General features: G+C 34.4%; 49 protein-coding genes and 1 other annotated feature (1 of these 50 running past the window's edge). Of the genes, 4 read left to right on the top strand and 45 right to left on the bottom strand.

Going from position 1 to position 53,025, the window contains the following annotated elements; genetic code table 11:
• The 14 genes from ACF91D_RS08330 to ACF91D_RS08395 form a co-directional block, all read right to left on the bottom strand.
• Window positions 1-217 carry the beginning of a DegT/DnrJ/EryC1/StrS family aminotransferase gene (locus ACF91D_RS08330; protein ID WP_269667719.1) on the bottom strand. It extends 917 nt beyond the left edge of the window, so only the first 217 of its 1,134 coding nucleotides appear in the window; the start codon lies at window positions 215-217; its stop codon lies beyond the left edge, outside the window.
• 6 nt (window positions 218-223) lie between these two features.
• The gene (locus ACF91D_RS08335) at window positions 224-844 is read right to left on the bottom strand and encodes an acetyltransferase (RefSeq protein ID WP_306669272.1); all 621 of its coding nucleotides are present in this window, start codon (window positions 842-844) and stop codon (window positions 224-226) included.
• Entirely contained in the window at window positions 841-1,434 is a 594-nt protein-coding gene (locus tag ACF91D_RS08340) for a sugar transferase (protein ID WP_107527684.1), read from the bottom strand. The genes ACF91D_RS08335 and ACF91D_RS08340 overlap by 4 nt, the downstream gene beginning before the upstream one ends.
• 13 nt (window positions 1,435-1,447) lie before the next feature.
• Window positions 1,448-2,692 (bottom strand): glycosyltransferase family 4 protein, encoded by a 1,245-nt coding sequence (locus ACF91D_RS08345; RefSeq protein WP_107527685.1) that lies wholly within the window; start codon window positions 2,690-2,692, stop codon window positions 1,448-1,450.
• Window positions 2,693-2,717: 25 nt separating this feature from the next.
• Window positions 2,718-3,920, bottom strand: a complete 1,203-nt coding sequence (locus ACF91D_RS08350; RefSeq protein WP_119624615.1) for an O-antigen ligase family protein — start codon at window positions 3,918-3,920, stop codon at window positions 2,718-2,720.
• A 54-nt stretch (window positions 3,921-3,974) separates the two neighbouring features.
• Window positions 3,975-5,168, bottom strand: coding sequence for a polysaccharide biosynthesis protein (locus ACF91D_RS08355; protein ID WP_119624616.1), 1,194 nt, complete (start codon window positions 5,166-5,168; stop codon window positions 3,975-3,977).
• A complete protein-coding gene (locus ACF91D_RS08360) occupies window positions 5,165-6,241 on the bottom strand; it encodes a glycosyltransferase family 4 protein (RefSeq protein WP_232161473.1) in 1,077 nt (358 codons plus the stop codon). The genes ACF91D_RS08355 and ACF91D_RS08360 overlap by 4 nt, the downstream gene beginning before the upstream one ends.
• A 71-nt stretch (window positions 6,242-6,312) precedes the next feature.
• On the bottom strand, window positions 6,313-7,590 hold the full coding sequence (locus tag ACF91D_RS08365; RefSeq protein WP_119624618.1) for a nucleotide sugar dehydrogenase: 1,278 nt from the start codon (window positions 7,588-7,590) through the stop codon (window positions 6,313-6,315).
• A 32-nt stretch (window positions 7,591-7,622) separates the two neighbouring features.
• On the bottom strand, window positions 7,623-9,425 hold the full coding sequence (locus ACF91D_RS08370; protein WP_119624619.1) for a polysaccharide biosynthesis protein: 1,803 nt from the start codon (window positions 9,423-9,425) through the stop codon (window positions 7,623-7,625).
• 28 nt (window positions 9,426-9,453) lie between these two features.
• Window positions 9,454-10,221, bottom strand: coding sequence for a tyrosine-protein phosphatase (locus ACF91D_RS08375; protein WP_107527866.1), 768 nt, complete (start codon window positions 10,219-10,221; stop codon window positions 9,454-9,456).
• Window positions 10,214-10,918 carry a polysaccharide biosynthesis tyrosine autokinase gene (locus ACF91D_RS08380; RefSeq protein WP_107527863.1) on the bottom strand — a complete coding sequence of 235 codons (705 nt, stop codon included), beginning with the start codon at window positions 10,916-10,918 and terminating at the stop codon, window positions 10,214-10,216. Before ACF91D_RS08380 ends, ACF91D_RS08375 begins: the two co-directional genes overlap by 8 nt.
• A 14-nt stretch (window positions 10,919-10,932) precedes the next feature.
• Window positions 10,933-11,598, bottom strand: coding sequence for a Wzz/FepE/Etk N-terminal domain-containing protein (locus ACF91D_RS08385; RefSeq protein WP_119624620.1), 666 nt, complete (start codon window positions 11,596-11,598; stop codon window positions 10,933-10,935).
• A 234-nt stretch (window positions 11,599-11,832) separates the two neighbouring features.
• Window positions 11,833-12,339: a GNAT family N-acetyltransferase gene (locus tag ACF91D_RS08390; RefSeq protein ID WP_042737976.1), complete on the bottom strand. Its 507-nt coding sequence runs from the start codon at window positions 12,337-12,339 to the stop codon at window positions 11,833-11,835.
• A gap of 22 nt (window positions 12,340-12,361) precedes the next feature.
• Window positions 12,362-12,937 carry a GNAT family N-acetyltransferase gene (locus tag ACF91D_RS08395; RefSeq protein WP_107526758.1) on the bottom strand — a complete coding sequence of 192 codons (576 nt, stop codon included), beginning with the start codon at window positions 12,935-12,937 and terminating at the stop codon, window positions 12,362-12,364.
• A 268-nt stretch (window positions 12,938-13,205) separates the two neighbouring features.
• On the opposite strand from ACF91D_RS08395, the gene ACF91D_RS08400 reads away from it, so the two are divergent.
• The gene (locus ACF91D_RS08400; protein ID WP_042737974.1) at window positions 13,206-13,667 is read left to right on the top strand and encodes a hypothetical protein; all 462 of its coding nucleotides are present in this window, start codon (window positions 13,206-13,208) and stop codon (window positions 13,665-13,667) included.
• 98 nt (window positions 13,668-13,765) lie between these two features.
• Here ACF91D_RS08400 and ACF91D_RS08405 read toward each other — a convergent pair whose 3' ends face one another.
• Window positions 13,766-14,956 carry a glycine C-acetyltransferase gene (locus ACF91D_RS08405; protein WP_042737973.1) on the bottom strand — a complete coding sequence of 397 codons (1,191 nt, stop codon included), beginning with the start codon at window positions 14,954-14,956 and terminating at the stop codon, window positions 13,766-13,768.
• 187 nt (window positions 14,957-15,143) lie between these two features.
• On the opposite strand from ACF91D_RS08405, the gene ACF91D_RS08410 reads away from it, so the two are divergent.
• On the top strand, window positions 15,144-16,319 hold the full coding sequence (locus tag ACF91D_RS08410) for a M20 family metallopeptidase (RefSeq protein WP_042737972.1): 1,176 nt from the start codon (window positions 15,144-15,146) through the stop codon (window positions 16,317-16,319).
• A 168-nt stretch (window positions 16,320-16,487) separates the two neighbouring features.
• Here the strand turns inward: ACF91D_RS08410 and tuf are convergent, their stop codons facing one another.
• The 28 genes from tuf to ACF91D_RS08550 form a co-directional block, all read right to left on the bottom strand.
• The gene (gene tuf, locus ACF91D_RS08415) at window positions 16,488-17,675 is read right to left on the bottom strand and encodes an elongation factor Tu (protein ID WP_107511997.1); all 1,188 of its coding nucleotides are present in this window, start codon (window positions 17,673-17,675) and stop codon (window positions 16,488-16,490) included.
• Window positions 17,676-17,898: 223 nt separating this feature from the next.
• Entirely contained in the window at window positions 17,899-19,989 is a 2,091-nt protein-coding gene (fusA, locus tag ACF91D_RS08420; RefSeq protein ID WP_107526759.1) for an elongation factor G, read from the bottom strand.
• A 119-nt stretch (window positions 19,990-20,108) separates the two neighbouring features.
• Window positions 20,109-20,579, bottom strand: coding sequence for a 30S ribosomal protein S7 (gene rpsG / locus ACF91D_RS08425; protein ID WP_392436848.1), 471 nt, complete (start codon window positions 20,577-20,579; stop codon window positions 20,109-20,111).
• A gap of 70 nt (window positions 20,580-20,649) precedes the next feature.
• A complete protein-coding gene (rpsL, locus tag ACF91D_RS08430; RefSeq protein WP_042737968.1) occupies window positions 20,650-21,063 on the bottom strand; it encodes a 30S ribosomal protein S12 in 414 nt (137 codons plus the stop codon).
• Between the two features lie 94 nt (window positions 21,064-21,157).
• Window positions 21,158-21,412, bottom strand: coding sequence for a ribosomal L7Ae/L30e/S12e/Gadd45 family protein (locus ACF91D_RS08435; RefSeq protein WP_042737967.1), 255 nt, complete (start codon window positions 21,410-21,412; stop codon window positions 21,158-21,160).
• A gap of 161 nt (window positions 21,413-21,573) precedes the next feature.
• Window positions 21,574-25,170 (bottom strand): DNA-directed RNA polymerase subunit beta', encoded by a 3,597-nt coding sequence (rpoC, locus tag ACF91D_RS08440; RefSeq protein ID WP_162846331.1) that lies wholly within the window; start codon window positions 25,168-25,170, stop codon window positions 21,574-21,576.
• A gap of 160 nt (window positions 25,171-25,330) precedes the next feature.
• Window positions 25,331-28,882, bottom strand: a complete 3,552-nt coding sequence (gene rpoB, locus ACF91D_RS08445) for a DNA-directed RNA polymerase subunit beta (protein ID WP_042737965.1) — start codon at window positions 28,880-28,882, stop codon at window positions 25,331-25,333.
• 199 nt (window positions 28,883-29,081) lie between these two features.
• Window positions 29,082-29,690: a class I SAM-dependent methyltransferase gene (locus ACF91D_RS08450; RefSeq protein WP_107526760.1), complete on the bottom strand. Its 609-nt coding sequence runs from the start codon at window positions 29,688-29,690 to the stop codon at window positions 29,082-29,084.
• A 258-nt stretch (window positions 29,691-29,948) separates the two neighbouring features.
• Window positions 29,949-30,317, bottom strand: a complete 369-nt coding sequence (gene rplL, locus ACF91D_RS08455; protein ID WP_042737963.1) for a 50S ribosomal protein L7/L12 — start codon at window positions 30,315-30,317, stop codon at window positions 29,949-29,951.
• 37 nt (window positions 30,318-30,354) lie between these two features.
• Window positions 30,355-30,861, bottom strand: a complete 507-nt coding sequence (gene rplJ, locus ACF91D_RS08460; protein WP_107512001.1) for a 50S ribosomal protein L10 — start codon at window positions 30,859-30,861, stop codon at window positions 30,355-30,357.
• Between the two features lie 70 nt (window positions 30,862-30,931).
• Window positions 30,932-31,079: a sequence feature (ribosomal protein L10 leader region), on the bottom strand.
• A gap of 98 nt (window positions 31,080-31,177) precedes the next feature.
• Window positions 31,178-31,867: a 50S ribosomal protein L1 gene (gene rplA / locus ACF91D_RS08465; RefSeq protein WP_042737961.1), complete on the bottom strand. Its 690-nt coding sequence runs from the start codon at window positions 31,865-31,867 to the stop codon at window positions 31,178-31,180.
• Window positions 31,868-32,095: 228 nt separating this feature from the next.
• The gene (rplK, locus tag ACF91D_RS08470) at window positions 32,096-32,518 is read right to left on the bottom strand and encodes a 50S ribosomal protein L11 (protein ID WP_042737960.1); all 423 of its coding nucleotides are present in this window, start codon (window positions 32,516-32,518) and stop codon (window positions 32,096-32,098) included.
• A gap of 606 nt (window positions 32,519-33,124) precedes the next feature.
• Entirely contained in the window at window positions 33,125-33,673 is a 549-nt protein-coding gene (nusG, locus tag ACF91D_RS08475) for a transcription termination/antitermination protein NusG (protein WP_042737959.1), read from the bottom strand.
• A gap of 14 nt (window positions 33,674-33,687) precedes the next feature.
• Window positions 33,688-33,867, bottom strand: coding sequence for a preprotein translocase subunit SecE (secE, locus tag ACF91D_RS08480; protein ID WP_042737958.1), 180 nt, complete (start codon window positions 33,865-33,867; stop codon window positions 33,688-33,690).
• Window positions 33,868-33,995: 128 nt separating this feature from the next.
• Entirely contained in the window at window positions 33,996-34,139 is a 144-nt protein-coding gene (rpmG, locus tag ACF91D_RS08485; RefSeq protein WP_082039164.1) for a 50S ribosomal protein L33, read from the bottom strand.
• Between the two features lie 134 nt (window positions 34,140-34,273).
• Window positions 34,274-34,762, bottom strand: coding sequence for a sigma-70 family RNA polymerase sigma factor (locus ACF91D_RS08490; RefSeq protein ID WP_157946365.1), 489 nt, complete (start codon window positions 34,760-34,762; stop codon window positions 34,274-34,276).
• Between the two features lie 152 nt (window positions 34,763-34,914).
• On the bottom strand, window positions 34,915-35,442 hold the full coding sequence (locus ACF91D_RS08495) for an NYN domain-containing protein (protein WP_107526762.1): 528 nt from the start codon (window positions 35,440-35,442) through the stop codon (window positions 34,915-34,917).
• Window positions 35,439-36,188, bottom strand: a complete 750-nt coding sequence (gene rlmB, locus ACF91D_RS08500; RefSeq protein WP_107526763.1) for a 23S rRNA (guanosine(2251)-2'-O)-methyltransferase RlmB — start codon at window positions 36,186-36,188, stop codon at window positions 35,439-35,441. The genes ACF91D_RS08495 and rlmB overlap by 4 nt, the downstream gene beginning before the upstream one ends.
• Before the next feature lie 4 nt (window positions 36,189-36,192).
• The gene (locus tag ACF91D_RS08505; protein WP_042737955.1) at window positions 36,193-36,582 is read right to left on the bottom strand and encodes a Mini-ribonuclease 3; all 390 of its coding nucleotides are present in this window, start codon (window positions 36,580-36,582) and stop codon (window positions 36,193-36,195) included.
• Window position 36,583: 1 nt separating this feature from the next.
• Window positions 36,584-37,984 carry a cysteine--tRNA ligase gene (gene cysS, locus ACF91D_RS08510; RefSeq protein WP_042737954.1) on the bottom strand — a complete coding sequence of 467 codons (1,401 nt, stop codon included), beginning with the start codon at window positions 37,982-37,984 and terminating at the stop codon, window positions 36,584-36,586.
• A complete protein-coding gene (gene cysE / locus ACF91D_RS08515) occupies window positions 37,968-38,609 on the bottom strand; it encodes a serine O-acetyltransferase (RefSeq protein ID WP_042738251.1) in 642 nt (213 codons plus the stop codon). The genes cysS and cysE overlap by 17 nt, the downstream gene beginning before the upstream one ends.
• 349 nt (window positions 38,610-38,958) lie before the next feature.
• Window positions 38,959-40,413 (bottom strand): glutamate--tRNA ligase, encoded by a 1,455-nt coding sequence (gltX, locus tag ACF91D_RS08520; protein ID WP_042737953.1) that lies wholly within the window; start codon window positions 40,411-40,413, stop codon window positions 38,959-38,961.
• Between the two features lie 425 nt (window positions 40,414-40,838).
• A complete protein-coding gene (locus ACF91D_RS08525; RefSeq protein WP_107526764.1) occupies window positions 40,839-41,897 on the bottom strand; it encodes a PIN/TRAM domain-containing protein in 1,059 nt (352 codons plus the stop codon).
• A 68-nt stretch (window positions 41,898-41,965) separates the two neighbouring features.
• A complete protein-coding gene (gene radA, locus ACF91D_RS08530; RefSeq protein ID WP_042737951.1) occupies window positions 41,966-43,336 on the bottom strand; it encodes a DNA repair protein RadA in 1,371 nt (456 codons plus the stop codon).
• Window positions 43,337-43,782: 446 nt separating this feature from the next.
• Window positions 43,783-46,245, bottom strand: coding sequence for an ATP-dependent Clp protease ATP-binding subunit (locus ACF91D_RS08535; protein ID WP_042737950.1), 2,463 nt, complete (start codon window positions 46,243-46,245; stop codon window positions 43,783-43,785).
• A gap of 13 nt (window positions 46,246-46,258) precedes the next feature.
• Window positions 46,259-47,269 carry a protein arginine kinase gene (locus ACF91D_RS08540; RefSeq protein WP_042737949.1) on the bottom strand — a complete coding sequence of 337 codons (1,011 nt, stop codon included), beginning with the start codon at window positions 47,267-47,269 and terminating at the stop codon, window positions 46,259-46,261.
• Entirely contained in the window at window positions 47,262-47,813 is a 552-nt protein-coding gene (locus tag ACF91D_RS08545) for a UvrB/UvrC motif-containing protein (protein WP_042737948.1), read from the bottom strand. Before ACF91D_RS08545 ends, ACF91D_RS08540 begins: the two co-directional genes overlap by 8 nt.
• Window positions 47,814-47,834: 21 nt before the next feature.
• Complete coding sequence (locus ACF91D_RS08550; protein WP_042737947.1) at window positions 47,835-48,296, bottom strand: CtsR family transcriptional regulator; 462 nt, start codon at window positions 48,294-48,296, stop codon at window positions 47,835-47,837.
• A gap of 157 nt (window positions 48,297-48,453) precedes the next feature.
• Here ACF91D_RS08550 and ACF91D_RS08555 point away from each other — a divergent pair, with 157 nt between their 5' ends.
• Window positions 48,454-49,668, top strand: a complete 1,215-nt coding sequence (locus tag ACF91D_RS08555) for a NupC/NupG family nucleoside CNT transporter (protein ID WP_042737946.1) — start codon at window positions 48,454-48,456, stop codon at window positions 49,666-49,668.
• Between the two features lie 48 nt (window positions 49,669-49,716).
• Here the strand turns inward: ACF91D_RS08555 and pdxT are convergent, their stop codons facing one another.
• Entirely contained in the window at window positions 49,717-50,292 is a 576-nt protein-coding gene (gene pdxT, locus ACF91D_RS08560; RefSeq protein WP_042737945.1) for a pyridoxal 5'-phosphate synthase glutaminase subunit PdxT, read from the bottom strand.
• A gap of 1 nt (window position 50,293) precedes the next feature.
• On the bottom strand, window positions 50,294-51,181 hold the full coding sequence (gene pdxS / locus ACF91D_RS08565) for a pyridoxal 5'-phosphate synthase lyase subunit PdxS (RefSeq protein ID WP_042737944.1): 888 nt from the start codon (window positions 51,179-51,181) through the stop codon (window positions 50,294-50,296).
• Between the two features lie 99 nt (window positions 51,182-51,280).
• Here pdxS and pdxR point away from each other — a divergent pair, with 99 nt between their 5' ends.
• Window positions 51,281-52,678, top strand: coding sequence for a MocR-like pyridoxine biosynthesis transcription factor PdxR (gene pdxR, locus ACF91D_RS08570; RefSeq protein ID WP_107589869.1), 1,398 nt, complete (start codon window positions 51,281-51,283; stop codon window positions 52,676-52,678).
• The last annotated feature ends 347 nt before the right edge of the window (window positions 52,679-53,025 follow it).

Below are 53,025 nucleotides of genomic sequence, written 5' to 3' on the forward strand. Positions count from 1 at the left end.
CAACTTCACTTTCTATCAAGGCTAAATGAATCGCAGCTGTTCCACTACTTACTGCTAAAGCCTCATTCACACCAACATATGCTTTTATATCATTTTCAAATCCAGTAACATTTTCTCCTAATGGAGCAATCCAGTTTTGTTCAAATGCTTGGTTGATAAAATCTAGTTCGTCTCCGCCCATATGCGGTCTAGACAAGAATACTCTTTCATTTTCCAATTATATTCACTCCTTAGATATTGCAGGTGTCCCTACAACCGTTTGATACGATTCAATATCATTAATAACAGTAGCACCTGCACCGATGACACAATCTTGGCCTATATTAATTTGCGGTATGACTTTGGCGCCTATAGCTACATGTGTTTGCCTCCCCACTGAAACACCACCAGCTAGCATTGCTCCAGGTGAAATATGAACATAATCTCCTATGCGATTATCATGTTCTACAACAGCACTCGTATTTATAATGACATGTTCACCTATAACCGTATCTGCATTAACAACAGCATTCGGCATTACCACTGTTCCATAGCCTATCTCACTATAAGGACTGATGATTGCAGTAGGATGAATCACTTTCGCGAACTGCTTAATCGCTATATTACTTTGCTCAAAAATTTGTGCCCTTACTTTATTATTACCAATGGCAATAATAAAGTAATAATCATTACGATAGCGCTCTAAATGTGATAAATTATCATAAAAGCATCCACTTTCTTCATAATAATTATCAATGTTATTGTCTAAATAACCAGCCAAGATAAATTCACCCTGTGCATTAATAACATCCTTTATGACTTTGGCATGACCGCCATTACCAATGATTACAACCTTTTTCATCATAAATTACCTCTAAATTTCTCTGTTGTGACATGATCCGTAGCATTAATATCTTTCTTTTGTAAAACATTTTGAACAGTTTTATAAAGAATATACATATCCAATTTGAAAGACTGATTTTCTACATACCAAACATCTAATTTGAATTTTTGTTCCCAAGTAATTGCGTTACGACCATTGACTTGAGCCCAACCTGTTATGCCTGGTTTAACTTGATGACGTTTTTTCTGTTCTTCATTATATAAGGGTAAATATTCCATTAATAACGGTCTTGGTCCTACTAAACTTAGATCACCTTTTAACACATTAAATAATTGTGGCAACTCATCAACACTTGTTTTTCTAATAGCAGCGCCTAATTTGGTCATTCTTTGATCATCTGGCAACAGTTCACCATGACTGTCCTTTTCATCCGTCATAGTACGAAATTTAAAGATTTCAAATGGCACTTCATTTTTACCTGGTCTAATTTGTCTAAATAACACAGGCTTTCCTAGCTTTGTCGCGATTAAAAAGTAAGAAATAATTAAAATTGGTGCACTTAGTATCAATCCAAATAAACTTACAGAAAAGTCAAACAATCTTTTTAACATGCACTCACCCTTTTTATTTTTCTATCAAATCAACCAATTTATCTGTTAGAACTTCAAAATCATAATGCTTTGCAGCATCTTTAGCATTTTGTCCTTCATTGTATATTCTACTTTCATTACTAGCCATATCTAAGATAGCATTGGCAATACTTTCAGGACTTTGCTTTGCTACACACTGCCCACATTCATATTTATCAATAACACTATAGCCTGTAGTATATGTTTGGAGTATTGAATTTCCTGCTGCTAAATATTCAAACAACTTATTTTGACTCTGACCGTATTTATCTAAAACAGTACTCTTATTATGTAAAATATTCACATATGAATGTTCCAAAATATATGGTACATATTTCTTAGGTACACTACCTTTGAATTCAATATTTTTAAGTGATAGATTTTTCACCATTTCTTCTAAATGATGCTTTTCTTCTCCATCACCATAAACTAGTATTTTTATATTTGACTTATTATTTTTTTCTTGTATTATTTTTGCAGCTTTAACCAACAACTCTAAATTATTTACTTTTCTTATTGATCCTGTGTAAACAAATGTTTTCAAGCTTTTGTTATTTAAATCATTATCGGTAATTTTATAATTTTCACTATTGTTATAAAAGGAGTTTAATACAACACCATTACTAATATGATGTATCTTATCTTTATTTACTTTGTTAAACCAACCTTTATTTTTAATATAATCATAACCACCTTCCCAAGTCATGATTATTGAATCTGCTTTTTGATATATCCATTTTTCACCTTTATACATCAATTTACTTAGCACGTTATTTTCACTTAATATTCCATAAGCTACGATACTTTCAGGCCATAAATCTCTAATTTCAACAATACAAGGTATATTCCAAAATTTTGCCATTCTTAATCCTGCTACTAACGTTAAAGGGTGTACACTTGAAGCTAAAATTATATCTGGTTTTCCAATTTCATCGGCAAGTTTTTTATTGGTTCTTAATAAATTTAATGTGAAACTTAAAATGTTAAATATTCTCTTATGATTATTTTTTTTATAAGGAGTTGATTTTATAAATGTGAACGGTATGTTATTTTTAATAGATTTCGAAAATGTACCTTTTGAAACATTAACTACATCATTTGAATTATGTCTAGTATTTGCACATATAATATTAACATCATAACCTTTTTCCAATAAAAATTGAGAAATCCAGTAATGTCTACCTCCTTCATTAAAATAATTATCAGTTGCATAGTGATTTAAAATCCATACTTTTTTCATATTATAATCTCCTTAACAAAAGTATTTATGCGTTTTCCTTTAATTTTGAATTTATAGCTATACTAAATCCAATACCTAAAATAAACCATTGTAACAAACCAACAGATAACTGATTTTGGAACAAAGTTATTTCAAAAGATTGATGTATTAAAATAGCAATAAAGTAACTTCCTACCAATCTAATAATAAAATTATTCTTAACTTCAGATATTGCTAACCAAAAAATTAAAAGTAACAATATAAATGCCATTAAACCTATATAACCTAGTTGCATTAATACATTTAAATATAAATTATGTGGAGATTGGTCTGTAGCAATTAACTCACTTGCCATTGCACCAGGACCATAACCAATATATGGTTTTAAATTAATCATTTCAATCAAAGGTACCCAAATATCATTTCTTCCCGACATTATACTTTTACCTGTATGTGTAAGCATCCATTGCTCTATTGGGGTAAAGAAATGAAAATATGGAAGTATTGGATAAATAAAAATAAACATTAACAATAAAATCATTAATACAGAAAAAGAAATAACTGCTATTAATTTATTTCTTGTTATTAATTTCCAAAATATAAAGACAATAAATGCAACAAAAATACTTAATAAAATAGACCTTGTGTCACTAGCTAAAACTAAGATGATGCTTAGGAAAAGACCAAATATGTATATAATTTTAAATTTTGAATATTTTATCCCTAAAATCAAAAAGAATGAAGTATAAAACATATATGGACCAATTAAATTTGAATTATTATAAATACTTGCAAACATTCTTGGAAATCCTAAAGCAATCCAGATAAAAAAATGAATAAACATAAATACTAATACTGAGATGTTTAATGCCTTTAAATTTGAATAATCAACTTTTATAAATGATAAATAAAGTAATAAATTGAAACATAGAATCATCTGAGCAGTATTAACTGCATCTTTTAACCCAAATCCATTGTCTATAATTGAAAAAATACATACTATTAGTGCTATTAGAATTGTACTAAATACCAATATTTGTACGGGCAAAAAATTCTTTTTTGTGATTATAAATATAATTAAACCTAAAGTTGTGAATAATAGAACTATGAATATTGAACTTAATCCTATTTTAGAAAAATTCGACTCGGTTGCATTTAAAGACCCAAGTAATAATAGTGCATATAGTGAAAATAAAACTATACTCGAGACTCTAACAGTATATCTGCTAGTCATTCCATTATTATTCATTTTCCCCCTCCATTTTCAAATTTCCTGTATATTCCATAAATTACCTTTATTTCATTACTCAACTTCTAATCTACTTAAAATAATTACTTCAACTAATACTTTCAATGTATATGTTAGTAACTGTGCTACAGCTATGGAAACTATCGATTTAAAATAAAATACAAATATTATAGATAGAAGAACAAATACAATTAAAGTTATTACGTCTAAAATTGTTTTTCTTCCTATTGAGTAAAATTTCAATAAAAAGCTTCTTAAAATACTGTCTAGACAAATCAATCCGAATGTAATTGTTACTATACTGTATATGTGAGTAATATCATTTAAATACTGTTTATATAAAAATTGAATGAGTACAATTCCAATATAGTAAGTAGAAATAAAAACAATTAACAATATAAATGGTAATGATATTAAAATTTTTATTTTCAATGATCTTTTCAATTTTTCAGAGCTTGCTAAGTAACTTAGCACCACGGATGACAACATATTAAAAGGAAATAACATTAATTTAGTAGGTAATGTTGCAACATAGAATATAGTCACACTTGATGCACCTAATAAAGCAGTAATAATAAATCTATCTACATAGTTTAGTAATGACCCAGCAAATCCAGAAATCATTAAAAAATTTAAATCAGCATGAGCAAAGTTTAAATTTTTAGATTTTATTAAATCCTTTATTCGAATTTTACAAATCAAATAAACTAGCCCATTAATTAGTATTTCAATAACTACAAAAAATAATAGTATTTGGGTAATAGTTGTAATATTCACTATATATAAAAATGCGTATAGTAAGCTTAAAACACTATTTATTAAAAGTATTTTCGTGAAATTTTTGTGCACTCTATACCATACAATTAAAAACATTCTACTTGTAGTAAATATAATTAATAGCATAAGTAGTAAATAAATAATAAATCCAAGTTTAAAGACCAAAGCACCTATTATTCCAATAATGCAAAAAATACCAATATAAATGATCATTATTTTATAAAAAACATAGTATTCATTCACTTTTTTGAACGAATTCAAAAAAGTACTAAATTTCTTTTGATATAAATTAGTGAAACTTGTAGCAATAGTGACAGTAATAACATTAAATACACCGTAGATTAATAAAAACCAACCGAATTCCTTTTGTCCTAAATTTTTTTCAAAAACAGGAAATAATATTAATTGTTGTACTGCAATAAACATAGCTTGTGCCAATACATTAAAAATTACATCTTTTATGAATTTCATTGGATATTACTTTCTTTATTTATTAGTGATTCGTAAATAGTCTTATGTTTATAAGCATTCATTTCCCAACTGAAATCTTGCTTATTAATTGTTGATAATCTATTTTGAAATTCATCATACTGTTTAATAATTTTGTTAGTTTTTTCTATTAAATCCTCATTAGAATTTATATCTACAGCGTATCCCACTTCACCATCCATGAAATAATTATCAAACCCTTCACCCTTTGTATACAACACTGGTAAATTCTGGCTTATAGCTTCTAAATAAACTAATCCAAATGTTTCATGGTGCGAAATTAAAGTAAATATATGCATATCTTGCATTAATTGTATTATTTCTTCTTTTGTCTTTTTACCTAAAAATTTTAAATTCTCATATTTTTTCAACTCATTATAGTAACTTTCTTCTATAATTTCTCCTACTATATAGATATTCACTTTAGAATTAAGATTTACTTCATTTATATTTTCTGCTAAAAATTTTATGTTCTTATTTTTCATCACTCTACCTACAAATAGAACGTTGATTTCATCAGTAATTTGTTTATTTTTATTATTTATGTTATTAATCCAAAAATCATTTATACCATTAGGAATTACTATTGATTTTTCTAAATTTTTATTTCGTTCTTCACCTTGTTTAAATATAGTTTGTAACGTTTTTTCTTTATATGATTCAGAAAGAAATATTAGCTTTTTTGCATTGTTAATGATCTTTTTGGCAGTTGGTTTTAAATGTTTAAAGTATTTTAAATAATAATTCACATCTGTATTTCTAACTGTAACAACATAAGGTTTGTGTAATTTCAATGCTTGATAACCATCTGAAAATAACGTATGCGCATGAATTAAATCATAACTGTCAAACTTTATATTTTCATTCAATATCCACTTTTGAATTTTATTTTGCTTATGAAAATATAAAAATCTATCCATATTAGTTAAAAATTGAGAGTTATATATTTTTGCATTATTAATCGTAAGATTATTTTTTACATGTTGATTGTCATTAATTTTTCTAGGCATTATAACATCATTTGTAACATTTATATTTTCTAATTTTTTTATCATTTCACTATATAAGGGTGAATGTAGATAATTACTATTAATATGCAATATATTCATACGTATCCTTCTTTCTACTATAACGACCAATATTTGATTCTATCGCTTTGATATTCTTTGAATCTATTTTTCAAATCAATAATTATAGAATTATCTTTATCTAGCATATCTATGAATTCTTCATCTTCTTTATCTTTAAATTCATCATGATCAACTGCATAAATTAATACATCAACTGGTTTTTCTATTTTAAAATCGTTCATAACTTCTGCATCTACTTTTTCTGTAAAACTTTCAATATATGGATCCACCACTTTAGGTTTTATACCATATTCATTCAATTCTTGAATCACATCTAATACTTTTGAATTTCTAAAATCTGGTGTATTTTCTTTAAAAGTTAAACCTGCTATTACAACATTATTACTTGAGCGGTTTTGTGATTTCATTAATTCTTTAATTACATTTTTCGCTATGAATTGTGCCATTTGGTTGTTTATTTTTCTACCTGAAGATATTATTTGCGAGTAATATCCTAAATTTTCTGCTTGATATATAAAATAGTATGGATCAACACCTATGCAATGACCACCTACTAGTCCTGGATAAAAACCTAATGCATTCCATTTAGTATTCATTGCTTCAATTACTTCGAATGTATTAATGCCCATCAAACTAAACACTTGTGACAATTCATTCATAAATGCAATATTTATATCCCGTTGACTGTTTTCAACAACTTTAGCGCTCTCAGCAACTTTAATAGATGATGCTTTATGGATACCTGCTTTTATAACAGTTCCATATATTTTAGCAATCATACTTAATGATTCTTCATCAATTCCAGATACAATTTTAACAATGTTTTCAACAGTATTTTTTTTATCACCTGGATTAATTCTCTCCGGAGAATATCCAACTTTAAAATTAGTTCCACATTTCAATCCGGATATATTTTCAATTAGAGGTACACAAATATCTTCAGTGACACCCGGATATACTGTAGATTCGTAAATTATATAATCACCCTCACTTATATACTTAGAAACTATTGATGTAGCACCTTCAACTGGCTTTAAATTAGGTGTATTATCTTGATTTATAGGAGTGGGTACAGTAATTATGTAAAAATCTGCATTTTCTAAATCAGTTTCATTATCTGTAAATTTCATATTTGTTTGCCTTAATCCTTCTTCTCCTATTTCCCCAGTTGGATCAATATAATTTTTGTATTTCTCTATTTTATCTTTATCAACATCAAAACCAATTACGTCAAAATGTTTAGAAAATGCAACTGCTAGTGGCATTCCTACATATCCTAGACCTATTACTGCAATTTTTCTATTTATCTCCATTGATTTAATCACCTTTCATAAAAATAAATTTTTCAGTTTTTATTTACATAATCCAATAACTTTTCTTTATCAAATTCATTTGTAATATCAATGACAAAGCTTTCCAGTTTAGACAACTCTTCTTTACTAACCTTGCCTCTATAAATTTTTTCATAGACTTGCTCTGGATGTATTTCATCTTCATTGAGTAATTCTTCGAATAACTTCTCACCTGGTCTCACACCAGAGAACTCAATGCCAATATCTTCTTCTTTCTTACCGCTTAAGCGAATTAGATTTTTAGCAAGATCTACTATTTTTACTGGCTCACCCATATCTAGCACAAATACCTCTCCACCTTGTGCTAATGCGCCTGCTTGTAATACTAATCTAGAAGCTTCGGGTATCGTCATAAAGTAACGTGTCATATCCGGATGCGTAACAGTAACAGGTCCACCCGCTTCAATTTGCTTCTTAAACAGTGGGATCACTGAACCTCTAGAACCTAGCACATTTCCAAACCTTACTGCTACAAAGCTTGTCTTACTTGTTTCATCATTTAAGCTCTGTATAATCATTTCAGCCACACGTTTCGTAGCACCCATTACGTTTGGAGGGTTAACTGCTTTATCAGTTGAAATCATTACGAATTTCTTCACACCAACATGTTTTGCAGATTCTGCTGTATTTTTTGTACCTAGTATATTATTACGAACTGCCTCTTTAGGATTGTATTCCATCATCGGTACATGTTTATGTGCAGCTGCATGGTATACTGCATACGGTTTATGCTCTTGCATTACTTCTAACATTCTTTGTTTATTTTGAATATCTGCAATTACAGGTATAATTTCAATTTTCCCATTATATTTTTTCATCAGTTCTTGATGTATTAAATAAATACTATTTTCACCGTGACCTAATAAGATAATGCGCTTTGGATTAAACTTACAAACCTGCCGACAAATTTCTGATCCAATCGAGCCACCTGCACCCGTTACTAAAATGGTTTGATTCGTCAATTGTCTTGATATCATTGCCATATCTAGTTCAACTGGTTCTCTTCCAAGTAAATCTTCAATTTTCACTTTCTTTAATTGATTAACTTCCAGTGCACCTGAAAGTACATCATCAATATTAGGCATTTTGAAGATTTCCACGCCATCAATATTACAAATATCATTAATTTCCTTCATTCGACTTGATGATAAAGTAGGTATTGCTATAATAATTTTTTTAATTTTATATTTGTTCACTAAATGTGGTACGTCCTTTATGTATCCTTGAACTTTCACACCTTCAGTAATTACAATTTTTTGCTTATTAACATCATCGTCAACTGCCAGTACAGGTTCCATGCCCATATTTGGACTTCTTAACATTTGTCTAATTAATAATGAACCGCCCTGACCAGCACCAACAATCAGTGTTGGTTTCTTCTTAACTGTCTTACCAACAACATATTTTCTATAGACTCTCCAAAATATTCTTGATCCACCAATTAATATGATATGCATCATCCACGTAATAAAATATAATCTTAAGAATGGTGCTTGCCATGTAATTAGTGGTACAACAACAATTGTTGCTAATATAGAACATGTCACAGATTGAACAACAAGTAGCAATTCACTGACACTCGCATATTCCCATGCACGATGATATAAATTAAATATTGCTGCAAAGAGATGGTGAAATATCAATAAACTAATTGCTGAAATCATTAAAATTCTTATTGAATAACTCTCAAAAAACGGTTCTAAAATTAAATAGCCCAAAAACACTGAAAATGTTACGATTAATGAATCTATAAATATAAGCAACATTAATCGCACTCTGATAGAAAGATGTGTCACCTAATCCCCTCATTCACTAAAATTTATTCTAAAAAATGCCAAACCATTTCTTTTGTTTATAATCTTTAGTTGGACGTCCTTTTATAATCTTTTCATTCTTAATCAATTTTTCAGCATTGATAAAATAGCCTTCTATTTCATCTCTGTAATTTTTCAAACTTTTATCTTGCAATAATATATCCATTAAAAATGGCCTTTGGTCAACACTATGCGCATCTGATGCTATAAAATGGACTAAATCATTTTCAATCATTTTGAGCGAAGTCTTTTTAATATTCTTTCCAGAATCGCCTGCTAACGACCCAGAGGTCAATTGCGCCAAAGCACCACCATCGACCAACTCAAAAAGCACATCCAAATCTTGTACAATAGCTTTGTTTCTCTCTGGATGCGCGATGATTGGTATGTATCCCATTGTTTGAATTTCATAAAATAATTTATTCGTATAAACTGGTACTTCATTTGAAGGAAACTCAATTAATAAATAATTTGACCCATTTATTCCTGTTATTTTTCCTGCTTCAATATCTGTTAAAATTTGATCAGTAATCCTAATTTCTTGTCCATAATATAAATCAATATTCAAGTCTTGATGTTTCAGTGCAGTATCCAATACAATAAGCTTTTCTTGAATACTATTGATATCATTTGAAAATTTAGGGTGTAAATGATGTGGAGTTGCCACAATACCTGTTACACCCTCTGACATTGCCTGCCTAATAAGTTCAATGGCATCTTCAAGTGATTTTGGTCCATCATCGATGCCATATAAAATATGGTTATGTATATCAATCATCATTTCCATCCCCATAATAGTTGTAATAACTTGAAGAATTATCTTTAGCTGCTTTGTTTAAAACTGCACCAATAACTTTGCCGTTTGATTGTTCAATGAGTTCTTTTGCCTTTTTAACTTCACTTTTATCACTTTTTTCACTATCAATAACTAAAATGCAATCTCTCACAATTTGTGCATATAATTGTGCATCAGTCACTGTATTAACTGGTGGTGTATCAATAATGATAAAGTCATATTCAGTAGCTAATTTTTGATATAATTCACGGAACTTTCTAGTTGTTATCAATTCTGACGGGTTTGGTGGTACCGGTCCAGAAGTTAATACGTCAAGGTTTTCAATATGTGTCTCTTTAATTGCATCTATTTCTAGTGTTTTACCAATAATCAAATTTGAAAGGCCACTATTGTTAGTTAAATTGAATACATAATGTTGAGTTGCTCTACGCATGTCTCCGTCAATAATTAAAGTTCTATAGCCAGCTTGAGCATATGTAATTGCAATATTTGCAGAAATGGTACTTTTACCAGATGAAGCCTTTTCTGAAGTAATCAATATGCTACTGATTTCTTTATCTGCATTTGAAAACATAATATTCGAACGGATACCTCTGAATTTCTCACTTATAATGGACTTTGGTTTGTCATACGTAAAAAGTGGCGATATTTTTGTTGCACCCTTATTCTTCTTTGCCATAATAAATTCCTTTCTTATTCAAATTTTTGAATTGATCCTAATACTGGAATATTAAACTCTTCTTTAACTTGTTCCTCAGTTCTAATGTGTTTATCAAACATTTCTTTCAATACAATAAATAACAATGCTACAAATAATCCAAATACAATTCCAAGCACTAAATTAATTGCTATTCTAGGTTCAACCTTAGAAGCAGTACCATCTGCACTAGATAAGACAGATACATTATCCACGCTCATAATATCTGGAACTTCTTTGCTAAATACTTTTGCGAATGTATTGGCGATGATTTCTGCATCTTTTTTACTTTTACTCTTAACTGAAATATTTAATAATTGAGTTTCGGCTTGATTGGATACATTTAACATTCCTGTTAATTCATTTGGTGTATAATTGTGCTTTAATTTTTTTGAAACTTCATCAATAATTCGTGGACTTCTTACTATTTCTGAATATGTATTAACCAGTTGTATATTACTTTGTACTTCTTGTGCCATCATTTGTTGATCTTTTTCTTTCTCATTCACTAACACCTGTGTAGTTGCTTCATATTTTGGTGTTATAAAAAAGAAAGTAATTATTGCACTAATAATCAAACCGATTAAAGGCAATAAGATAAGTAACTTAATATTTTTTTTAAGAATACTCATGATTTTCGATAAATCGATTGTATTTTCCATATAAACCTCCCAAAAAACAAAATTTAATTCTATTAAACCAAACATTTCTGTTTTTCACAATAGTCTTTTGCACTTTAATTATTTTGCATTAGCTAATTTTACAAAACTTTAAAATATAATTAATATCTATACATCTATAAAAAAGCGTATAAAAAAAAAGCCTTTCGACATAAACACAGTTTTGCATTTATGCCAAAAGGCTTGAGTAAATTATTTTATATAGTATGAATGACCTTAACTAATTTCAATTTGAAATCGACGTATGACTGTCCCATCATCTAACAATGCGGGTTCAATTTCTTCGCCACCATTATGCTTTATCACAGCAGCAGACGCTTTATTGGATTCGTCGCATGTCACTAATGCTTCTTGAACACCAATACGTGACAAATAATCTAATGATTTCTTTAATATCTTATTTCCATACCCTTTACCACGATGTTTCTTACGTACTCCATATCCAATATGACCGCCAACACGCTTCAAGTGATCGTTTAAATCATGACGAATATTTGCTGCTCCAATGATTTCATTTTCATCAATCAAAAATAAGGTCGTATTATCAATTTCTGAATTACGTGATTTGTTATCTGCCAACTCATGAACTAATGTCTCAAAGTTATCATATTTAACAATATTCGTTGCTGCTGGCACAACTTGTTCGTCATGGTCAATCCATTCACTCATATAATCACAATACAAAGATTCATCACTCATTGTTAACTCTCTAAATTCCATCATGTCAACGCTCCTTTCTCTTTCCTTAAATATTTATTGGATCATCGTGTAAATTCTGATAATAAACGAGTTGATCCGTCCATGCGCCATCTTGGAAAATAAATCCCTTTCTTAAACATTCATAGTGAAATCCTAGCTTTTCAATTAAATGTTGCGATGGTTTATTTCCAATATCAATATGTGCTTCTAGTCGGTGAAACTTAAAATTATCTTTAGCTTGTTTAATTAATTCCGATATCGCTTCAAAGGCATAGCCTTGACGCCAATATTGATTATGAATAAAATAACCAATCTCTGCCCATTGAAATGCATCTCTACTCAAATTTTTCAAATCTAGCATGCCAATATGAGTAGCACTCACCTTATCGAAAATTGCAAAAATATATAAATCATCAGCATTTCTCGCCTGGCGTTGACGTTCAACCAACTCAGTAAACCAGGGTTGAGTCGCATCAGACATATCAACTTGTCCCTCATCAAATTGATGTTGTGATGGTTTACGATTTATAAATCCAGAAAGCCAAATTTCATAGTCATTTTCTTCCAACGGTCTTATGATAAGCCGTTGAGTACTGAATTGCAACCTTAAATTTTGTTTCAATGATTAACAACCTTTATCTAATTTTATAGTGTAATTACGTTCAATTATCCAAATTAATAATAATGACTTTATACCTATCATAATACATCTGATACGCAAAGAGAAATAAAGCTATCTAAGCACTTTATCTGCGTTAAAATTTTATATTTTGGGTATATAATATAATGAAAACGCTAACATGATTTGCACAAAAAATGTCCCTTTAGCATACAACGACTGTCGTTTACATTGTATACATGTGGTTGGTAGATAAAGGAGGGTGTTACTTATGAACAGTAATACATCTAAAATATTTTTCGTGTTTTTCGGCATATTATCTTGGTTATCTACGATGTTTTTATTTATTTTACCTATGTTGACCCCTTATCAAAAATATATTGAAAATCAAAATGGTATCTCAGCAGGATGGGTTATTACGCTACTAGCCATTATTACGTTATTCTATATTGGTATATTGATATTAGATATATTTAGTACGACTGCTACACAAGTATTACAATTTGTACTACTCACTGTAGTTGTTGTTTCCGCTTTACCATCTATTACAGCATTTGTAATTGTTTCATTTATCGTAGATATAAGTATTATTGAAATATTTATACCGATTATTTTAATTATTTTGGCTAGTATGTTGCATATTTTATGGTTTGCTATCCCATTCTTACAAAATAAGCAACGTCGGGAAGAATTACTAGAAAAAAACAAAGCGATCTATGATAAATATAAATAGTAGCTAAAAAGCAACTTGCAACATCTAAAATGTGATGTACAAGTTGCTTCTTTTATTGAGACATGATATTAAGTCAATCTAACTGTAAATTGACTATATTATTTAATAATACCGATTTCTTTGCCTACCTTTTCAAATGCAGCTAATGCATCATCTAGCATTTCCTTTGTATGGGCAGCTGTTGGCATATTACGTACACGTCCAGTACCTTTAGGAACAGTTGGGAAGACAATTGATTTAACATATACGCCTTCTTCTTTCAAACGACTACTGAATGCTTGTGTTTCCTTTTCATCACCGATAATAACCGGTGTAATAGGCGTTTCAGAATCTCCGATATTAAAGCCTAATTCCTTCAATCCTGCTTTTAGATAATTTCCATTATCCCAAAGTTTGTCATGTAATTCAGTTGACGCCATTAACTTCTTCACAGCTTCAGTAATTGCTTTCGTGTCTCCAGGAGCGAGTGATGTTGAGAATAAGAATGGTCTTGATTGAGCTTTCAACCAATCAATAAGCGATTGTGTCCCAGCAACATAACCACCGACTACACCAATAGCCTTTGATAGTGTACCAATTTGGAAGTCAATCTTATCTTGTAAACCAAAGTGTTTCACAGTACCAGCACCGTTACCCATTACACCCGAACCATGTGCATCATCAACATAAGTAATCAAGCCGAATTCTTCAGCAATTTCCACGATTTCTGGCAATTTTGCAACATCACCATCCATGCTAAACACACCATCAGTGATATACATTACTTTATTATATTGACCAGATTCGACTGCTTCTTTTGCTTTAGCTCTTAAATCATCCATATCTGAATGATTAACGCGGATAATTTTTGCCTTAGATAAACGACAACCATCAATAATAGAAGCATGGTTTAATTCATCCGATAATATCGCGTCATTTTTATTCATAACAGCAGAGATGGCTGCCATATTACAGTTAAATCCTGATTGATACGCAACTGCAGCTTCTGTACCTTTAAACTTAGCTAACGTTGTTTCTAGCTCATCATGTAAATCTAACGTACCGTTGATTGAACGCACTGCACCTGCACCAACACCATGTGTATCAATTGCATCCTTTGCCGCTTGTTTCAAATCTGCATCTGTTGCTAGTCCTAAATAGTTATTTGAAGACAAGTTAATATATGATTTCCCGTTGATTTTAATTTCAGGTCCATTTGCACCTTCAATTGTATCAATTTCATTATACAAACCGTTATCTTTCAAATATTGAATATTTTCATCTAAAAAGCCATGTAGTGACTGTACCACTGCAAGTCCCCCTTTGAATTGTCTTTGTGTTAAGTTAATCATAACCTATTTTAAAGTTTGAGGGAAGTAGAACAATGCCCACGATAACTGTGTTTTAAGCAATATACTTTGCATTAATTAATTGTACCTATGGATTATCGTGTTGAAATGGTATACTAGATAAAAAGCTATGGAAGAAGGGTTGAAGTTGTTTGATTGGTTTCAACTAGCAAATGAAAAAGAAAATAGAATGGTTCAAGTACGTCGCTATCTCCATCAGTACCCTGAACTATCTTTCGAGGAATATCACACGCATGATTTTATTATGAATCAATTAAGCCAATTATCTTGTGAAATTCAAACACCTGTAGGACGCAATGGTATTGTTGCTCGCTTTAAAGGAAATGGTGACGGTCCTACAATCGCTTTAAGAGCAGACTTTGATGCTTTGCCGATCGATGAATTAACGGATGTCGATTACAAGTCAAAGAATCCAGGCGCAATGCATGCATGTGGTCATGATGGTCATACAGCAATATTACTGGCTGTTGCTGAAATATTAGAGAGTCATTTAAATCAATTAAATGGTACAGTTGTCTTAATTTTTCAATATGGTGAAGAAATTATGCCGGGCGGATCTCAAGAGATGATTGATGATGGATGCTTGCAAGGTGTCGATAGAATTTATGGTAACCATCTTTGGAGTGGTTATCCTACAGGTACGATATACTCACGTCCAGGCGCTATGATGGCGTCACCTGATGAATTTAATATTACAATTCATGGTAGAGGCGGACATGGTGCCAAGCCACATGAAACAATTGATCCTGTAGTAATTATGGCTGAATTTATTATGAGTTCACAAAAAATAATCTCTCGTACAATTGACCCTGTAAAGCAAGCAGTACTGAGCTTTGGCATGATTCAAGCTGGCTCAGCCGATAATGTCATACCCGATTCAGCATACTGCAGAGGTACCGTTCGCACATTTGATACAGATATTCAAGATCACGTTATAAATAAAATGGACAAATTATTACAAGGATTAGCTGTTGCAAATGATATAGAATATTCATTAGATTATATTAAAGGATATTTACCTGTTCATAATAATGCAAATTGCTACGAAGTTGTTAAACAGGCCGCTAATGATATTAATTTAAGATATAATGAATCTGATTTAATGATGGTAGGAGAAGACTTTTCACACTATTTAAAAGTACGTCCAGGTGCTTTCTTTTTAACTGGATGTGGTAACCCAGAAAAGAACTCTGATTACCCTCATCATAGCCCATATTTTAATATTGATGAAAAGGCTATGAAATACGCAGTAAGTGAGTTTTTAAAAATTCTAGAATTAGAGAATATATTTAAACAACTATAAATCATCTTATGTAAAAAGCGCTATTAGTAGCGCTTTTTTTATAACCCATTCTCTCTTTTGCTATCACATCTAATATACTTATAAGATTTATCTTTTTACAAATATCTATATGATGACATAAAAAAAAGAGCCTCCCTAAGGAGACTCTCAAATCATTATTAATAATGATTATTCGTTAATTTCAGTAACAACGCCTGATCCTACAGTACGTCCACCTTCACGGATAGAGAAACGAGTACCGTCTTCGATAGCGATTGGAGAAATTAATTCAACGATCATTTCAACGTTATCGCCAGGCATAACCATTTCAGTACCTTCTGGTAAGTTAACAACACCAGTTACGTCAGTAGTACGGAAATAGAATTGTGGGCGGTAGTTAGTGAAGAATGGAGTATGACGTCCACCTTCGTCTTTAGATAAAACGTAAACTTCCGCTTTGAATTTTGTATGTGGTGTAATAGTACCAGGAGCAGCTAAAACTTGACCACGTTGAACATCTTCACGTGAAACACCACGTAATAATGCACCAATGTTGTCACCAGCTTCAGCGTAGTCTAATAACTTACGGAACATTTCTACACCAGTAACAGTTGTTTTGCTTGATTCTTCTTGCATACCGATGATTTCGATTTCTTCACCGACTTTGATTTGACCACGTTCAACACGGCCTGTAGCAACAGTACCACGACCAGTGATTGAGAATACGTCCTCAACTGGCATCATGAATGGTTTGTCAGAATCACGTTCTGGAGTTGGAATGTAATCATCAACAGCTTGCATTAGGTCTAAGATTTTTTGCTCATAGTCAGCGTCGCCTTCTAAAGCTTTTAATGCTGAACCAGAGATAACTGGTACATCGTCACCAGGGAAGTCATATTCGCTTAATAAGTCACGAACTTCCATTTCAACTAATTCTAATAATTCTTCATCGTCAACCATGTCAACTTTGTTTAAGAATACAACTAATGCTGGAACACCAACGTTACGTGATAAAAGAATGTGTTCACGAGTTTGTGGCATTGGACCGTCAGCAGCAGATACTACTAAGATAGCTCCGTCCATTTGTGCAGCACCAGTGATCATGTTTTTAACATAGTCAGCGTGTCCTGGGCAGTCAACGTGAGCATAGTGACGTTTTTCAGTAGTGTACTCGATGTGTGCAGTATTGATTGTAATACCACGTTCTTTTTCTTCTGGAGCATTGTCAATCATGTCGTATGATTGTGCAATAGTGTCACCATTTTTTGCTAATACAGTTGCGATAGCAGCTGTTAAAGTTGTTTTACCATGGTCAACGTGACCGATAGTACCAATATTGGCATGTTCTTTTGAGCGATCAAATTTTTCTTTAGCCATTATAAAATCTCTCCTATTCTGTTAGAAAATTAATATTAAAATTTATCTCTCATGACAGTTTCTCACCATCATGAGAAGACAATTTATCTTTTAGGGATAAGTACTATCCATATAGTACCTTTATAATGCATTTTTCCCAAAAAATCAATTGATAAAACCATAGGGTACGAATTGCACCCCAATTAGTCAAAGTGACTATAAAAGACACTTATAAACTAATCAATTATTCAGCGTTGTTACCGCTGTTTTTCTTGATGATTTCTTCAGAGATTGATTTAGGAACTTCTGCATAGTGATCGAAGTACATAGTGTAAGTACCGCGACCTTGAGTGTTTGAACGTAATGATGTTGCATAACCGAACATTTCTGAAAGTGGTACATAAGCTTTAACAACTTGTGCATTACCACGAGGTTCCATACCATCAACACGTCCACGACGAGATGTTACGTCACCCATGATGTCACCCATGTATTCTTCAGGCATTTCGATTGTTACTTTCATCATTGGTTCTAAGATAACTGGATCACATTTTTTAGCAGCTTCTTTAAGTGCTAAAGATGCAGCGATTTTGAAGGCCATTTCAGATGAATCGACATCATGGTATGAACCGTCAAATAATTTCGCTTTAACGTCGATTAATGGGTAACCAGCTAATACACCGTTATCCATTGCATCAACAAGACCAGCTTCTACTGATGGAATGTATTCACGAGGAACTACACCACCAACGATAGCGTTTTCGAATTCGAATCCAGCACCAGTTTCGTTTGGTGAGAATTCAATCTTAACGTCACCGTATTGTCCACGTCCACCTGATTGACGAGCGAATTTACCTTGAACTTGTGCTGATGTTTTGAAAGTTTCACGGTAAGAAACCATTGGTGCACCAACATTACATTCAACGTTAAATTCTTTCTTCATACGGTCAACAAGGATATCTAAGTGAAGTTCACCCATACCACCGATGATAACTTGTCCAGTTTCTTCGTTAGTAGAAGCATGGAAAGTTGGGTCTTCTTCTTGTAATTTAACTAAAGCTGTAGTCATTTTATCTTGGTCAGCTTTAGATTTAGGTTCTACTGATAAGTGAATAACTGGTTCTGGGAATTCCATTGATTCCAAGATGATGTCATTCTTCTCACCACATAGAGTATCACCTGTACCAGTGTCTTTAAGACCAACTGCTGCAGCGATATCTCCAGCGTATACAGTGTTAAGCTCTTCACGAGAGTTAGCGTGCATTTGTAGTAAACGACCTACACGTTCACGCTTACCTTTAGTTGAGTTCTTAACGTAAGAACCTGAAGTTAATGTACCAGAATAAACACGGAAGAAAGTTAATTTACCAACATAAGGGTCAGTCATAACTTTAAATGCTAAAGCAGCGAACTCAGCATTGTCATCAGCTTTTGCGATAACTTCTTCGTCTGGTGTTTCAGCACGGTGACCAACAATAGGCTTAACATCTAATGGAGATGGTAAGTAGTCAATTACTGCGTTAAGCATTAATTGAACACCTTTGTTTTTGAATGCTGTACCAACAAGTACTGGGTAGAATTCTACGTCAGTAGTTGCTTGACGGATTGCAGCTTTCAATTCGTCGATACTGATTTCTTCGTCACCAAGGTATTTTTCCATTAATTCGTCGTTTGTTTCAGCAACAGCTTCGATTAATGTTGAACGAGCTTCTTCAGCTCTTTCTTGATGATCTGCAGGAATTTCAATTTCTTCAATTTCAGTTCCTAAGTCATTTGTATATTTGAAACATTTCATTTCAACTAAGTCAATGATTGCTTCAAATTCATCTTCTGCACCAATTGGTAATTGGATTGGTTGCGCGTTTGCTTGTAAACGGTCATGAATAGTACTTACTGAATATTCAAAGTTAGCACCTAATTTGTCCATTTTGTTTACAAATACAATACGAGGAACACCATATGTTGTAGCTTGACGCCAAACTGTTTCAGTTTGTGGTTCAACACCTGATTGAGCATCAAGTACTGTTACCGCACCGTCAAGTACACGTAATGAACGTTCAACTTCTACTGTGAAGTCTACGTGTCCTGGTGTATCGATAATGTTAACACGGTGGTCATTCCATTGAGCTGTTGTTGCAGCTGATGTAATTGTGATACCACGATCTTGCTCTTGTTCCATCCAGTCCATTTGTGAAGCACCTTCGTGAGTTTCACCAATTTTATGGATACGTCCAGTATAGTAAAGAATACGTTCAGTCGTAGTTGTTTTACCAGCGTCGATATGAGCCATGATACCAATATTACGAGTTTTTTCTAAACTAAAATCTCTAGCCATGTATTTTTCTCCTTCCAGTATTACTGCGAATAAATACTATAAATATGGCGATGCCCTAAGCACGCACCACTGATGGTAAACCATCCTTTTGGAACATACTCAGGGAGAAAGCTTCTATCCTACCAACGATAGTGAGCGAATGCTTTGTTTGCTTCAGCCATTTTGTGAGTGTCTTCACGTTTCTTAACTGCGCCACCTGTGTTGTTAGCTGCATCTAAGATTTCGTTAGCTAAACGCTCTTCCATAGTTTTTTCACCACGAAGACGTGCATAGTTTACTAACCAACGTAAACCTAAAGTAGTACGACGTTCTGGACGAACTTCTACTGGTACTTGATAGTTAGAACCACCAACACGACGAGCTTTAACTTCTAATACAGGCATGATGTTGTCGATAGCTTCTTCGAATACTTCAACAGCTTCACGACCACTACGTTCTTGAACTAGGTCGAAAGCAGAATAAAGAATTCTTTGAGCTGTTCCACGTTTACCATCTAACATGATTTTGTTGATCAATTTTGTAACTAATTTTGAGTTATGAATTGGATCTGGTAATACGTCTCTTTTTAGTACTGATCCTTTACGAGGCATAATGTAAGTCCTCCCTTCCTATTATAGTATATTTTCAAATTGTGTTGCGAAAATTTACGCAATCTTAAAATTAATTTTTAGGTTTTTTAGTTCCGTATAATGAACGTCCTTGTCTACGTCCATCAACACCTGAAGTATCAAGTGCACCACGAACGATGTGGTAACGTACACCAGGTAAGTCTTTTACTCGTCCACCACGTACAAGTACTACACTGTGTTCTTGTAAGTTATGTCCGATACCAGGGATATACGCATTGATTTCGATGTTGTTAGATAAACGAACACGAGCATATTTACGTAACGCTGAGTTAGGTTTTTTAGGTGTCATTGTACCTACACGAGTACAAACGCCACGTTTTTGTGGAGAATTTAAGTCAGTAAATTTCTTTTGTTTACTGTTAAAGTTTCTGTTTAATGCTGGTGAATCAGATTTCTTTGATTTACTTTGTCTTGGTTTGCGTACCAATTGATTAATAGTTGGCATTGAATGTTTCCTCCTCTCCTGTTTTATAATCCCACACATCCAGGTGGTTCATTTTAAGGGTAAATAAAATTTAGTAAGATAAATCTTACTAATCTCATTTCAGACATGCAACAATCGTTGCACTCACACTGATACCTACATATTCTCCTAAAGCGCGTTTGCCTTCGAAAAATGAGACAGGTATTGATTTGTGATTGATTTGGCTTAACACGCGAGTCAATAAATGAACTTCTACGTCTTGAGCAATTATCAATGATGTAACTTGATCTTTATTCAAAGCTTTAAGCGTTTGTTTAAGACCAACAACATATTGTTGTTTGTTAAAGCGTGCAACTTTTTCATTAGACATTTAGATATCCTCCAAAGTTCTGCTTGCATCAACCTTTACAATAATAACATCTCCTATATGATTCAGTCAACGTTTTATCGCATAATTTATTAAAAAATAAATAAAAAACAAGTGATCGAAATAAAGCATTCCGATCACCTTGTTTATATTAAATCAGTGAATTAAATTTCAGTAGTTTGAACTTCTTCCACTTCTTCTTGTGCTGGTACAGCTTTGTCATATTGAACATCTCTATAACGTCTCATACCAGTACCTGCTGGAATTAATTTACCGATGATAACATTCTCTTTAAGACCAAGTAAGTTATCACGTTTACCTTTAATTGCAGCATCTGTAAGTACACGAGTTGTTTCTTGGAATGAAGCTGCTGATAAGAAGCTTTCAGTTTCAAGAGACGCTTTCGTGATACCTAATAATACTGGTTTAGCTGTTGCAGGTCGTTTACGCTCTTTAAATGCGTCACGGTTAGCATCAGTAAAGTTGTGAATATCAACTAATGAACCTGGTAATAACTTAGTATCTCCAGCTTCGATGATACGTACTTTACGCAACATTTGTCTTACCATAACCTCAACGTGTTTATCATCAATTTCTACACCTTGCATACGGTAAACTTTTTGAACTTCTTTTAATAAGTAGCTCTCAGTTGCATTTAAACCTGATACTGATAAGTAGTTCTTAGGCTCGATAGAACCTTCTGTTAATACTTCACCGCGTTCAACGCTTTGACCAATTTCAACTTTCAATCTAGATGTACCTGATGCAAGATAAGATCTTGTTTCATTTGCACCTTTAATAACGATTTCTTGTTGACGGTCTTTCGCAAGTTTGATGTCATCCACAACACCTTCGATTTCCGTAATAATCGCTTGTCCTTTTGGATTACGCGCTTCGAAAATCTCTTGGATACGAGGAAGACCTTGTGTAATATCACTACCTGCTACCCCACCTGTATGGAATGTACGCATTGTAAGCTGTGTACCTGGCTCACCGATAGATTGGGCTGCAATTGTACCAACTGCTTCACCAACTTCAACTTTTTCACCAGTAGCAAGGTTTTTACCGTAACATTTTTCACATACACCATGACGTGTGTTACAAGTAAATGCAGAACGGATATACATTTTTTCAAATCCAGCGTCTACGATTTGTTTTGCGATATCTGCAGTAATTAATTCGTCTGGACGGATAATAATCTCATCTGTTTCTGGATGACGAACTGTTTCTTTAGAATAACGACCTTCTATACGCTCGATAAATGGTTCAATCATTTCTGTACCTTCTTTAATATCAGAAACAAGTAAACCTCTGTCCGTACCACAATCTTCTTCACGAACGATAACATCTTGTGCAACGTCAACAAGACGACGAGTAAGATAACCTGAATCGGCAGTCTTAAGTGCTGTATCGGCAAGTCCTTTACGCGCACCGTGTGTAGAGATAAAGTACTCTAATACTGTTAAACCTTCACGGAATGAAGATGTGATCGGTAACTCGATAATCTTACCTGATGGAGCGGCCATTAATCCACGCATACCCGCTAACTGTGTAAAGTTAGACGCGTTACCACGGGCACCAGAGTCACTCATCATAAAGATTGGGTTAGTCTTATCAAGTGATTGCATTAATTCACCTTGAATTTGATCTTTAGCATCTGTCCAAATTTCAACGACAGAATTATAACGTTCATATTCAGTGATTAAACCACGGTTGAATTGTTTTGTAACTCTTTCAACTAGTTTTTCATGCTCATCTAAGATATCTTTCTTGTCTGGTAATACCACGATGTCTGATACACCAACTGTGATACCTGCTTTAGAAGAGAATTTGAAACCTAAGTCTTTCATTCTATCTAACATCATAGATGTGTCTGTAATGCTGAAACGGTTGAACACTTCTGCGATGATGTTACCTAAGAATTTTTTATTGAAAGGTTCAATTAATTCTTCATTTTCAAAGTAAGCTTTAAGTCCACCTTCACCTAATTCAGTTGCTGACACGAAATATTTATCAGGTGTTTCACCTTCTAAATTGGCTTGTGATGGTTCATTGATGTAAGCAAATGAATCCGGAATAATTTCATTGAAGATTACCTTACCAACAGAAGTTGTTAAGATTTTATTATTTTGCTCTTCAGTGAATGTTGGATTGTTAAATGATTTAGCGTGAACACCAATACGCGTGTGTAGGTGTACGTAACCATTAGCATAAGCTTTTAATACTTCATTTGTATCATTGTAGATTGTACCTGTATTCACAGCATCTTTACGTTCTAAAGTTAGGTAATAGTTACCTAATACCATATCTTGAGATGGTGTAACAACTGGTTTACCATCTTTAGGATTCAAGATATTTTGTGCAGCAAGCATTAACATACGTGCTTCTGCTTGTGCTTCTTTAGATAAAGGTACGTGAACAGCCATTTGGTCACCATCAAAGTCGGCGTTATATGCTGTCGTTACAAGTGGATGTAAACGAATCGCACGGCCTTCTACTAATGTTGGTTCAAATGCTTGGATACCTAGTCTGTGAAGTGTAGGTGCACGGTTAAGTAGTACTGGATGTTCTTTAATTACATCTTCTAAAACATCCCATACTTCGTCATCCATGCGCTCAATCTTGCTCTTAGCATTTTTAATGTTTGTAGCAATCTCACGTTGTACTAATTCTTTCATAATGAAAGGCTTGAACAATTCAAGTGCCATTTCTTTCGGTAGACCACATTGATACATTTTCAAGCTTGGTCCAACAGCGATAACTGAACGGCCTGAATAGTCAACACGTTTACCTAATAAGTTCTGACGGAAACGACCTTGCTTACCTTTAAGCATATGAGAAAGTGATTTCAATGGACGGTTACCTGGTCCAGTAACTGGACGGCCACGACGACCATTATCGATTAACGCATCTACAGCTTCTTGTAACATACGTTTTTCGTTTTGTACGATAATACCAGGTGCACCTAAATCTAATAAACGTTTCAAACGGTTATTACGGTTAATCACACGACGGTATAAATCGTTCAAATCACTTGTAGCAAAACGTCCACCATCTAATTGAACCATTGGTCTGATTTCAGGTGGGATAATTGGAAGTACGTCTAAGATCATCCACGCTGGGTTGTTACCAGAATGTCTAAATGATTCAACAACTTCCAAACGTTTAATAGCACGTGTAAGTCTTTGACCAGTAGCTGATTCTAACTCATCACGTAATAATTTTAATTCAGAATCTAAATCGATTTCTTCAAGTAGTTCTTTGATTCCTTCGGCACCCATCTTAGCAGTGAATTGTCCTGGGAATTTATCATAGTACTCTCTGAATTCAGCTTCAGATAGTAATGTCTTTTTCTCAAGACCAGTTGGTCCTGGATTAACAACAACATAAGATGCAAAGTAAATTACTTCTTCTAATGCTCTTGGTGACATGTCTAATAATAGACCCATACGACTTGGAATACCTTTGAAGTACCAAATGTGAGATACAGGAGCAGCAAGTTCAATGTGACCCATTCTTTCACGGCGCACTTTTGATTTTGTTACTTCTACACCACATCTGTCACAAACCATACCTTTATAACGTACGCGTTTGTATTTACCACAACTACATTCCCAATCTTTTGTAGGTCCGAATATTCTTTCACAGAAAAGACCATCTTTTTCTGGTTTTAAAGTACGGTAATTTATTGTTTCTGGCTTTTTAACCTCACCAAAAGACCATGAACGGATTTTTTCAGGTGAAGCAAGTCCTATTTTCATATAATGGAAATTATTTACATCAATCAAGGAGCCTACCTCCTTCAATTTAGATTAGCTGTGCAAATTGATTGATTGCTCTATATTGATAAATGGCAAGACCGATATCGAGTGCCGAAGTGGCTACTCGATATGGAATATACCTTTATAAACTTAAATGCGATTAGTCAGTGATTTCTTTTTGTGATTCTGGAGCATCTTTTTGTTGAAGATCAACTTTACGCTCAACAACATCTTCATCTTCAGTGTCATGCATGTCAATTTCATTGTCATGCTCGTCCATAATCTTAACGTCTAATCCTAAACTTTGTAACTCTTTCATCAATACTCGGAATGATTCAGGAACACTTGGTTTAGAAATATTTTCACCTTTAACAATAGATTCGTATGTTTTAACACGACCTACTGTGTCATCTGATTTGTAAGTTAAGATTTCTTGCAGTGTATATGCAGCACCATATGCTTCAAGTGCCCATACCTCCATCTCACCGAAACGTTGTCCACCGAATTGTGCTTTACCACCAAGTGGTTGTTGTGTAACAAGTGAGTATGGTCCAGTTGAACGTGCGTGTAATTTGTCATCAACCATGTGTGCAAGTTTCAACATGTACATTACGCCGACAGAAATACGGTTATCAAATGGTTCACCTGTACGTCCATCGTAAAGTACAGTCTTACCGTCACGTGCCATACCGGCCTCTTCAATTGTAGACCAAACATCTTCATCATTGGCACCATCGAATACAGGTGATGCAACATGAATACCTAAGTTTTTAGCAGCCATACCTAAGTGCAACTCTAATACTTGTCCGATATTCATACGTGATGGTACACCTAATGGGTTTAACATGATATCGATAGGTGTTCCGTCTGGTAAATAAGGCATGTCTTCTTCTGGAACAATCTTAGAAATAACACCTTTGTTACCGTGACGTCCACACATCTTATCACCAACGTGAATCTTACGTTTTTGAACGATATAAACACGTACTAATTGGTTTACACCAGGAGATAATGTGTCGTCTCCTTCTTCACGGTTAAAGACTTTAACATCTAGAACAATACCACCAGCACCATGAGGCACACGTAATGATGTATCACGTACTTCACGTGCTTTTTCACCGAAGATTGCATGTAATAAGCGTTCTTCTGCAGTTAATTCAGTTACACCTTTAGGCGTTACTTTACCTACTAGGATATCACCATCATTAACTTCAGCACCTACGTATACAATACCGCGGTCATCTAAGTTTTTCAGTGCACTTTCAGAAACATTCGGAATATCACGAGTGATTTCTTCAGGTCCTAATTTAGTATCACGCGCTTCTGATTCATACTCTTCAATATGAATTGAAGTATAAACGTCATCCTTAACAAGACGTTCACTCATGATTACAGCATCCTCATAGTTATAACCGTCCCAAGTCATGAAACCTACAACTACGTTTCTACCAAGTGCCATCTCACCTAATTCCATTGAAGGACCATCAGCTAAGATTTCACCTTTAGTCACAACGTCACCTGAGCTAACAATAGGACGTTGGTTATAACATGTACCTGTGTTTGAACGTTTGAATTTAGCTAATGGATAGCGATCTAATTCGCCTTCGTATTCTTGGCCATCCTCTTCAATAAGTTGACGAACAAGAATTTCATTAGATTCAACATGCTCAACGCGACCTTTACGTTTAGCAACAACTGCAGCACCAGAGTCACGTGCAGCTACGTGTTCCATACCTGTACCAACAAATGGTGATTCAGGATTCATCAAAGGTACAGCTTGACGTTGCATGTTCGCACCCATCAATGCACGGTTAGAGTCATCGTTTTCTAAGAAAGGAATACATGCTGTCGCAGCAGATACAACCTGTTTAGGTGATACATCCATGTAGTCCATTTTTTCTTTTGCCATTACTGTGTTGTTACCACGGAAACGACAAACGACTTCATCTTCTACGAAACGACCATTTTCATCTAATACAGAGTTTGCTTGTGCTACTACATAGCTGTCTTCTTCATCAGCTGTTAAGTAGTCAATTTGATCTGTAATAGATTGTGTTTCAATATCAACTTTACGATATGGTGTTTCAATGAAACCAAATTCATTTACACGCGCATAACTTGATAATGAGTTGATAAGTCCGATGTTTGGACCCTCAGGTGTTTCGATTGGACACATACGGCCATAGTGAGAATAGTGAACGTCACGTACTTCCATTTGGGCACGTTCACGAGTTAAACCACCAGGTCCTAATGCTGATAGACGACGTTTATGCGTCAACTCAGCTAATGGGTTTGCTTGGTCCATGAACTGTGATAATTGTGAACTACCAAAGAATTCTTTGATAGATGCAATTACAGGGCGAATGTTGATTAATTGTTGTGGTGTGATTGAATCTGTGTCTTGAATAGACATTCTTTCACGTACTACACGTTCCATTCTTGATAAACCGATACGGAATTGGTTTTGTAATAATTCCCCTACTGAACGTAGACGACGGTTTCCTAAATGGTCGATATCATCAGTGAAGCCAATACCACTTAGTAAGTTAAAGAAGTATGACATAGATGCAATAATATCAGCAGGTGTAATACATTTCACTTCTGAATCTGGGAACGCGTTACCAATCACTGTCGTTGTACGACCTTCTTCATCATTAGGTACGTAAACTTTGATTGATTGAATTTCTACAGGCTCATCAATGATGCTTCCTTCTAATTCAAACACTTCGCTGTTTGCATTTGATTCCAATACATCCATGATTTCGTCTAAATTACGACGATCAAGTACTGTACCTTCTTCAGCAACAATTTCACCAGTTTCTGCATTAACAATTGGTTCAGCTAATTTTTGATTGAATAAGCGATGCTTTAAGTGAAGTTTCTTATTCGCTTTGTAACGACCCACACTAGCTAAATCATAGCGTTTTGGATCGAAGAAACGTGAATATAATAAACTTTTAGCATTTTCTACTGTTGGTGGTTCACCAGGACGTAGACGCTCATAAATTTCAAGCAATGCTTGATCAGTATTTTCAGTTCCATCTTTTTCTAATGTATTACGCAAGTATTCACTTTCACCAAACAAATCAACAATCTCTTGATCCGTTGAGAAACCTAAAGCTCTTAATAATACTGTTAATGGTAACTTTCTAGTTCTGTCAATACGTACATAAACAACATCTTTGGCATCAGTTTCATATTCTAACCATGCACCACGGTTAGGAATAATTGTTGCGTCAAAGTTTGTGTTGCCGTTTTTGTCTAGCTTTTCATTGAAGTAAACGGATGGTGAACGAACTAATTGTGATACGATTACACGTTCAGCACCGTTGATTACGAATGTACCTGTATCTGTCATTAATGGGAAATCGCCCATAAACACTTCTTGCTCTTTTACTTCGCCAGTTTCTTTAATGATTAGACGTACTTTAACACGAAGAGGTGCTGCATACGTTGTATCACGGTTTTTAGATTCTTCTAAATCATATTTTGGTTCACCAAGTCTATAATCTACAAATTCTAATGATAGATTTCCTGTGAAATCTTCAATTGGAGAAATGTCTCTAAACATTTCTAATAAACCTTCTTCTAAGAACCAATCGTAAGACTTAGTTTGAATCTCAATTAAATTTGGTAATTCTAATACCTCTGAAATTCTCGCATAGTTTCTACGTTTACGATGTCTTCCATATTGGACAAATTGACCTGCCAAACAGATTCACCCCTCAAAAATTGTGTGTTTACTTTTAGAAAAATAGCAAATATAATAAGACAAAAAGAAAACGGTAGCACTCCTGATGACACCATTTTCTATTTCATATTATATACAATGTTATTTTGAACGTAAAAGTACACACTTATTGAACATAAATTTTTACATTCTATAACTATATCAGAAGCAGACATTTTAATCAACCTTTTACACTTCTTAAAATGTAATAACCTTTACTTTTTTCTACTACTTCAACATTATCGAATGTTTCTTGCATTTTCTTTTTTGCTGATGGCATACCTTGCTTTTTTTGTATAACTACATAAAGCTCGCCATCTTGTTTCAATTTACTATAAGCGTCATTTAAAATACCATGGACCACTGATTTCCCAGCTCTTATCGGCGGATTCGTTAAAATAAAGTCAAATGCTTGATCTTCAACTTGGGATAACCCATCGCTTTCTGCTATCTCCACATTATCAATATGATTTTTCTGTTGATTTCTTTTCGCTAATGCTAGCGCACGGTGATTAACATCTACCATCGTAATTTCATGATGCGGGGATACCTTTGCAATCATTAAACCAATCGGGCCATAACCGCAACCAACATCTAATATATGTTTTGTAGGTCCTGGGGGATGTGCATTTAAAAAAGTTCTTACCAATAAGTCAGACCCAAAGTCGATTTTCCCTTTAGAAAAAACACCTGCATCTGTAATTAGCTCAATGTCATGGTTGTTGTAGGAGTATGTAAAAAGTGACTCATCACTTTCTACTTCAGGATTTTCATCATAATAATGACTCATGACTACACCTCATTTAATCTTTTATTCTTAGATTAATACTATACCCTTTTCGCTGAGTATAAAAGTCATTACTGAATTATCCTCAAATCATAGATATAGACAAAATAAGACAAAACCCCGATATTACAATAACGGGGTTTTCATTTCTCAAAGATTTCAAGTTTCAACGTAACTTAAATCTCGTCACTTTAGTTAGTGATAAACTAAGCAACATTATAAACTTGCAATATATAATTATTAACTGTTAGCCAGCAAGAATTATTTTAATTCTACTGTAGCGCCAACTTCTTCTAAAGCTTCTTTAAGTTTTTCAGCTTCTTCTTTAGCTAAACCTTCTTTAACAACTTTAGGAGCTCCGTCAACTAATTCTTTAGCGTCTTTTAATCCTAAGCCAGTTGCTTCTTTAACAGCTTTAACAACTTTGATTTTAGATGAACCAGCAGAAGTTAATTCTACGTCGAATTCTGTTTTCTCTGCTGCTGCGTCTGCGCCGCCTGCTGCACCTGCTGCTGCTACTGGAGCTGCTGCAGTTACACCAAATTCTTCTTCGATTGCTTTAACTAAGTCGTTTAATTCTAAAACTGACATTTCTTTAATTGCTTCAATGATTTGTTCTTGATTAGCCATTTTAATATTCCTCCGTTTTTTTAATTATTATGCGCAATTATTCAGCGCTTTCTTCGTTTTCTTTGTTTTCTCCAACAGCTTTAACTGCATATGCGAAGTTGCGGACTGGAGCTTGTAATACAGATAATAGCATAGAAACAAGTCCTTCGTGTGATGGTAATGTACCAACTGTGTTAACTTCTTCAGCTGAAATAACTGCACCTTCCATAACACCAACTTTAATTTCTAAAGCTTCATGTTCTTTAGCGAATTTAGCAAGTACTTTAGCTGGAGCAACTACATCTTCAGTTGAAGTAGCAACCGCTGTAGGACCTACTAAGTGCTCATCTAAACCTTCGATACCAGCTTGTTCAGCTGCACGACGAACCATAGTGTTTTTCAATACTTTGTATTCAACACCAGCTTCACGTAATTGTGAACGTAATTCAGTTACTTCAGCAACGCTAAGACCACGATAGTCAACGATTACTGTTGATACTGAATTTTTAAGTTGTTCAGCAATTGTATCAACTTGTTGTTTTTTTGATTCGATGATAGCAGACATTTAGACACCTCCATAAATTTTATTTGGTGCTTTTAATCTTGAGTCGACTAAGATGTATTATCTCGTCTATCCCTCAATAAAAAAAGCACTTTCTACCCATGGCAAAAAGTGCTTGAAAGTTCTAAAATAATCACGTTCAAGTCAATTTTAGCCTCGGTAGGATCGTGTTTTAAGTTATTACTAACTCCTACTGTCTTAGGTAAAATAATACATACATCAATATAAACCTTATATTGTGTTATGTCAATATTAAATTTCAAGACTACTGCAAAATTGCCTTAGTCTTGAAATTTATTTTTATAGCATGAGGTGGATATTAGAAAGTTGAAGCGTCAACTTTAACTCCAGGTCCCATTGTTGTAGTAACTGTGATTGATTTGAAGTAAGTACCTTTAGCAGAAGATGGTTTAGCTTTAGCTAATACATCTTGTAAAGTCTTCAAGTTTTCAACAAGTTTGTCAGTATCAAATGATGTTTTACCAATTGATGCATGAACAATACCTGATTTTTCAGCGCGGTATTCAACTTTACCAGCTTTGATTTCTTCAACAGCTTTTTTAACGTCCATTGTAACTGTTCCAGTTTTAGGGTTTGGCATTAAACCTTTAGGTCCTAATACACGACCTAATTTACCAACTTCACCCATCATGTCTGGTGTAGCTACTACTACGTCAAAGTCGAACCAACCTTGTTGGATTTTTTCTACGTATTCACCTTCGCCAACGAAGTCTGCACCAGCAGCTTCAGCTTCAGATGCTTTATCACCTTTTGCGAATACTAATACACTTTGTGACTTACCAGTACCATTTGGTAATACTACTGCGCCACGGATTTGTTGATCATTTTTACGAGTATCGATACCTAAACGGAATGCAACTTCAACAGATGCATCAAAGTTAGCGATACTTGTTTCTTTAGCTAGTTCAACAGCTTCTTCAACAGAATATTGTTTTTGGCGGTCGATTTTGCTAGCTACTTCTTGATATCTTTTGCTTTTTTTAGCCATTTCATGTTCCTCCTTTAGTGGTTTTAGCGGAATTTCCTCCCACGTTTACTTGCTTTTGCAAGTTAAGAGCAGATAACAGTGAGGTTTAAAAGTGTTATTTTATCGTAGGAATTGCTTCCATAATAAATGACATTTCACCTCATATTACGACAATATTGAACGCTGTCATCATGTTTGTCATTATCTGTCATCTGCTTCTATACGTCTATCTATAAATCATTACTTTAATTATTGAACTGTGATACCCATGCTGCGTGCAGTACCTTCGATAATACGCATAGCTGCTTCTTCGTCAGCAGCATTTAAATCTTGCATTTTTGAGTTAGCAATTTCACGCACTTGATCTTTAGTTACTGTAGCAACTTTGTTTTTGTTTGGTTCGCCAGAACCTTTTTCAATACCAGCTGCTTTTTTAAGTAATACTGGAGCTGGTGGTGTTTTAGTTACGAATGTAAATGAACGATCTTCATATACACTGATTTCAACTGGGATGATTAAACCTGCATCCTCTTGCGTACGTGCGTTGAATTCCTTACAGAATCCCATAATGTTCACACCTGCTTGACCTAATGCCGGACCAACTGGTGGTGCTGGATTTGCTTTACCTGCAGGAATTTGTAATTTAACTACTTTTTCTACTTTTTTAGCCACGATGTGCACCTCCTTGATATCGTGATGTGGTCACAGGACTAAGTTTTGCCCTCCCACTCTTCTACATTTCGTGACGAAATGAACGCTCTAAAAGCGCGACCACAGTATTATAACATCAAACTATATATTAAATCAATAGTTAATTTTTAGAACACCTTAGACATTTTATGGCTTAGGTGTTCTTATGCATGAGCTTGCTCTTGTATTCCTTCTCCTACCTTAGACATTTTATGTCTTAGGTGTTCTTATACATGAGCTTGCTCTTGTATTCCTTCTTCTACCTTAGACATTTTATGTCTTAGGTGTTCTTATGCAAGAGCTTGCTCTTGTATTCCTTCTCCTACCTTAGACATTTTATGTCTTAGGTGTTCTTATGCATGAGCTTGCTCTTGTATTCCTTCTCCTACCTTAGACATTTTATGTCTTAGGTGTTCTTATGCATGAGCTTGCTCTTGTATTCCTTCTCCTACCTTAGACATTTTATGTCTTAGGTGTTCTTATGCAAGAGCTTGCTCTTGTATTCCTTCTTCTACCTTAGACATTTTATGTCTTAGGTGTTCTTATGCATGAGCTTGCTCTTGTATTCCTTTTTCTACCTTAGCTATTTTATAGCTTTTCTATTTGATCAAATTCAACTTCTACTGGTGTTTCTCTACCGAACATGTCTACAAGTACTGTTAATTTATACTTTTCAACTTCAATTTCTTGAACTTCACCGACTTGGTTCGCAAATGGTCCTGATTTAATTCTCACTTGTTCACCTAAATCAATTTGTACATCAACAGTTTTTTCTTTCATGCCCATTTGTTTTAAGATGAAACGCGCTTCCTCTGGTAACAGTGGGTTTGGCTTAGAACCAGCACCTGCCGAACCAACAAAGCCAGTAACACCTGGCGTATTTCTAACGATATACCATGATTCATCAGTCATAACAAGTTCGACTAATACATAACCAGGGAATGTTTTTTTAGTAAGTGTTTTTGCTTTACCTTCTTTTACTTGTGTTTCTTCTTCTTCCGGTATCACAACTCTGAATATTTGCTCTGTCATATTCATAGATTCAACACGTTTTTCTAAATTTTGCTTAACTTTATTTTCATACCCAGAATAAGTATGCACAGCATACCAACGCTTTGCGCCAACTTCTTCAGACATGTCGTCACTCCTATCTATTTGATTAACTCTATAATTTTACCAATTCCTAAGTCTAAGGCATAGAAGAACACTAAGAAAAATACTACTGTAGCTACAACAATGACTGTGTACTTAAACAATTCTTCTTTGGTTGGCCAACTTGTCTTTTCCATTTCTGACTTAACGCCTTGGAAGAAATTTTCTTTTTTAGCCATTTATAAGACCTCCGTGTGATTTCTTTATTCCCTATTTGCTTATTTCCTTACTACAAAACCAAGCAAACATAACACCTTATCTTAGTCGGTATTTATTCACTCGATTAACTTTCATCACATTGCTAACTTTACTTTGATTCCTTATGCAAGGTATGTGCATTACACCTTGGACAATACTTTTTCAATTCCAATCTAGATGTAAGATTACTTTGCTTTGGAACATTATAATTTCTGTTTCCACAAACTTCACAACTTAGTGGTACTTTTTTCATTTTACTCACCCAACTCATTATAATACCAATCTACTATACATAACATACAAGTCAATTGTCAATTGTCATCACAATAGGTCAAGCACATACTCATTGCCTAATTTCACCTTTAAAATATATACATATTTACAAATTCAAACTTGTAAATGTGGCTTGAGTTTCATTTTACAACGTTGAATTGCATTGTAAACTACTTTAACTTCAATATTTAAAATGTGAGCAATTTCTTTAGGCTTATAGTCTCGAAATGCAAGTTGCATAATTTTTCGTTCTAGCGTTGTACAATCAGCTAAACGTTTGTGTAGCATGGATATACTATCTTTAGTTATTAAATCCAACTCTAGTTTAGAACTTGCTGTGGGCGTACTGTACTTCACGATGTGTTCTCGAACAAGAGATTCTTGTCGTTTCAATCGTTTCACTTTGCCTCGGATATAGTCACATTTAGCATGCTTTATAATACGATTAATATAGTGCTCTAGTGGTATATTACGTTCAAAATCAAAGCAATTCAGGGCGAGGAATATTTTCAAAAGTATTTCCTGGCATATATCTTCACGATCGTTTGGATGAATAGAAAAATGATTTATCCTTTGAATAATATGTGTTCTCGTTTGTTCCAAAATACAATTCACCGAATGGCTAGTTAAAATAACGTTTTCGTATTGTATACACTTATTAACATTGGTGTTCTCTTGCATTCATGTATCCTTTCTTAACTTAAATGATTAAGCACAGGATACAGCGGACAAATAATAAAAAGCAACTTGCCATATTATTCTTTATTATTATTGCCTCGTCTTAGTTTTTCAAATTCTTCTAATATTTCATTTGAAAGTTCAATTCGAGTTCGTGGCTTTTGCTCATTGAACCCTTCAAGTTCCTTCGAGACAGTGATTTCGTTTTCCTTTAAATCTCGCCACATTTCTCTTGAAGAAATTCGGTATGCACCAGTACCAAAGATAGCGTGTTGTTCGCTCATATCACTGGTTACAACAGTGATATGACGTGTGTGTTTATCATATAAATCATACACATATCGCTCAATATAACTATCCGCGGTTTCCTTTTCCTTCGTAAAAATTACTTTAACCCCATGATACATATATTCAGAATGTGCACCTGCTTGTTCATAAGCATCAAAGACACATACTACTTCGTCAGCAATTACCGCATTATAATTAGCAATTGCAGTTAACAACTGTTCACGCGCTTCTTCTAAATTTTCTTTCGATAATCGGCTAAGTTCTTGAGACTGCCCAATCATATTGTAACCATCGACAATCAAGTAGCGATCCTTCATGTCTGATCTCCAATCTGATTTCGCTTACGATATACCTCATACATCATTAAGCTAGCGGCCACTGAGGCATTCAAACTATTGACATGACCTACCATTGGAATTTTAATATAAAAGTCGCATTTATCTTTTACAAGTCGACTCATTCCTTGTCCTTCACTACCAATCACAATAGCTAAAGGCATTGCCGCATCCATCTCTCTATAATCTGTAGCATTCTCCGCTTCTGTACCAACGACCCAATAACCATTTTCCTTCAATGTTTCAATCGTCTGCGCTAAATTTGTCACCCTCATGACCGGGACATGTTGAATGGCACCTGTTGACGCCTTTGCTACCGTTTGAGTTAACGCTACCGAACGCCTTTTAGGTATAATCACACCGTCAACACCTGAGGCATCAGCCGTTCTTAGAATAGACCCTAAGTTGTGCGGATCTTCTAAACCATCCAATATTAATACTGTAGATAATGTTTCTTTGTTCCTTTGTTCTGATAAAAATGCATCAAAATCAGCATACTCGTACGGTGCAATATAAGCTGCTACACCTTGGTGAGGTGCATCAGATAAGTTGTCAATTTTAGACTTCGGTACACTTTGGACAATGATTTTCTTATTATTCGCTTGTTTTAAAATCTCATTTATTTGTCCTTTTTTAATCGTATCTTGTATTAATATTTTATTAATTGTATGACCAGATACGATTGCTTCCTTTACCGCATGGCGTCCTACTATTACGATATCTTCCACAGTATCACTTCCTTTCATCTACACATTGAACAATATATTGCAACAATGCTTGTAATCTATCGTGTTCCTTTTCCAAATACAAATAACCAATGACCGCTTCTAGACCTGAACTTTTTCTATATGTTTGAATATCTGTATTTTTAGCCTTAGTATAACTTTTAGCATTTCTACCTCTGCGCACAACATCAAGCTCTACATCAGTAAACCAGTCAGCTTCAGTCAGTTGTTCTAATGTTTGCGCCTGACTTTTAGCAGAAACATAACGTTTTGCTTCTTGGTGTAAACGATTGGGTTTAGCTTTAAGTTTCAATACAATATACTCTCTTACATGCTGATCTAACACTGCGTCACCCATATATGCTAATGTAAGTGGATTTAATAATTTATTATCCATGTTAGCCTCGCTTAAATCTCACACCTTGTGCAGTATCTTCTAAAATGATATTTTGCGCTTTTAATTCATCACGAATTTCATCTGCACGTGCAAAGTCTTTATTTTTTCTCGCAGTATTACGCTCTTCAATCAATGCTTCTATGTCAGCATCTAATAATACATCTGATTCTTTTCCTTTAAGTGGTACACCTAATACATCACTAAATATTTGGTATACTTCTTTAAAACGATTTAATACAGTGCTAGAAGTAGTGTTTTCTAATACATATTTGTTTGCTAATTTTGCTAAATCATACCATGCTGTGATTGCATTAGCCGTATTGAAATCATCATTCATAACTGTTTCAAATTGTTCAAGCACTTTATCGATTGCTTCGCTATATTCTGATTGCTCGATAACATCCGTTGCAATTGCTTCTCTTTCCACTATAGCTTCATAGCTATTTCTGATACGTTCCAAACCACTTTTCGCTGCTTCTACAAGTTCCATATTATAATTAATTGGACTTCTGTAATGGACACTAATCATAAAGAAACGTAGCACATCAGGATCAATTTGTTTGATGATGTCATGTACTAACACGAAATTACCTAATGATTTACTCATTTTCTCATTATCAATATTTATAAAGCCATTATGCATCCAATATGTTGCAAATGGTGCATGGTTGTGTGCTTCTGATTGTGCAATTTCATTCTCATGGTGTGGGAATTGTAAATCACTACCGCCAGCATGAATATCAATAGTAGCACCTAATTCGTGATAAGCCATAACTGAACATTCAATATGCCATCCTGGTCTTCCTTCACCAAACGGACTATCCCAACTGATTTCACCTGGCTTCGCCTTCTTCCATAACGTAAAGTCTAAGGCATCCTCTTTCTGTTCACCTTGTTCAATACGAGCGCCAACTTTCAAATCATTTAATGACTGATGACTTAATTTACCATAACCTTCAAACTTTCTTGTTCTAAAGTAAACGTCTCCTCCACTTTCATATGCATAACCTTCATCAACTAACTCTTTAATAAATTGAATAATATCGTCCATGTGATTCATTACACGTGGATTAGAAGTGGCTTGTTTAACATTTAATGCCCCTACATCTTCATGGAATGCTTTGATATAACGGTCAGCAATATCTGGTACTGGTTCGTTTAATTCTTGCGAACGTTTGATTAACTTATCATCAACATCGGTGAAGTTTGAGACATATATCACTTCATATCCTTGATATTCAAAGTATCTTCTTACTACATCATAATTGATAGCTGGTCTTGCATTCCCAATGTGAATATAGTTATAGACAGTAGGTCCACAAACATACATTTTAACCTTACCTGGTTCAATAGGCTTAAACGTCTCTTTTTGACGTGTGAGCGTATTATATAATGTAATCATCTTGTATCTCTCCATTTCTCGTTTTCTCAAGTTGTTTCTCTAATTCTTTTAATTGCTCGTAAATTGGATCTGGTAAATTTCTATGGTCAAATGTTTTACCAATACGTTTACCATCTTGCTTTACAATATGTCCCGGTATACCAACTACAGTAGAATAGCTCGGTACAGACTCTAACACAACTGAATTGGCACCAATATTTACGTCAGATTCAATCTTGATATTACCTAACACTTTAGCACCAGCTGCAATTAATACATTATCTCCAATGTCTGGATGACGCTTACCTTTTTCTTTACCCGTACCACCTAATGTCACACCTTGATATATAGTAACATTATCTCCAATACGACAAGTCTCTCCAATGACTACCCCCATACCGTGGTCGATAAATAATCGTTTACCTATTTGTGCGCCTGGGTGAATTTCTATCCCTGTAAAAAATCGTGCTACTTGTGAAATCAATCTCGCCGTAACAAATTTTTTCCTTTTATATAATTCATGTGCGATTAAATGACTCCAAACTGCATGTATGCCCGCATAAGAAGTAACAACTTCCAATGTACTACGTGCTGCTGGATCTTGTTCAAACACCATATTTATATCATCTTTTATCCGTTTCAAAATCTTAAACAAGATTGCTACCTCCCTATCAAAAAAGCACCTCTAACACATTTGTTAGAGGCGCTTTTGCACGGTTCCACTCTCATTTTCTATAAGCTAACGCCTTATATTGTGTAAATACTACAATAATTATAGACTACTTATATTCTCGTCAATGCTAATTCAATTCTAAACACAAAGGTGCATTCAATAATTACAATGATGTGCTCACAGCAACCGCACACTCTCTGTACATTGATGGTTATCTACTAATCCTTCGCTAATTCAATTCTAATCATATGCCGTTTAGTGTTATTTTTCAAGTGAAAATTTACTGCTATACGATGTTTACACAGCTAAAAAATACTTTGACTTAAACGTATTTCTTTAATCGTGATAACACTTTGTCTTTACCTAGCACTTCAATCGTGTTTGGTAATTCAGGTCCATGCATTTGTCCTGTAACAGCAACACGGATTGGCATAAATAATTGCTTACCTTTAATACCTGTTTCCTTTTGAACAGCTTTGATTGTTTGTTTAATTTCTGCTGCTTCAAATGGCTCAAGCGCCTCAAGTTTACTGTATAAGTGCGACATTAATTCAGGAACTTGTTCACCATCGATAACTTCTTGCTCATCTGCACCTAATACTTGTTCGTCACGGAAGAACAGTTCAGATAATGGTACAATTTCACCTGCGTAGCTCATTTCTTTTTGATAAAGTGCAACTAATTTACGTCCCCAAGCTAATTCTGACTCACTTGGATTTTCAGGAAGTAATTCTGCTTTAATCAAATGAGGTAGAGCAAGTTCGAATACTGTATTAGTATCCTTTTGTTTCATATATTGATTATTAACCCATGCTAATTTCTGTTTGTCGAAAAATGCTGGAGATTTTGATAAACGCTTTTCATCAAATATCTTAATAAACTCTTCTGGTGAATAAATTTCATCTTCACCTTCTGGAGACCAACCTAATAATGTAATAAAGTTGAATAACGCTTCTGGTAAATATCCAAGATCACGATACTGCTCAATAAATTGTAAGATTTGACCGTCTCTCTTACTTAATTTTTTGCGCTCTTCATTTACTATTAATGACATATGTGCAAAACGTGGTGCTTCCCAGCCGAATGTTTCATAAATCATCAATTGCTTTGGTGTATTAGAAATGTGGTCATCCCCACGAATTACGTCAGAGATTTCCATATAGTGGTCGTCTACTGCAACTGCAAAGTTATATGTTGGCACACCATCTTTTTTGACGATAACCCAATCTCCAATATTATTTGAATCAAATGAAATTTCACCTTTAACCATGTCATCAAATGAGAAAGTTGTGTCCTTTGGTACACGGAAACGAATTGATGGCTTACGACCTTCTGCTTCAAATTGTTGGCGCTCTTCTTCAGTTAAGTGGGCATGTTTACCACCGTAACGAGGCATTTCACCACGTTCAATTTGTTGTTGACGCTCTTCTTCTAACTCTTCTTCCGTCATGTAACATTTATACGCCTTATCTTCGTCTAACAGTTGTTGAATAAGTGGATTGTAAATTTCAGCACGCTCAGATTGGCGATATGGCCCATATCCTTTGTCTTTATCTATAGACTCATCCCATTCAATACCTAACCATTTTAAATTTTCAAATTGAGATGATTCACCATCAGTAAGGTTACGCTTACTATCTGTATCTTCAATTCGAATCACAAAATCTCCATCATAATGTTTAGCAAATAGATAGTTAAATAATGCAGTTCTTGCATTACCAATATGCAAATAACCTGTCGGACTTGGTGCATATCTGACTCTTACACGATCACTCATTATGTTCACTCCTGTTTAATAATTTAGTATTTGTTAATACTCACTTGTATTCTAAAATTTATTCTGAACACACATTAAAAATAGTTAAACGTAACAGAAGACTAGTAACATTTACTTCTACAACACGTTCAACCATTATCAATTTGTTTATTCATTCGCTTAATTATCATAGCATGATGAATTTCAAAGTGCCACTATACACTTAATACTAAGTTTTAATTTAGAAACACAACCCTACTACGATACATAACAATACAATTTCGCTATCTATTGTAGCACTTTCAAGGTTATTATGGTATCACTCTGCTTAAATTCCCCTGTAATTCCTCTTACAAGTAGCAATAATAGGACACAATAACAATAAAAGGTTTGATGTGAAATTGTAACAACCTATGCTACACTTTCACATCAAACCTTCAAGAAAATTAAGCCAGTTTTTTTGCAAAGATAATTCTTCCAGAAGAAGTTTGCAATAAACTAATGACTTCTATATTTATATGTTCACCAACATGTTTTTTAGCATTATCAACAACGACCATCGTACCATCATCTAAATAACCTACAGCTTGTCCAGGTTCTTTTCCCATCTTGGTTAACAACAAACTGAATTGATCTCCCTGATGTACAGAAGGTTTAATCGCTTCTGATAAGTCATTGACATTTAATGCTTGAATCCCATGGACATGACATACTTTATTTAAATTGAAATCCGTCGTAATAATATGTGCTCTATAATGTTGTGCTAACTTTATCAACATAGCATCGATATCACTATGAGATTTAGTTGGGTGAATGATTCGAGTCGGATATTTAGTATCATACAAACTATTTAAAATATCTAAACCACGTTGTCCTTTTTCCCTTTTTACACTATCGTTTGCGTCTGCAATTACTTGCAACTCATTAATCACACCTTGAGGAATTAAGATTTCCCCATCAATAAAACCACATTCAATAATATCTAATATTCTACCATCGATGATTGCACTTGTATCAATCACTTTAGGTACAGCATTGCGTGCATTGATTGACATTGAACGCGCCATATTTTCCGGTAAAAACAATAGCATTTCATCACGCTTTCTAAGTCCAAACTGAAACCCTAAATAACCCAGAATAATTGTCACAATAACAGGCACAAAATGATTTAATACTGTATTCCCAATAATTTGGAAAATAAATGAAATCATTACTGAAATTAACAAACCAATAATTAATCCGATTGTTGCAAATAGAATTTCAATGGCACTTCTACGCATAATAGCCTGTTCAAGCTCTTTCATAGCTAATGTTGCTTTACCTATAAACCATCCAAATATTAAAAAGAATATAACAATACCTAACAAACCATTAAAATAGTTGTTAGTGAGTAGTGTGAATTTACTCAAACCTGCATCAACAATGATTTCTGGTATGAGATACACACCTAAACTTGCACCGAGTATAACGTAGCACAAGATAACAATAAGCCTTAACACGTTCAAGTTTAACTCTCCTCTCTCAAGAAAATCATACAGATTCCCAATTATGGTTATCTGTATGTTTTAGAAATTTACTGTTTGTTAATAGCATACTTCAATGCTTCATGTACACTTTTAACACCTATTACCTTTATGCCTTCTGGGAATTGCCAACCGCCAATATTCGTTTCCGGAATAATAACTCTTTTAAATCCGAGTTTAGCCGCTTCTTGAACACGCTGTTCTATACGCGATACTCTTCTCACTTCGCCAGTCAAACCTACTTCACCTATAAAGCAATCTAAACCATCAACAGCCAAATCTTTAAAGCTCGACGCTGTTGCAACGATTATCCCTAAATCGACGGCAGGTTCAGTCAATCGAACACCGCCTGCAACTTTAATATATGCATCTTGTTGCTGTAAAAGATAATTCTCCTTTTTTTCTAACACTGCCATAAGAAGGCTAAGTCTATTATGGTCTATCCCTGTTGCCATTCTTCTAGGGTTATTAAATGTTGTGGGCGTCACTAACGCCTGCACTTCAATTAATAATGGTCTAGTGCCTTCCATGGTCGAAACTATGGTCGAACCTGGAACATTGGTAGAACGTTCCTCTAAAAACATTTCTGAAGGATTCTTAACACCTTTCAACCCACTTTGTTTCATTTCAAAAATACCCATCTCATTTGTCGAACCGAATCTATTTTTCACAGCTCGCAATATGCGGTATGCGTGATGTTCATCACCTTCGAAATAAAGCACTGTATCCACCATATGCTCTAACAAACGAGGTCCAGCAATTTGCCCTTCCTTCGTCACATGTCCAACGATAAAAGTCGCGATATTCATCTGCTTTGCGATATTCATCAAACTTTGTGTACTTTCTCTGACTTGGGATACCGAACCTGGTGCCGAATTAATTTCAGGATGGAATATTGTTTGAATTGAATCCACAACGAGCAAATCCGGCTTCAATTGTTTAACAGTTTCGTGAATGACTTCTAAATCTGTTTCAGCAAATACATTGAGCTGACTTGAATCTTCATCTAATCTTTCAGCTCTTAATTTAGTTTGGTTGAGTGATTCCTCACCTGTTATATAGAGTACATTATAGGATTGCGATAAAGCCGCACATACTTGTAGTAACAATGTTGACTTCCCAATACCAGGATCCCCACCGATGAGCACTAACGAACCATTAACGATTCCACCACCAAGCACTCTGTTAAATTCAGCTGATTTGCTGATAATTCTAGGTGTATTCTCATGTTGAATATCATTTAATTTTTGTACCTTTGCAACATTATCACGGCTACGCACGCCATGTTTAGGACTCGCTGCCTTTTGTTCAACGATTTCCTCCATCTGATTCCAGCCACCACAATTCGGACATTTCCCCATCCATTTAGGCGACTGATACCCACATGCCATACATTCAAAAATCACTTTCTTTTTGGCCAAATTCGCACCTCCAACTTTCTATGAACAAATCTATTTTAAACCTCTACTTGCTTAATGACAAACTTTATTCTCATTCCATTTATTTTTTGAACAATTACTATATTATTTATAGTATTTCTATTTATGATATTCATTTTCGCAGAAAGTTATTTTAATAAGTTACCACGTTATCACGTGTTGTGCCAACTATATATAAGTTCTTTGCATTAATTAATTTCACTCATGTTGATAATAAGTCTATATGAATTGCCTAGTTTCATGTCAAGGCAACATCGACAAAGCTTCATCGATATCTTAAATCTTTCACCATTTTGTGCATTTTAAATTTTAAAAAAAGAAAAGTGACTAACCAATTTCATAATCACAGGAAATTAGCTAGTCACTTCTTTAGTATATCGTACAGCTAAATTATAGTCATTCACTATAATTGTACTGCACATTAAGCTTTACGATTCAGTTGTTTCTTTATCTTGTTCTGTTGGAACTCTATCAGTTATATCATACTTATATTCTTTTCCATCGTAATCAATATTTACGTTTTTACCTTCAATTTGATTACCGTCTAAGATTAATTCACTCAAATTATCTTCAACTGTTTTTTGAATTGCACGAATTAGAGGTCTTGCACCATATTCTGGATCATAACCTTCTTCAGCAATTTTTTCTTTCGCAGCTTCAGTTACGTGAATATTGATATCTTGTTCAGACAAACGATTTGTCAATTTATTCACCATCATTGTAACGATTTCTTTTAATTCGTCTTTAGATAGTTTATGGAATACGATAATATCATCAACACGGTTTAAGAATTCTGGACGGAAAGCATTTTTTAATTCTTTCATCATCGTCTTGCGAATTGTTTCATAATCTTCACCTTCTGATGCGCCACCAAAACCAGCAAAGCGTTGATCTTGTAATTCTTGTGCACCGACGTTTGAAGTCATAATGATTACCGTATTTCGGAAGTCAACACGACGACCTTTAGTATCTGTTAAATGTCCATCATCTAATACTTGTAATAAGATATTGAAGACATCAGGATGTGCTTTCTCAATTTCATCGAATAAGATAACTGAATAAGGTTTACGTCTTACTTTTTCTGTTAATTGACCACCATCATCATGACCTACATAGCCTGGAGGTGCTCCGACTAAACGACTCACAGCATGTTTCTCCATGAACTCACTCATATCAACACGAATCATCGCGTCATCTTCACCAAACATTGACTCAGCCAATGCTCGAGCAAGTTCTGTCTTACCTACACCTGTTGGTCCTAAGAAGATAAAGCTACCAATTGGACGTTTAGGATCTTTCAATCCTGCACGAGCACGTCTCACAGCTTTACTAATAGAATTAACAGCGTCTTTTTGACCGATAACTCTTTCATGAAGTGTACCTTCTAAGTTTAATAGACGATCAGATTCAGTTTCGTTAATTTTTGTTAATGGAATACCAGTCCAACCAGCGATAACTTCACCGATATCATCTTCTGAAAGTGAAGTATTTTCACCGTTTTGTGTGTTTTTCCATTTATTCTTAGCATCTTCATATTGTTTTTCTAATTTAGTTTGTTTATCGCGAAGATTAGCTGCATTTTCAAATTCTTGAGCATGAACAGCTGCATCTTTTTCATTTTTCACTTGTTCAATTTCTTGCTCGATTTCTTTTAAGTTAGGTGGTGTTGTATGACTTTTAAGTCTAACTTTTGAACTTGCTTCATCAATTAAGTCAATTGCTTTATCTGGTAAGAAACGATCAGATACATAACGGTCACTTAATTTAGCAGCTGATACAAGTGCTTGATCTGAAATCGTAATGCGGTGATGCGCTTCATAGCGATCACGTAAACCTTTTAAGATTTCAATTGTATCTTCTACTGTTGGCTCATCAACTTGCACAGGTTGGAAACGACGTTCTAGCGCAGCATCCTTTTCAATGTTCTTACGATATTCGTCTAATGTTGTCGCACCGATACATTGTAGTTCTCCACGTGCAAGTGCTGGTTTTAAGATGTTTGATGCATCAATTGCACCTTCTGCACCACCTGCACCTACTAGTGTATGCAACTCATCGATGAATAAGATAACGTTACCAGCTTGATGAATTTCTTCCATAACTTTTTTCAAGCGCTCTTCAAATTCACCACGGTATTTTGTTCCGGCAACAACTGTACCCATATCTAGTGACATGACACGTTTGCCTTTCAATGTTTCAGGTACTTCATTGTTAACGATTGCTTGTGCTAAACCTTCTGCAATTGCAGTTTTACCTACACCTGGTTCACCAATTAATACTGGATTATTCTTTGTACGACGACTTAATACTTCAATAACTCTAGTGATTTCTTTATCTCTACCAATAACAGGATCTAAAGTGCCATCCTTTGCAATTACTGTTAAGTCACGTGCAAGTCCATCGAGTGTTGGTGTGTTATTTGATTTATTTGCTTGTGCATTTTTATTACTCATTTCTGGACTACCTAAAGCTTTCACAACTTGCGCGCGTGCTTTTGTAATATTTAAATCTAAGTTTGCAAATACGCGAGCAGCGACACCTTCATTTTCACGAATTAAACCAAGTAAAATATGTTCAGTGCCGACAAAGTTATGATGTAACTTTCTAGCTTCATCCATTGATAATTCAATTACTTTCTTCGCTCTTGGTGTGTAATGTAACGCACCCATTTGCTCTTGTCCTTGCCCTATAAGCTTTTCAACTTCTTCTACTACCTTTTCTTCAGTAATATCAAAGGATTCTAAGACTTTAGCAGCAATACCTTCTGGTTCTTTCATTAAACCTAAAAGTAAGTGCTCTGTTCCAATATTTGAATGATTTAATCGAATTGCTTCCTCTTGGGCGTGTGCTAATACGCGTTGCGCACGCTCTGTCAATCTACCAAATAGCATATAACATGACCTCCTAAACGATATGTTCTCTCAATATATCCGCTCTTTTTTCATTCACGGTTCTCTCGTCTTCTTCATCTAATAAGAATGGTGATTGTATCGCAATCATCAACTCATTAAATTTGAAGTCTTTCAATTCAATATAGCCTAAATCAATGCCAAGTTTCACTTCACTTAATCTTAACGAAGCTTCCTCCATTGATATGAGTCTACTATATTTCAAAATTCCTAACGATCGATAAACTCTATCTAACGTTTCCGTATGATTATGTTCATTTAATCGTTCACGAATCTGTAATTCTTCATTTATAATTTGTTGAACCACTTCAGTTAAACTCTCAATTATTGCTTCTTCATTTTTACCTAATGTCAATTGATTCGAAATTTGGTATATATGACCATAAACTTGAGAGCCTTCCCCATATATACCCCTAATCGTAAAACCAAATCTATTAATCGTTTGAGCAATACGATTCATTCGTTTCATTATCGATAATCCTGGTAAATGCAACATCACACTTGCTCTCATACCCGTTCCGATATTTGTAGGACAAGTTGTGAGATAACCTAGGTGTTCATCAAAGCTAATATCAACTGCCTTATCAAGTTCGTCATCTAAATGAGATGCTTTCTCGAAAAGTGATTTCAATGATAAATCATTACCCATCGCTTGTATACGAATATGATCTTCTTCGTTTACCATTACACTAAGCGACTCATCATCATTGAGTAATACCGCTGAAGCTGGCTGTCTTATTAACTCTGGACTTATAAGATGTTTCGCAACAAGTTTATACTTGCTCTGTTGATCCATCGTATCCAAACGTTGAATCGACAAATCTGGAAGCGCATCTTGTACCTCATTTATCACTCTAAATCCATCTTGTTCTGATGGAAACATAAGTGGGTGCACATGATTCTCTAAATTTCTTGCCAAACGAATCCTCGATGACATGACAACTGGACTTTCCTCTTTATCACGCATCCATTCACTCATATAAGGACTAATATAATCTTTACTCATCGCGGCTCACCTCACTGTCCGCCTTTAGTGCCTTGATCTCATCTCGAACAACAGCTGCTTCTTCAAAGTTTTGCTCTTCGATTAACTTATTGAGGTGTTCTGACTTTTCCTCAATTTGTTTCTTTAATGCTAACTTTCTATATGATGAACGAGGTGTTTTCCCAGTGTGTTCAAATTGGCCACCTTGTACTCGTCGCACTATATCAACAATGTCATCTTTGAAAGTTGCATAACAGTCTGCACAACCAAATTTACCGACATGTGCGATATCTTTTAGTGTCATGCGACAAGTTGGACATCGTTTTGCTTCTTTAAAAGCTACTTCATCAAATTCAATTCCGTGTTTAGCTGCTAAATGCTGTAAAATTTGTTTAACAACAAATGCACCTTCAATATCATCTTGAGACTGAAGTTGTTGATTCTGCGTCCATGGATTTCCTCCCTGGGCACAAGTTGAACAAACCCATTTCTCATTCACGCCATCTTGTCCTTTAACTGCTAACTTAACTTCCGCTTCATTTAAATGACAATTCTCACATAGCACGACCAAACACCTCACTTTACTTTAATAATAATTAATCACAGGTAATAAACGTTTAAGAATATTTGCTCTGATAATATCTCTAGCAATTACATCCATCTTCAACGTTTCCCTATCAATAACTGCTTGAATCATTTTTGCTTCTCTCTCGTTGATATAAGATTTGTCTAACAAACCATCTATAATATAATACGCTTGTTGTTGTGAAATTGAAGGTCCAATTAATTGAAGTAGATGGTTAATATACCCAGTTTCATCTTTATTTTCAATTTTAGTGATTCGGATATAACCACCGCCACCTCGTTTACTTTCAATTTCATAACCATGTTCATTAGTAAAACGTGTTTTGATTACATAATTTAATTGCGAAGGCACACAGTCGAAACGTTGTGCAATATTTGCACGTTGGATTTCCACCACGTCTTCATTGGCGTCTTCAAATAATTTTTTAATGTACTGTTCTATGATGTCGGACATGTTGTGCATGATTATCACCTCTTTTGACCTTCTTTGACTATATTATATGACCAACTTTGACCTTTTTCAACCAATATGTTTGAAAAATTTTTGATTAATGATGTTCAGAGACTGATATTTTATTGTATTATAGGTATTAAGAAAAAATAAAAGGGATGAAAAAATTATGCACATTATCATTGGATTAATTGGAATTGCTGTATTTTTAGGACTAGCTTTCCTTTTTAGTTCTGACAAAAAGAAAGTACGTTGGCAATACGTTGGTCTGTTACTTGTTATTCAACTTGTATTTGCGTTTATTTTACTTAAAACTAAATTCGGTATTACAGTTATCGGCGCTATATCTGATGGATTCAATTATCTATTAGCTAAAGCTGCAGAAGGGGTTAATTTCGTTTTCGGCGGATTTGAATTCGTAGATCCTAAAAACCCACCTTTCTTCTTTAACGTGTTATTACCAATTGTATTTATTTCGGCACTAATCGGTATCTTACAATATACGAGAATCTTACCTTGGATTATTAATGTTTTAGGCTTAGCTATTTCTAAGATTAATGGAATGGGACGCTTAGAATCTTATAATGCAGTAGCTGCAGCAATCCTTGGACAATCAGAAGTGTTTATTTCACTGAAAAAGGAACTGGCACACATTCCAAGTCAACGTTTATATACATTGACTGCTTCAGCAATGTCGACTGTTTCTGCTTCAATCATCGGCGCGTATTTCACATTAATTGAACCACGCTATGTTGTTACGGCTGTTGTATTAAACTTATTTGGTGGTTTCATTATCGCTTCAATCATCAATCCTTACAAAGTTGATGCAAAGGAAGATAAATTAATCGTAGAAGAAAGTGAAGCTGGGAAACAATCTTTCTTCGAGATGCTAGGTGAATATATCCTTGATGGATTTAAAGTCGCAATTATCGTAGGTGCAATGTTAATTGGGTACATTGCTATCATTGCATTATTAAATGGGGTTGTTAGTGCTATCTTCACTGCAGTTAGTGGTGGTAGTATCACATGGGATTTCCAAACATTAATTGGGTTTGTTTTTGCGCCATTTGCATTCTTAATTGGCGTACCTTGGCACGATGCTGTACAAGCTGGTTCAATTATGGCAACTAAATTATTATCAAATGAATTCGTTGCAATGCAAAGCTTAAGTAAGACAAAGGAAATTAGTGATCACGCTAAAGGTGTAATCTCTGTATTCGTTGTTTCTTTTGCTAACTTTAGTTCAATTGGAATTATTTCTGGAGCTATAAAATCACTTAACAGTGAAAAAGGTGACGTAGTTGCACGTTTTGGCTTAAAATTACTTTTCGGTGCAACATTAGTATCATTTATTTCTGCAGCAATTGCAGGATTCTTCATTTAATAAACAACAAAAAGCAGTTTGGTTAATTTAACCAAACTGCTTTTTTTATTATACTTTTTCAACAGTAGTAGGTGCTACGATGTGATCAATAAAATATTGAGTGACTCTATAATCATCCGTTAATTCTGGATGGAATGAAACACCCAAATAACGTCCCTCTTGAACTGCCACTATTTTCTCACCCACAACACTTAACACTTTCGTTTCACCGTGAGCTTCTACAATATGAGGCGCTCTTATAAATACGCCTTCAATATCTTTCGCAATCCCAGCTACATCTAACTCACTTTCAAAGCTATCTACTTGTCTGCCAAATGAGTTACGTTCAACTGTTATATCTAATTTATTTAGGTAACCTTCCTCACCTACAATGTCTTGTGCTAACACAATTAAACCTGCACATGTGCCAAACATAGGTAAAGTAGATTGTTGTAACGCTTCTTTAAAACCGTATAAGTTCATCAATCGACGTAATGTAGTAGATTCGCCACCTGGTAAAATCAATCCGTCAATTTCTGCTAATTGCTCTACACGCTTTACAGCTACACCTTCATGTCCACTGAGTTCAATATGTCTGATATGCTCTCGCACAGCACCTTGCAATGCTAGTACACCAATTTTCATATTACCATCCACGCTCTTGCATACGTTCTTCTAATGATAATTCATTGATGTCTAGACCTTTCATTGCTGTGCCTAATTCTTTAGCTAGACGACCAATCAATTCATAATCTTGATAATGCGTTGTAGCTTGAACAATTGCTTTTGCAAATTTTTCAGGATCTTCTGATTTGAAAATACCAGAACCAACGAACACGCCATCCGCACCTAATTCCATCATTAATGCAGCATCTTGAGGAGTTGCTACACCACCTGCAGCAAAGTTAACTACTGGTAAACGACCATTGTCTTTAATTGCTTTTAAAACATCATATGGTGCTCCAATGTTTTTAGCCTCAGTCATAATTTCATCATCGTTCATTACAGTTAAACGACTAACTTCCGCATTTACTTGACGCATATGTCTCACTGCTTCAACGATATTTCCTGTACCTGGCTCACCTTTAGTACGTAACATCGCAGAACCTTCACCAATTCTTCTAGCAGCTTCTCCTAAATTACGGCAACCACATACAAATGGTACAGTGAATGCATCTTTACGTAAATGATACTCTTCGTCAGCTGGCGTTAAAACTTCAGATTCGTCGATATAGTCAACACCCATAGATTCTAGTACACGTGCTTCAGTAATATGACCGATACGTGCTTTTGCCATAACAGGAATTGAAACAGCATTCATAACTTCCTCTACAATTTTAGGATTAGCCATACGTGCTACACCACCTGCAGCTCTTATATCAGAAGGTACACGTTCTAATGCCATTACCGCAACGGCACCTGCTTCTTCTGCAATTTTAGCTTGTTCTGCATTAACAACGTCCATGATAACGCCGCCTTTTTGCATTTCAGCCATTCCTCTTTTTACTCTTTCTGATCCAGTAACTTTAGACATGAATAAATTACCCCTTTACTTAGTTGATTAAATTCATTTTAAAAGATAAACTGGTATTTAAAAAGGTACAATTTTAAAATATTTCAAGGGGTCAGTTAAATGCCTAATAAACATCTTTATCTCAATTTATATGAAAATTTAAAACAGCAAATCATCGAAGGCCAATACCAATCTAATGATAAATTTCCATCTAAGAGAGCTTTGAGCCAGCATCTATCAATCAGTCATACAACAATAGAACATGCATATCAACTACTTTTAGATGAAGGCTATATTTATTCCAAGCCGCGATCAGGATACTTCGTGTCCGACATCGAAACCTTACCTATTGTTAATCGCAATGCTACACATTTAAATGAATCACCCAATCAAACTATCTCATATCGTTCTAATGAAACTAGTAATAATGAAAATAACAATGAAACTTTGGCGTTTAACTTATCAGAAATAGATGCAGAATATTTTCCAATGAAACAATTTAGAAAATATGCTAGAGACGCCTTCGAAGATGATCAACTATCACTATTACAACGTACAAACCCAAAAGGAGAATGGCAATTGAGACAAGAAATTGCACATTACCTTTTTAATAGTCGTGGGGTAACGTGTCATCCAGAACAAATAATAATTGGGTCTTCAACTGAACAATTGATTAATTTAGTGACAGACATTCTAAATAAACCCCAATTTTATATTGAAAATCCGAGTTATCCCCCAATTAAAAAAATACTAGATAAAAAACAAATCAAATATAAACAAATTACAGTAGAAAAAACCGGTATTGCTTTAGAGGCATTTAAGAAATTCAATCACAATGTTGCATATGTTACGCCATCACATCAATTCCCTACTGGGTATGTAATGAATTTAAAAAAGCGTACCCAACTCATTCAATGGGCACAACAAAGTGAACAGCGTTATATAATTGAAGATGATTATGACTCGGAATTTCGTTACTTCGGCAAACCTATCCCAGCTTTACAAAGTTTAGATACTAAAGACAAAGTGATATATATCAGTACTTTTTCAAAATCTCTTTATCCAAGTTGTCGAATGGCGTATTTAGTACTCCCAAAAAATCTTTGTTCAAGATACGATACACTTTCCAATAAAGAAAGTAATACCGTCCCAACTCATTTGCAAAAAATGGTAGCTAGCTTTATGGAATCAGGTAGTTTTGAACGCCATTTAAATAAAATGAGGAAGGTATATAAGGCTAAATTGAAATTCATAATTGATGCACTCACACCTTACCAAGAACAATTAGAAGTCAACGGTGCATTTGCTGGCATGCATTTCACCTTAACAGTAAGAAATGGTCTTACATTAGACGAGTGCTTAAAGAGAGCAAAACAAAACAACCTAAAAATCATACCATTTAATGAATATGATCAAAACTTACAAGATGTAAAATTCATATTAGGATTCGGTGGAATCCAATTTTCAAAACTTGAAATTCACACACAAGCTTTAATTAAGACTTTAATTAAGAAATGATTAAAACAATAAAATAAATTGAGATTAGTAATACTTAAGTTAAGCGCTTAGGATATAAATAAAGAGACCTTACGGTTTCCTTTTGACTGTAAAGTACCACTTATTACAGTTGTTTTTATGACATTATATCTATTAATCTATGTATTAAAGATTTCTATTTTCTACCTTTTTAGTTTAGTGGTACTTATATAAGCGCTTTAGCGCTTATATTCCACTTACCCTACTCTTGCGGAACGTAAGTCTGCTACCATCGGCGCTAAGGCGCTTTTCTGACATGTAGCCAAGCGCTCGCATCTTTCCTCATTTTCTCTTTCTCCTCTTTCACTTACCACGTGTAAGTTCAAGTC

The organism is Staphylococcus sp. 231237_7MaSpsaltlick, from assembly GCF_043107035.1.

Coding starts and splice junctions, on each gene's coding strand:
- ACF91D_RS08365 (WP_119624618.1), bottom strand. CDS start 7,590: ATGGAGATAAATAGAAAAATTGCAGTAATAGGTCTAGGATATGTAGGA.
- cysS (WP_042737954.1), bottom strand. CDS start 37,984: ATGATTACATTATATAATACGCTCACACGTCAAAAAGAGACGTTTAAG.
- rplJ (WP_107512001.1), bottom strand. CDS start 30,861: ATGTCTGCTATCATCGAATCAAAAAAACAACAAGTTGATACAATTGCT.
- ACF91D_RS08390 (WP_042737976.1), bottom strand. CDS start 12,339: ATGATGGAATTTAGAGAGTTAACAATGAGTGATGAATCTTTGTATTGT.
- ACF91D_RS08555 (WP_042737946.1), top strand. CDS start 48,454: ATGCACATTATCATTGGATTAATTGGAATTGCTGTATTTTTAGGACTA.
- ACF91D_RS08495 (WP_107526762.1), bottom strand. CDS start 35,442: ATGAAGGATCGCTACTTGATTGTCGATGGTTACAATATGATTGGGCAG.
- fusA (WP_107526759.1), bottom strand. CDS start 19,989: ATGGCTAGAGATTTTAGTTTAGAAAAAACTCGTAATATTGGTATCATG.
- ACF91D_RS08535 (WP_042737950.1), bottom strand. CDS start 46,245: ATGCTATTTGGTAGATTGACAGAGCGTGCGCAACGCGTATTAGCACAC.
- secE (WP_042737958.1), bottom strand. CDS start 33,867: ATGGCTAAAAAAGAAAATTTCTTCCAAGGCGTTAAGTCAGAAATGGAA.
- rplL (WP_042737963.1), bottom strand. CDS start 30,317: ATGGCTAATCAAGAACAAATCATTGAAGCAATTAAAGAAATGTCAGTT.
- tuf (WP_107511997.1), bottom strand. CDS start 17,675: ATGGCTAAAGAAAAATTTGATCGCTCAAAAGAACATGCCAATATTGGT.
- ACF91D_RS08355 (WP_119624616.1), bottom strand. CDS start 5,168: ATGAAATTCATAAAAGATGTAATTTTTAATGTATTGGCACAAGCTATG.
- rplA (WP_042737961.1), bottom strand. CDS start 31,867: ATGGCTAAAAAAAGCAAAAGATATCAAGAAGTAGCTAGCAAAATCGAC.
- rpoC (WP_162846331.1), bottom strand. CDS start 25,170: ATGAAAATAGGACTTGCTTCACCTGAAAAAATCCGTTCATGGTCTTTT.
- ACF91D_RS08380 (WP_107527863.1), bottom strand. CDS start 10,918: ATGGCAAAGAAGAATAAGGGTGCAACAAAAATATCGCCACTTTTTACG.
- ACF91D_RS08450 (WP_107526760.1), bottom strand. CDS start 29,690: ATGAGTCATTATTATGATGAAAATCCTGAAGTAGAAAGTGATGAGTCA.
- nusG (WP_042737959.1), bottom strand. CDS start 33,673: ATGTCTGAAGAAGTTGGCGCAAAGCGTTGGTATGCTGTGCATACTTAT.
- ACF91D_RS08435 (WP_042737967.1), bottom strand. CDS start 21,412: ATGTCTAATGAAAAAGTTGCACGCTTTAACAAACAACAATATGTTGTT.
- rpsL (WP_042737968.1), bottom strand. CDS start 21,063: ATGCCAACTATTAATCAATTGGTACGCAAACCAAGACAAAGTAAATCA.
- ACF91D_RS08540 (WP_042737949.1), bottom strand. CDS start 47,269: ATGAGTAAAGATTATATTAGTCCTTATATGAGTGAATGGATGCGTGAT.
- ACF91D_RS08375 (WP_107527866.1), bottom strand. CDS start 10,221: ATGATTGATATACATAACCATATTTTATATGGCATCGATGATGGACCA.
- pdxR (WP_107589869.1), top strand. CDS start 51,281: ATGCCTAATAAACATCTTTATCTCAATTTATATGAAAATTTAAAACAG.
- ACF91D_RS08335 (WP_306669272.1), bottom strand. CDS start 844: ATGATGAAAAAGGTTGTAATCATTGGTAATGGCGGTCATGCCAAAGTC.
- ACF91D_RS08385 (WP_119624620.1), bottom strand. CDS start 11,598: ATGGAAAATACAATCGATTTATCGAAAATCATGAGTATTCTTAAAAAA.
- ACF91D_RS08345 (WP_107527685.1), bottom strand. CDS start 2,692: ATGAAAAAAGTATGGATTTTAAATCACTATGCAACTGATAATTATTTT.
- ACF91D_RS08400 (WP_042737974.1), top strand. CDS start 13,206: ATGAACAGTAATACATCTAAAATATTTTTCGTGTTTTTCGGCATATTA.
- ACF91D_RS08340 (WP_107527684.1), bottom strand. CDS start 1,434: ATGTTAAAAAGATTGTTTGACTTTTCTGTAAGTTTATTTGGATTGATA.
- ACF91D_RS08360 (WP_232161473.1), bottom strand. CDS start 6,241: ATGATAAAAAAATTAGAAAATATAAATGTTACAAATGATGTTATAATG.
- ACF91D_RS08350 (WP_119624615.1), bottom strand. CDS start 3,920: ATGAATAATAATGGAATGACTAGCAGATATACTGTTAGAGTCTCGAGT.
- ACF91D_RS08505 (WP_042737955.1), bottom strand. CDS start 36,582: ATGGATAATAAATTATTAAATCCACTTACATTAGCATATATGGGTGAC.
- rpsG (WP_392436848.1), bottom strand. CDS start 20,579: ATGCCTCGTAAAGGATCAGTACTAAAAAGAGACGTATTACCAGATCCA.
- pdxS (WP_042737944.1), bottom strand. CDS start 51,181: ATGTCTAAAGTTACTGGATCAGAAAGAGTAAAAAGAGGAATGGCTGAA.
- gltX (WP_042737953.1), bottom strand. CDS start 40,413: ATGAGTGATCGTGTAAGAGTCAGATATGCACCAAGTCCGACAGGTTAT.
- pdxT (WP_042737945.1), bottom strand. CDS start 50,292: ATGAAAATTGGTGTACTAGCATTGCAAGGTGCTGTGCGAGAGCATATC.
- ACF91D_RS08550 (WP_042737947.1), bottom strand. CDS start 48,296: ATGCACAACATGTCCGACATCATAGAACAGTACATTAAAAAATTATTT.
- rpmG (WP_082039164.1), bottom strand. CDS start 34,139: ATGAAAAAAGTACCACTAAGTTGTGAAGTTTGTGGAAACAGAAATTAT.